54 protein-coding genes and 2 tRNA genes (1 of these 56 cut by a window edge) are annotated in these 57,671 nt (G+C 42.8%); 25 read left to right on the top strand and 31 right to left on the bottom strand.

The features are described 5' to 3' along the window. Positions 1–35: 35 nt before the first annotated feature. Together DFP82_RS02420 and DFP82_RS02415 are read left to right on the top strand one after the other, a co-directional pair. Positions 36–395 carry a hypothetical protein gene (locus DFP82_RS02420; RefSeq protein ID WP_110922118.1) on the top strand — a complete coding sequence of 120 codons (360 nt, stop codon included), beginning with the start codon at positions 36–38 and terminating at the stop codon, positions 393–395. 13 nt (positions 396–408) lie between these two features. Then, complete coding sequence (locus DFP82_RS02415; RefSeq protein ID WP_245905600.1) at positions 409–1,317, top strand: viperin family antiviral radical SAM protein; 909 nt, start codon at positions 409–411, stop codon at positions 1,315–1,317. Between the two features lie 279 nt (positions 1,318–1,596). On the opposite strand, the gene DFP82_RS02410 is transcribed toward DFP82_RS02415, so the two are convergent. The 4 genes from DFP82_RS02410 to DFP82_RS02395 all read right to left on the bottom strand — a co-directional run bounded on the left by DFP82_RS02410 (position 1,597) and on the right by DFP82_RS02395 (position 4,741). After that, positions 1,597–1,974, bottom strand: coding sequence for a DsrE family protein (locus tag DFP82_RS02410; protein ID WP_110922116.1), 378 nt, complete (start codon positions 1,972–1,974; stop codon positions 1,597–1,599). A gap of 192 nt (positions 1,975–2,166) precedes the next feature. Next, positions 2,167–2,709, bottom strand: a complete 543-nt coding sequence (locus DFP82_RS02405) for an acyl-CoA thioesterase (protein ID WP_110922115.1) — start codon at positions 2,707–2,709, stop codon at positions 2,167–2,169. Positions 2,710–2,768: 59 nt separating this feature from the next. Next, positions 2,769–3,923, bottom strand: a complete 1,155-nt coding sequence (locus DFP82_RS02400; RefSeq protein ID WP_110922114.1) for a YheT family hydrolase — start codon at positions 3,921–3,923, stop codon at positions 2,769–2,771. Between the two features lie 221 nt (positions 3,924–4,144). Next, positions 4,145–4,741, bottom strand: a complete 597-nt coding sequence (locus DFP82_RS02395) for a YigZ family protein (protein ID WP_110922113.1) — start codon at positions 4,739–4,741, stop codon at positions 4,145–4,147. Between the two features lie 302 nt (positions 4,742–5,043). Here DFP82_RS02395 and DFP82_RS02390 point away from each other — a divergent pair, with 302 nt between their 5' ends. Together DFP82_RS02390 and DFP82_RS02385 are read left to right on the top strand one after the other, a co-directional pair. Next, a complete protein-coding gene (locus tag DFP82_RS02390) occupies positions 5,044–5,748 on the top strand; it encodes a pseudouridine synthase (protein WP_110922227.1) in 705 nt (234 codons plus the stop codon). A gap of 328 nt (positions 5,749–6,076) precedes the next feature. Beyond that, positions 6,077–7,141: a disulfide isomerase DsbC N-terminal domain-containing protein gene (locus tag DFP82_RS02385; RefSeq protein WP_110922112.1), complete on the top strand. Its 1,065-nt coding sequence runs from the start codon at positions 6,077–6,079 to the stop codon at positions 7,139–7,141. 36 nt (positions 7,142–7,177) lie between these two features. Here the strand turns inward: DFP82_RS02385 and DFP82_RS02380 are convergent, their stop codons facing one another. After that, positions 7,178–8,257 (bottom strand): homocysteine S-methyltransferase family protein, encoded by a 1,080-nt coding sequence (locus tag DFP82_RS02380; RefSeq protein WP_425450583.1) that lies wholly within the window; start codon positions 8,255–8,257, stop codon positions 7,178–7,180. A gap of 283 nt (positions 8,258–8,540) precedes the next feature. Further along, the gene (locus tag DFP82_RS02375; protein ID WP_110922111.1) at positions 8,541–9,191 is read right to left on the bottom strand and encodes a DUF2939 domain-containing protein; all 651 of its coding nucleotides are present in this window, start codon (positions 9,189–9,191) and stop codon (positions 8,541–8,543) included. 412 nt (positions 9,192–9,603) lie between these two features. Here DFP82_RS02375 and dnaJ point away from each other — a divergent pair, with 412 nt between their 5' ends. The 3 genes from dnaJ to DFP82_RS02360 all read left to right on the top strand — a co-directional run bounded on the left by dnaJ (position 9,604) and on the right by DFP82_RS02360 (position 12,714). Then, complete coding sequence (dnaJ, locus tag DFP82_RS02370; protein WP_110922110.1) at positions 9,604–10,731, top strand: molecular chaperone DnaJ; 1,128 nt, start codon at positions 9,604–9,606, stop codon at positions 10,729–10,731. A gap of 172 nt (positions 10,732–10,903) precedes the next feature. Further along, the gene (dapB, locus tag DFP82_RS02365; RefSeq protein WP_110922109.1) at positions 10,904–11,734 is read left to right on the top strand and encodes a 4-hydroxy-tetrahydrodipicolinate reductase; all 831 of its coding nucleotides are present in this window, start codon (positions 10,904–10,906) and stop codon (positions 11,732–11,734) included. Between the two features lie 74 nt (positions 11,735–11,808). Continuing rightward, entirely contained in the window at positions 11,809–12,714 is a 906-nt protein-coding gene (locus DFP82_RS02360) for a hypothetical protein (RefSeq protein ID WP_110922108.1), read from the top strand. Positions 12,715–12,806: 92 nt separating this feature from the next. Here the strand turns inward: DFP82_RS02360 and DFP82_RS02355 are convergent, their stop codons facing one another. From DFP82_RS02355 to erpA, 8 genes are all read right to left on the bottom strand, one after another. Further along, positions 12,807–13,982 (bottom strand): type III PLP-dependent enzyme, encoded by a 1,176-nt coding sequence (locus DFP82_RS02355; protein ID WP_110922225.1) that lies wholly within the window; start codon positions 13,980–13,982, stop codon positions 12,807–12,809. Between the two features lie 140 nt (positions 13,983–14,122). Next, positions 14,123–14,671, bottom strand: a complete 549-nt coding sequence (gene def / locus DFP82_RS02350) for a peptide deformylase (protein ID WP_110922107.1) — start codon at positions 14,669–14,671, stop codon at positions 14,123–14,125. A gap of 218 nt (positions 14,672–14,889) precedes the next feature. Next, positions 14,890–15,144, bottom strand: a complete 255-nt coding sequence (locus DFP82_RS02345) for a GlsB/YeaQ/YmgE family stress response membrane protein (protein WP_110922106.1) — start codon at positions 15,142–15,144, stop codon at positions 14,890–14,892. 286 nt (positions 15,145–15,430) lie between these two features. Beyond that, positions 15,431–16,900, bottom strand: coding sequence for a UDP-N-acetylmuramate:L-alanyl-gamma-D-glutamyl-meso-diaminopimelate ligase (mpl, locus tag DFP82_RS02340; RefSeq protein WP_110922105.1), 1,470 nt, complete (start codon positions 16,898–16,900; stop codon positions 15,431–15,433). A gap of 301 nt (positions 16,901–17,201) precedes the next feature. Then, positions 17,202–17,834, bottom strand: a complete 633-nt coding sequence (locus DFP82_RS02335) for a copper resistance protein NlpE N-terminal domain-containing protein (RefSeq protein ID WP_110922224.1) — start codon at positions 17,832–17,834, stop codon at positions 17,202–17,204. Between the two features lie 483 nt (positions 17,835–18,317). Further along, the gene (locus DFP82_RS02330) at positions 18,318–18,845 is read right to left on the bottom strand and encodes a disulfide bond formation protein B (protein ID WP_110922104.1); all 528 of its coding nucleotides are present in this window, start codon (positions 18,843–18,845) and stop codon (positions 18,318–18,320) included. 55 nt (positions 18,846–18,900) lie between these two features. Next, entirely contained in the window at positions 18,901–20,475 is a 1,575-nt protein-coding gene (gshA, locus tag DFP82_RS02325) for a glutamate--cysteine ligase (RefSeq protein ID WP_110922103.1), read from the bottom strand. A 351-nt stretch (positions 20,476–20,826) separates the two neighbouring features. Then, positions 20,827–21,207 (bottom strand): iron-sulfur cluster insertion protein ErpA, encoded by a 381-nt coding sequence (erpA, locus tag DFP82_RS02320; protein WP_110922102.1) that lies wholly within the window; start codon positions 21,205–21,207, stop codon positions 20,827–20,829. 453 nt (positions 21,208–21,660) lie between these two features. On the opposite strand from erpA, the gene DFP82_RS02315 reads away from it, so the two are divergent. Beyond that, on the top strand, positions 21,661–23,682 hold the full coding sequence (locus DFP82_RS02315) for an ABC-F family ATP-binding cassette domain-containing protein (protein ID WP_110922101.1): 2,022 nt from the start codon (positions 21,661–21,663) through the stop codon (positions 23,680–23,682). Between the two features lie 113 nt (positions 23,683–23,795). Here DFP82_RS02315 and DFP82_RS02310 read toward each other — a convergent pair whose 3' ends face one another. Next, a complete protein-coding gene (locus tag DFP82_RS02310; protein ID WP_110922100.1) occupies positions 23,796–24,158 on the bottom strand; it encodes a septal ring lytic transglycosylase RlpA family protein in 363 nt (120 codons plus the stop codon). Between the two features lie 501 nt (positions 24,159–24,659). Here DFP82_RS02310 and DFP82_RS02305 point away from each other — a divergent pair. From DFP82_RS02305 to DFP82_RS02285, 5 genes are all read left to right on the top strand, one after another. Further along, positions 24,660–25,151, top strand: a complete 492-nt coding sequence (locus DFP82_RS02305; protein WP_110922099.1) for a DUF3015 family protein — start codon at positions 24,660–24,662, stop codon at positions 25,149–25,151. Between the two features lie 128 nt (positions 25,152–25,279). Continuing rightward, positions 25,280–27,340, top strand: a complete 2,061-nt coding sequence (locus DFP82_RS02300) for an Lnb N-terminal periplasmic domain-containing protein (protein ID WP_181416217.1) — start codon at positions 25,280–25,282, stop codon at positions 27,338–27,340. Between the two features lie 151 nt (positions 27,341–27,491). Further along, a complete protein-coding gene (locus tag DFP82_RS02295; protein ID WP_110922097.1) occupies positions 27,492–28,493 on the top strand; it encodes a DnaJ C-terminal domain-containing protein in 1,002 nt (333 codons plus the stop codon). A 110-nt stretch (positions 28,494–28,603) separates the two neighbouring features. Further along, the gene (locus DFP82_RS02290; RefSeq protein ID WP_110922096.1) at positions 28,604–28,924 is read left to right on the top strand and encodes a chaperone modulator CbpM; all 321 of its coding nucleotides are present in this window, start codon (positions 28,604–28,606) and stop codon (positions 28,922–28,924) included. 3 nt (positions 28,925–28,927) lie between these two features. Then, positions 28,928–29,467 (top strand): hypothetical protein, encoded by a 540-nt coding sequence (locus tag DFP82_RS02285; protein WP_110922095.1) that lies wholly within the window; start codon positions 28,928–28,930, stop codon positions 29,465–29,467. Between the two features lie 92 nt (positions 29,468–29,559). On the opposite strand, the gene sstT is transcribed toward DFP82_RS02285, so the two are convergent. The 4 genes from sstT to DFP82_RS02265 form a co-directional block, all read right to left on the bottom strand. Next, complete coding sequence (gene sstT / locus DFP82_RS02280; protein ID WP_110922094.1) at positions 29,560–30,762, bottom strand: serine/threonine transporter SstT; 1,203 nt, start codon at positions 30,760–30,762, stop codon at positions 29,560–29,562. A 326-nt stretch (positions 30,763–31,088) separates the two neighbouring features. Further along, positions 31,089–31,589 carry a DNA polymerase III subunit chi gene (locus DFP82_RS02275; RefSeq protein WP_110922093.1) on the bottom strand — a complete coding sequence of 167 codons (501 nt, stop codon included), beginning with the start codon at positions 31,587–31,589 and terminating at the stop codon, positions 31,089–31,091. Between the two features lie 63 nt (positions 31,590–31,652). Beyond that, positions 31,653–33,299 (bottom strand): leucyl aminopeptidase, encoded by a 1,647-nt coding sequence (locus DFP82_RS02270; protein ID WP_110922092.1) that lies wholly within the window; start codon positions 33,297–33,299, stop codon positions 31,653–31,655. Between the two features lie 285 nt (positions 33,300–33,584). Next, complete coding sequence (locus DFP82_RS02265; RefSeq protein ID WP_110922091.1) at positions 33,585–34,202, bottom strand: cysteine hydrolase family protein; 618 nt, start codon at positions 34,200–34,202, stop codon at positions 33,585–33,587. Positions 34,203–34,745: 543 nt separating this feature from the next. Here DFP82_RS02265 and DFP82_RS02260 point away from each other — a divergent pair. Continuing rightward, positions 34,746–36,017, top strand: coding sequence for an LPS export ABC transporter permease LptF (locus DFP82_RS02260; protein ID WP_110922223.1), 1,272 nt, complete (start codon positions 34,746–34,748; stop codon positions 36,015–36,017). Next, entirely contained in the window at positions 36,017–37,273 is a 1,257-nt protein-coding gene (lptG, locus tag DFP82_RS02255; RefSeq protein WP_110922090.1) for an LPS export ABC transporter permease LptG, read from the top strand. The genes DFP82_RS02260 and lptG overlap by 1 nt, the downstream gene beginning before the upstream one ends. A 185-nt stretch (positions 37,274–37,458) precedes the next feature. Here lptG and DFP82_RS02250 read toward each other — a convergent pair whose 3' ends face one another. Then, complete coding sequence (locus tag DFP82_RS02250; RefSeq protein ID WP_110922089.1) at positions 37,459–38,067, bottom strand: class I SAM-dependent methyltransferase; 609 nt, start codon at positions 38,065–38,067, stop codon at positions 37,459–37,461. A 211-nt stretch (positions 38,068–38,278) separates the two neighbouring features. On the opposite strand from DFP82_RS02250, the gene DFP82_RS02245 reads away from it, so the two are divergent. Next, a complete protein-coding gene (locus DFP82_RS02245; protein ID WP_110922088.1) occupies positions 38,279–39,118 on the top strand; it encodes a hypothetical protein in 840 nt (279 codons plus the stop codon). 70 nt (positions 39,119–39,188) lie between these two features. Here DFP82_RS02245 and xerD read toward each other — a convergent pair whose 3' ends face one another. From xerD to recN, 7 genes are all read right to left on the bottom strand, one after another. Then, positions 39,189–40,127, bottom strand: coding sequence for a site-specific tyrosine recombinase XerD (gene xerD, locus DFP82_RS02240; RefSeq protein WP_110922087.1), 939 nt, complete (start codon positions 40,125–40,127; stop codon positions 39,189–39,191). Positions 40,128–40,151: 24 nt separating this feature from the next. Next, a complete protein-coding gene (locus DFP82_RS02235; protein WP_110922086.1) occupies positions 40,152–41,345 on the bottom strand; it encodes a methyltransferase in 1,194 nt (397 codons plus the stop codon). A gap of 83 nt (positions 41,346–41,428) precedes the next feature. Further along, the gene (gene tusA, locus DFP82_RS02230) at positions 41,429–41,755 is read right to left on the bottom strand and encodes a sulfurtransferase TusA (protein ID WP_110922085.1); all 327 of its coding nucleotides are present in this window, start codon (positions 41,753–41,755) and stop codon (positions 41,429–41,431) included. Between the two features lie 67 nt (positions 41,756–41,822). Continuing rightward, a complete protein-coding gene (locus tag DFP82_RS02225; RefSeq protein ID WP_110922084.1) occupies positions 41,823–42,338 on the bottom strand; it encodes a hypothetical protein in 516 nt (171 codons plus the stop codon). Positions 42,339–42,412: 74 nt separating this feature from the next. Then, the gene (gene ruvX / locus DFP82_RS02220) at positions 42,413–42,949 is read right to left on the bottom strand and encodes a Holliday junction resolvase RuvX (RefSeq protein ID WP_110922083.1); all 537 of its coding nucleotides are present in this window, start codon (positions 42,947–42,949) and stop codon (positions 42,413–42,415) included. 57 nt (positions 42,950–43,006) lie between these two features. After that, positions 43,007–43,570, bottom strand: a complete 564-nt coding sequence (locus tag DFP82_RS02215; RefSeq protein WP_110922082.1) for a YqgE/AlgH family protein — start codon at positions 43,568–43,570, stop codon at positions 43,007–43,009. A 118-nt stretch (positions 43,571–43,688) separates the two neighbouring features. Next, on the bottom strand, positions 43,689–45,368 hold the full coding sequence (gene recN / locus DFP82_RS02210; protein WP_110922081.1) for a DNA repair protein RecN: 1,680 nt from the start codon (positions 45,366–45,368) through the stop codon (positions 43,689–43,691). A 674-nt stretch (positions 45,369–46,042) separates the two neighbouring features. Here recN and ppnP point away from each other — a divergent pair. Together ppnP and rlmB are read left to right on the top strand one after the other, a co-directional pair. Continuing rightward, positions 46,043–46,378: a pyrimidine/purine nucleoside phosphorylase gene (gene ppnP, locus DFP82_RS02205; RefSeq protein ID WP_110922080.1), complete on the top strand. Its 336-nt coding sequence runs from the start codon at positions 46,043–46,045 to the stop codon at positions 46,376–46,378. Between the two features lie 252 nt (positions 46,379–46,630). Further along, on the top strand, positions 46,631–47,401 hold the full coding sequence (rlmB, locus tag DFP82_RS02200) for a 23S rRNA (guanosine(2251)-2'-O)-methyltransferase RlmB (protein ID WP_110922079.1): 771 nt from the start codon (positions 46,631–46,633) through the stop codon (positions 47,399–47,401). On the opposite strand, the gene coaE is transcribed toward rlmB, so the two are convergent. The 4 genes from coaE to pilB all read right to left on the bottom strand — a co-directional run bounded on the left by coaE (position 47,364) and on the right by pilB (position 52,266). Beyond that, positions 47,364–48,056 (bottom strand): dephospho-CoA kinase, encoded by a 693-nt coding sequence (gene coaE / locus DFP82_RS02195; RefSeq protein WP_110922078.1) that lies wholly within the window; start codon positions 48,054–48,056, stop codon positions 47,364–47,366. The genes rlmB and coaE overlap by 38 nt on opposite strands. A gap of 124 nt (positions 48,057–48,180) precedes the next feature. Beyond that, positions 48,181–49,080, bottom strand: coding sequence for a prepilin peptidase (locus tag DFP82_RS02190; protein WP_110922077.1), 900 nt, complete (start codon positions 49,078–49,080; stop codon positions 48,181–48,183). Positions 49,081–49,105: 25 nt separating this feature from the next. Then, on the bottom strand, positions 49,106–50,329 hold the full coding sequence (locus DFP82_RS02185; RefSeq protein ID WP_110922076.1) for a type II secretion system F family protein: 1,224 nt from the start codon (positions 50,327–50,329) through the stop codon (positions 49,106–49,108). A 221-nt stretch (positions 50,330–50,550) separates the two neighbouring features. Then, positions 50,551–52,266 (bottom strand): type IV-A pilus assembly ATPase PilB, encoded by a 1,716-nt coding sequence (gene pilB, locus DFP82_RS02180; RefSeq protein ID WP_110922075.1) that lies wholly within the window; start codon positions 52,264–52,266, stop codon positions 50,551–50,553. Between the two features lie 451 nt (positions 52,267–52,717). Between pilB and tpiA the strand changes: the two genes are divergently transcribed. The 7 genes from tpiA to infB all read left to right on the top strand — a co-directional run. After that, on the top strand, positions 52,718–53,530 hold the full coding sequence (tpiA, locus tag DFP82_RS02175) for a triose-phosphate isomerase (protein WP_110922074.1): 813 nt from the start codon (positions 52,718–52,720) through the stop codon (positions 53,528–53,530). Between the two features lie 204 nt (positions 53,531–53,734). Next, entirely contained in the window at positions 53,735–54,043 is a 309-nt protein-coding gene (gene secG / locus DFP82_RS02170; protein ID WP_110922073.1) for a preprotein translocase subunit SecG, read from the top strand. A gap of 142 nt (positions 54,044–54,185) precedes the next feature. Next, positions 54,186–54,269 (top strand) — tRNA-Leu (locus tag DFP82_RS02165). 124 nt (positions 54,270–54,393) lie between these two features. Beyond that, positions 54,394–54,470, top strand: a tRNA-Met gene (locus tag DFP82_RS02160). Positions 54,471–54,934: 464 nt separating this feature from the next. Continuing rightward, positions 54,935–55,435 carry a ribosome maturation factor RimP gene (gene rimP, locus DFP82_RS02155; RefSeq protein WP_110922072.1) on the top strand — a complete coding sequence of 167 codons (501 nt, stop codon included), beginning with the start codon at positions 54,935–54,937 and terminating at the stop codon, positions 55,433–55,435. Positions 55,436–55,604: 169 nt separating this feature from the next. Continuing rightward, positions 55,605–57,089, top strand: a complete 1,485-nt coding sequence (nusA, locus tag DFP82_RS02150; RefSeq protein WP_110922071.1) for a transcription termination factor NusA — start codon at positions 55,605–55,607, stop codon at positions 57,087–57,089. A 151-nt stretch (positions 57,090–57,240) separates the two neighbouring features. Next, on the top strand, positions 57,241–57,671 hold the beginning of the coding sequence (gene infB, locus DFP82_RS02145) for a translation initiation factor IF-2 (protein ID WP_110922070.1). 2,293 nt of this gene lie beyond the right edge of the window; 431 of the gene's 2,724 nt are visible here — the first part of the coding sequence; the start codon lies at positions 57,241–57,243; the stop codon falls past the right edge of the window.

The raw sequence follows: 57,671 nt of genomic DNA, 5'->3' as shown, positions 1-57,671 counted from the left end.
TAGATATAACGGTGTTTTATAGATAGGAGATATTTATGAGAGTTACAACCCATATGGCACAGCGAATGAATAATCGTGGCATTGTCCAAAGTATGGTTGATTTGACCATAGAGATAGGTGTTATTAAAGGAGACAGATATATAACTGATCGTCGATGTTTGAATGACTATTTAAACGAGTTAGACACTAAATTAGTAGATTGCCGTTCAATGTATAAGAAATATGAGCACTATAGAGTTTCAATTATTATAGCTAAAGCAATCAATAGGCTGGTACAACTCAGGAGTTTGGTATTAAAAATGATGAACAAAGGAGGAGTAACGGTAGTGGTCTGTGGAAACAATCTAGTAACTACCTACAATACGGATAGCCATCATCAATATAAATCATACTAATAGAGACATGAATATGCATAATACATTTGAGCTCGTTATAAATTGGCATTTTACAGAAGCTTGCAACTACGCTTGCGATTTTTGTTTCGCAAAGTGGGATAAACAAGGCAGAAAAGAGCTGTTTCATGATGAATGCTTGACAGATAAACTGTTAGACGAAGTTTTTGAGTTGAAGACTATACTGGAAAACGAACAAAATACTAAATTTGATGGTGTTAGATTAAACTTAGTTGGTGGCGAGATATTCTTATATAAAGCCAAAGCTATTCATATAATAAAGCGTGCTAAAAGTTATGGCTTTCGTGTGTCCGCTATCACAAATGGCAGTCGTCTAGATGCTGAATTGCTCTCACTAATAGCTGAAAATCTAGACTGGATAGGTTTCAGTGTGGATTCTACAAACCATAAAACTAATTTGATTATCGGGAGATCTGAGAAGAACAAGGTAATGGATACTGACAAAGTTTGCAGCGATATCCATGCTTTGCGAAAGCTAAACACTGAGATAGATATCAAAATCAATACGGTAGTTAATAGTAATAATTTTAATGAAGATTTGTCGGGCTTTATTAGAGATGTTAATCCTTCTAAATGGAAAGTATTTAAGGTATTGCCCAGCCAGGGCTATGCTTCAACGATTACAGACACAATGTTTAGTGTATTTTTAGATAAGCATTCAGATTTTAAAAGCATCATAGCATCAGAGGACAACAACGAGATGATGGATTCATACATTATGGTAGACCCATTAGGTCGTTTCTTCCAAAATTCTAATTTAACTGATGGTTATGTTTATAGTCATCCTATTGTCGAGATTGGAGTTAAAAAGGCACTTAGTCAAATAAACTTTAGTTTTAATAAGTTTTTAGGTCGTTATAATATTAATGAAAAACTTATCGACACTGTTCCAAGGTTTACGTAATATTAATGCAAATTAGACTACTATTAATAAGCTCCTTGAACATAGTCATTAGCTATACTATCTCAGATCTAATCTGACATCTTGCTTAATTAAAATAGTATAAAAAATCGGTGCGCTGGGCGCACCTACTCAAAATTTCAATCTATGTGAAAAATTTATCCATTAATTAGATTACAAAATCCAATCCTCAAGACAAAAAAAGAGCCAGCTCCCAAGCCATCAAAACGATGACTAAGAAAACTGACCCATTTTTATAACTTTACGTTTTAACGTTTGCTACTAACTCAACTGCAAAGACCCCTTCGCATTCATCAGCAGCTCAACCACGTCATCACCACTGATGACCGTGAAGCGCTTGTCGATGGCTGACTCTCCGATACCATTGTGTTTCATACATGCACTACAGACCAATACTTGGCCACCTTTTTCGATAAAGGCTTCTAGTAACTCGCCAGCAGGTTCAAACGGTGCGCCAATATCCACTTTTGCCAACGCGTTGGGCAATGCCAAATGTACGGCATCTACCATCAATATCACTGAGGCAGAGTGTCCTTTTTTGAGTACCACACCTGCCATGGTAAAAGCCAAGGTGATTTTGCTTGGGTTCGATTCGCTATTGTCGAATAGAGTACCGACGTAATCCGTATTATTAATCATATTATTTTCCTTATGAGACTATTTTTAATTAGATAGTATTTAGTTGAGTATCAAACTCACTACCATCCTAACATTTAATATATTTATTTATATAATGTATTGTTATGCAATAGTAGCCATAAGGTGGCTTGTTTGTGACGTGCTTTTAATAAGTGCTTAGTAAGAGTTGTTTTAAGTTAAGATTTCTTGCCACTACTCCGTTGGTGGCCATGGGCGATCAGCATCACTCTCTATCCATTCGGCGACGTAGCCAGTTGGCGGTAGATCCCACTCAGACTGCCCCAATGCTGCCAGCACTTGTGCCGTGTCGATCACTCTGCCACCTTTGGTCACACCCGTACGCAGTAGGGCAGATGAGCAGGGCTGGCCCTTGACCCACATTGATTGCTCGATATAGAGCCAACGCGCATCGATACCGACGATTTTGGTCTTTAGCGTGACTTTTTGAAAGGCGCGAATACGCTTACGATATTGGATGGTACTGCCAGCGATGACCAAACCCCAACGCTGTTTTAACAGTTGCTTGCCAAGACCAGTCCGTACCGCAAAATCCATACGCCCCAAATCATACAGCGTGAATACGCGGCCGTTATTCATCTCCAAAAAGTTATCGATATCAGATAAGCGACAGCGAAATTGAATCTCACTGGTGTCCTTGAACGTCAATGTATCACCTCGTTTTGCTTTTAGGGCGGCATGAGCGATGGTGGTGGCGTAGCGGATAAATGGGTACATAGAACACTCTCAAAAGTTTATAAACGTTGGCGTTATTATTTTGTCATCTATGGCAATGATTATTTATTGTCAGAGACCGCATCTTGATAAGGTTCTCTAATAGAAGCCACGCCAATATGATTAAAATAAGCACTGACGGTTTCGGGTATCCAGTTGATATCGAACTTTGAGGTTTTTGCTTTTTTACCATTGGTTCCAGATTGCTTAACGTTAGATTTATCATCAGTAGATTGACCGTTTACTGAAGAAATGTCTGCGCTATTTTCTGAATGATTGTCTGAGCGATAACGCAAATAACCGATATGACCACCGTGCGGGGTGTCCAAAATAGTGACACTATCAGAGACATCATTTGGCGTGGCGGTAAAGCCGATAAAAGGATCGTCCTTTGCACTAATTAATAGTAGAGGCTTGGTTACGTTGATCAAATAAGGTAGCGCAGAAGAAGATTGATAATAGTGATTGTTAGAGCGGTAGCCATGACGCGGGGCGGTGAAGATATCATCAAAGTCGCTGATACGATTGACGGCTTTGATAGCATCAATTTCTTCTTTGGTAATATCGTTCGCCAACGCTTTTTTGATAATTGGATTGAGCAAATAAGGCGTATAGATACGATGACTCAAAAAGCTGTGCATGGTAATGGCCGCTGACGACATATCGACGGGAGCAGAGATGACCGCAGCGCCTTTGCAGATAGCTTCGTCACCATACTCGCCCATGTACTTCGCTAGTGCATTACCACCGAGTGACACGCCAGCCGCATAGATATTGGCATACTGCGCACGTAAGTTCTGTAGCGCGTGATGCACCTCGGCAGTATCACCCGCATTATAAAAAACTCGACCATTAGCTGGAATACCGCCACAACTACGAAAGTGCACCACCACAAAATGCCAGCCTTGCGCATGCATTTGATATGCCAGCGCGCGAGCATAATGACTATCGCTGCTGCCTTCCATACCATGAAATAGCACAATCAATGGCGTTTGCTCAAGCTCACCAGCTTTTGATGCCTCTACAGAATGCGCATCATAAAAGTCGTAAGCAATATCGGTTTCACTTAAGGAATCTTGCATCACCACGCGGCGATAGGTTGGTGCTTTGGGTGCAAAGAACTTGGGCAAGATGCTTTGTAGATGCGGATTGGTTAGCCAAAATGGCGGTTTAAAAGGGGCCGGAGAGAATGGCTTGTTCGATTTGGAAACAGACATAAATGGCTCTTATTTAATTATTGTTAAAAAGCAATGGCTTATCATACCGATGGCAATGGCCAAAACCAATGCTTTTCAGTGAACGCATGGATACTCAATATCAGCTACTCAATAGCAGTCACTCAAAACAGCTACTTAAAGAAATTACTCAAAAGTAGACGCTTAAAAACAGTCCTTCAAAAGTAAATGCTGAGAAGCGGTCAATTAGCATCATGCATTATTCAGGGCTTATTCAACACCCGTCCATCCATCGCCAAGCGTTCTTTTAAACTGTCAATATCAGCTTCAGCGAGCGTCACAGTCAGTGTCACTTGCTTACTATAAGCGACGTCATCGATGCTGCCGTTCAGACTATCGACGACGTAACGGCATTGGGCTTCGGTGGCAAACTCTGCCAATATCTGTACTTGTGCCATTGGGACATAAGGGCTTAATGTCATCTGGTCGACGGCCGCTTGCGCCGAACCGGCATACGCACGGGTCAGACCACCTGCGCCTAACTTGATACCACCGAAATAACGCACCACGATGATAATGATATTGCCGATAGATTTGTGCTGCAAGACATTTAATATCGGGCGTCCTGCCGTGCCATTTGGCTCACCATCATCATCGAAGCCTGCACTGGTGGTGTTATTTGGATCGCCAATGATATAAGCCCAGCAGTGGTGACGAGCATCGGGATACTTTTCTCGTAGTTGTTCCACGTGAAACATTGCGTCCTCGCGTGAGGCCACGGGATAAGCGTAAGCAATAAACTCAGATTTCTTGATTTCTAAGCGAGCAGTGACGGTACGTTTTAGCGTTTGATAGCTCATATTTCATCAGGTCTAGGTTGGATATGGTAAACTTGTCTTACTTTCACTGTCGTCCGTATTTGGCGCAGTGTTTATTTAATTTTTATTATAGTACCACTTCTTACCCGTGAAGATAGCGATGCAAGCTCAATGTGAGTGCCTGCGTTGCTGCTATAGTCAGTTCAAGATGATTTAGAGACAAGAATGGCAAGTGAAAGGACTACAAACAGTAGACGACACCAGCCTGACATCCTCTCTAATTTAGATAGAACTGAATATACCGAGGTAAAGTAGGTATCATAAAATGGATGGTAGTAAATAGTATGCGTCTAGATAAATTTATTAGTAAAGCCACTGAGCTGTCACGTAAAGAATCCAAAAAAATCATGCACGCTGGTGAGATTATGGTGAACGAGCAGGTCGTCAAGGATCCCGGTTTGCATGTCGATATCGTCAATGATGAAGTAATGTGGGGCGGTGAACCACTCTCGGTCGCGGCTGGCAATCGTTATATTTTACTTCATAAACCTGAAGGTTTTGAATGTACGCTAAAGGCCAAAGAGTATCCTATCGTTACTGAGCTGATTTCAGTTCCAGAGCTTGGCAGCTTACGCATTGCTGGTCGCCTCGATGTCGATACCACTGGTGCGCTGCTGATCAGTGATGACGGCGGTTGGCTACATCGTGTGACCAGTCCTAAGCACGAGCATGCAAAAACATATGAGCTGACCTTAGCTGATGCAATGGATAGCGATGCTCAGGGCAATGCAGTCAAAGAAGTAGCGGAAGGTATCTTGCTAGAAGGTGATCATGAAGAAACCAAACCTGCGGTTCTTGAGTTCATCGACGCAACACATGCGCGCCTGACGTTAGAGCAAGGCAAATATCATCAAGTTAAACGTATGATGGGTTATTTTGGCAATCGAGTGACTGAGCTACATCGTGCCAGCATTGGTCATATCAATTTAGAAGGGTTAGAGAAAGGCGACAGTCGTTTCTTAACACCAGAAGAAGTTGCTAAGTTTTAAGTCGTTACTTTCTTTCGATTTAAAATGATTTCGCTTTAGAATAACTCGTAAACATATTGTCTAAAATAAGCAGCCACTAAACAGTGTGCTGCTTTTTGCGGTCTGCTATATGGCGTTTATGTCTATCGCCTACCTGTGTTGCCTATCTCTTAAAGCTCAGTAGCAATTTTGCGACATTAGCAATTTTGCGCTTTGCAAAACTATCCCATATGCTACAGTCCTTTTTATCTATATGTTTATAACTGACAATGCTTAAACCATTTGTAAAGTGCAGACACGCCCTTGTATCGAAAACCGTCATTATCAAAAATCAGATAGGAATCTCTCTGTGACATTACCTGTATTAAAATCGGCCAGTCTGGTCAGCGTCATACTACTAGCAGCCACTGCTTGCGCTCAGCCCAGTTCAGCGGATGCTAAAAGCAATGACTTAACACAAAGCAGTCAACATTCACAAACGGTTGAAGCAGTGAGTGCGACTGTTGATAAGCAGTTGCGCCAAGTACTGACCCAAGCAGGCATCAAAACACAGATTACCTCTATTGTGCCTTCCAATTTACCCAATATGTATCAAGTCAATTTGGCTGGGCAGTTGCCTTTGCACATCACTGAAGATGGTAGATATGTCATCCAAGGTGAGCTACAAAAGAATCCAAGCAAGCGGGTAGTGACCAAAACACCAGCACGTAGCACAAGTGCGCAGGTAGGCAAACCTGTCAGTGCTAGCGTCAAATCTGACATGCTAGCGAATATGGCAGCGCTGAAAAACATGAGTGCTAAAACACCGTTTTTCTATACTGCCGTACCTGGTGTGATTTGGGGGGCGACGTTAGAAGGCGTACCTTTCTTGTTGTCAGATGATGCGCAGTACATCACGGATGGCGAGATATCTGTCATCGAAAATGGCCAGTTCATTGGGCTTGATGAAGCGTTTGAGGCACTAAAAAATCAGTCTGTGTTTGCGACGTTGGATAAGAGCCAACTGATTACCTACCCAGCGACCAGCAAAGAGCGTGCTGTCATCTATGTGGCTGATGATGTGAACTGTCCGTACTGCCGCCGATTGCATCAACAGATACCAATGCTCAATACAAAAGGTGTCACCGTCAATGTAATCGGCTATCCGATATATGAGGCGTCACCTGCGCAAATGCGGGGTATCTGGTGTCAAGCTGATGAAAGTAGTCGTCGCAAAGCTTTTGACAAAGCAATGCTAGCGGGTCAGATGACGCCTGCACCAGCGAGCTGTAACACCGATCATATAACGCCGAACCGTGAAAAAGCAGCTGGTCTGGCCGTGATGGCGACGCCTGCTATTTACCGTGAGGATGGCGTACTCTATCAAGCCAGCTTTGAGAGTCCTGAATTCTTAGAGTTTTTGGGCGTAGAGTAAACCACGTCACTAGCGATGCTACTAAGATATTATTATCTATAGTTGCTGCGCGAGTCGCTCGATATGTTCAACGCCAATCCCGCAGCAACCGCCAATGATATTGGCACCCGAGGCTTGCCAGAGCTTTGCCCATGTCAGGTAATGCTCAGGTGTGGTGTCCTCACGCATGTCGCGCAGTTGTGCGTTGGCTTGTTTATGGACTTGCTTTGAGACAAACGCATTGGCATAGACGCCCAGTTGCATAGGGTGCGCTGCTTTATCAATCAGCTCTTTCGCAGTTTGCAATGCTGCATTCATGACCTCAGGCTGACTACAGTTAAACAGTACGGCATCAACATTCAATGCCATCATAGCCTGTACGGCTTTGGCTACTGATTCACCGGAGCGCAACATCGGAGTGCTCACAGCATGATTGCGATCAGCACTGCTATCAAGGTCATCGGCAGTAATATCTAACTGACTGTCATCTAGTGTAAATGCAATCCAAATAGGTTTAGATGCAGTTTCTGGTTTGGATGTGCTTTCTTTTTGAGTCGCTGTAAATTCAGTAATTAGCTGATGCCACGTTTGTGCTTCAACGATACTGCTTTGCGTCTCTACCAGCCACATATCCACATAATCTATCTGTGCAGACAATAACGGACGCGCAATCGTAGGGGCTTGCTTGGCATCGAACAAGTCAGGACGATAAGAGCCAAATAGTGGCGGCAAACAGCCAGCGATTTGTACGGCTTCAGACCTACTATGCTTGTCGCTTGCTTGTACGGCTTCGAATGCGAGCTGCGCCGCAGTTCTGATGAGCTGTTCACCCTCACTAAAAAAGCTGTCTCCCAAATGATAAGGAGTAACTGCATAGCTGTTGACGGTGATAACAGTCGCACCCGCTTTTATGTAGTCTAAATGGACATCACGAACACTATCTGGCGCTAGGCTCAATGACAGTGCTGACCATTCAGGTTGGCGAAAGGGTGCGCCGCGTCGTTCAAGCTCACGTCCCATACCGCCATCTAGTATCGTGATTGGTGGTAGAGAGTTAGGCGCTGGCGTGGTAAGCGAGTCATTAGGCTGAGTAGCTGTTACTGTATCTGTCATTGGAGAGGTTGTTTGAGTGTGCATCGTACGCTCACTTATAAATGGGTTTAATGTAGGGCGTATCATCAATTAGCACATTAATACATTTAGTGGCCTTAAAATGGCTAAATTTTTCTCATTTTAAGCCCACAATCTAATTGATGACACGCCTTCGTTGATTCAAAAAACAGCCAAGGTAATCTTGCTAAGAATATAGGTGATACTCCTAGCGAGGTTCGCGCTGTGACTGTTTTATAATGGATTTTTATAGGTGCTTTTTTATAGGTAATTAGCGATAGTGCAAAAGTCGCAACCGCAGCGTCTTGTACTATGGCAACACGATATCGACGATTTTCCAGTCAATCAGACCCTCACGTTGCATCTCTATTGTGAGTGGATAGCCTTTAACTTGTCCGCTGATAGTGAAGCAATTAATGCCGCAATAGCTCAGTTTAGGTTTGTCACTATCAGAGCCTTGCGCCACTTGTTTCTCAAGTTCAGCGGCTTGTTTTGTCATGATTTCCTGCATTTGGCTTTTGACCACCGCATCGACATCACCGCGCTGGATAATGAGGTTTTGAATCAAATTTTTCAGATTGACTTGATTGCTCGCAATAGCCCACGCTGCTGCCAACTCTTTGGTCGCTGTATTGGCCTGACCCTGAGTGTTAATAACTTTTTCGATATTCTGCGGAGTAATAGCACCATCAACGGCTTTTGCGATAAAACTATTGGCAGCCTCGGTCAAAGGCTCACCGCCCAGCTGAGAAACTAACGGATATTGGGTCATCGTCGCCGTAAACTGACTGGTCAATTGGTTTTGGATACTAGGCCGTACTTGGTCGTAGTCAATGGCCGCTGCAATAGTGGCACCGTCTTTGTCATCGTAGGCATTTTTGAGCTGATATGCACTGTAATAGGGCGAGCCTGCATAGACGGCGACTACGATGATGATTAGTAAAACAATCAGCTTCTTCATAAAAAACGATACCTTGTCGCAAACTTAATAATTTTAAGATAAATGGCTATAAACTTGGCGATAAATACTAGCACGGCTTAATTGTATTAAGGTATGAAAACCTTTGTTCGTTCCTTAATAAAACCTTTTTGTAGTGACGAAATACTCTTAAACGATACTTTCCATCCCTGAGAGCTTGATAAATCATTATGCCATCTCCATAAATAGCGCAAACTTTTAATAATTGATTTGGCTAAGCAGCATCCCGCCGTATTCGCTTGTAAGATTCTTAACATTATCATCTCTTTTTCTTTACTATTCATTGTGTTTCATGTGAAACCTTTAAGTGAGAAAACGAGTAGCAATAATATAATGATTGATAAGGGTTACTGAATCGACCGGCCGGTGGACTGTAAAGACGATAGGAGAGCCCATGAGTAAGCGTGATTTTTATGAAATATTAGGTGTCAGTAAGACCGCTGATAGCAAGGAAATTAAGCGAGCTTACCGCAAGCTGGCCATGAAATACCATCCAGACCGTAACTCTGATGACCCTGATGCTGAAGACAAGTTCAAAGAAGCATCAATGGCGTATGAAGTACTGAGCAGCGAAGAAAAACGCTCAGCCTACGATCGCATGGGTCATTCAGCGTTTGAAAACGGCATGGGCGGCGGCGGCGGTGGCGGTAATTTCCAAGATATCTTTGGTGATATCTTCGGCAACTTCGGCGATATCTTCGGTCAGCAGCGTGGCGGCGGCGGTGGCGGACGTTCACGTCGTGGTTCTGATTTGCGTTATGTCATTGAGCTGACGTTAGAAGAAGCGGTACGTGGCTGTAAAAAAGAAATCAGCTTTACAGCACCTGCACCTTGCGACACTTGTGATGGCAAAGGCGCAAAAAATGCCTCTGACGTTGTGACTTGTCAGACGTGTCATGGTCAAGGTCAAGTCCGTATGCAGCAGGGTTTCTTTGCTGTTCAGCAAGCTTGCCCACATTGCGGCGGCACTGGTAAGCAAATCAAAAACCCATGCTCTGACTGTCATGGTAATGGTGTCAAAGACAAATCACGTACGCTCGAAGTGTCTATCCCAGCTGGCGTCGATGATGGTGATCGCGTCCGTCTAGCAGGCGAAGGCGAAGCGGGCGGCGCGGGCGTGCAAAACGGCGATTTGTATGTCGAAGTACGCGTCAAACAGCACAATGTCTTTACCCGTCAAGGTGCTGATCTATATATGGATGTGCCAGTTAGCATCACTGATGCCGCATTGGGCAAAGAAGTTGAAATTCCAACCTTAGATGGCAAAGTGAAAATTAAGGTTGCCGAAGGCACGCAAAGTGGTAAGTTGCTACGTGTGCGCGGCAAAGGCGTGACGCCAGTTCGCACGACCATGAAAGGTGATTTGATTTGCCGTGTCGTCATCGAGACGCCAGTGAATCTGACGCGCGAGCAAAAAGACTTGTTACGTCAATTCCAAGATACTTTGGACGGTGATAGTAAGCATCAACAGTCACCACATAAAAAATCATTCTTCAAAAAGATTGGCGAATTGTTTGACTGATAGTTTGTCTTAATCAATTTATTTAACAGTTGTTGCCCAATAGTTTCACGTGAAACTATTGGGCTTTTTAATGGCTGTATAAAAAACCCCGTATGTGATGATATTTGCTAAACTTACGGTAAATAGTATTTAAAAGCACCTTTACTAAAAACAAAGCATTTAGGACAAAGATATGAGTCAACAAGTAAAAGAACAAACCATCAAAGTCGGTGTCATTGGGGCGGGTGGTCGTATGGGCCGTATGCTTATCGAAGCAGTAAAAGACAATACGCAAACGATATTAAGCGCAGCGATTGAACGTCAAGGATCGAGCCTAGTAGGGGCTGATGCCGGTGAGGTTGCCGCTATCGGGCGCTTAGGTGTGCAGATTGTCGATGATCTAAAGGCAGTTGTAGACGACATCGACGTATTGATTGATTTTAGCTTGCCTGATGCGACTGAAAAAAATATGCAAATTTGTGCTGAGCATAATGTTGCGATGGTCATCGGCACGACAGGATTCAATGAGCAACAAGAGCAAGTATTGGCAAAAGCGAGTAAGCAGACTGCGATTGTTTATGCAGGTAACTACTCAACGGGCGTGAATCTGTCATTGAAATTACTAGGGATGGCAGCAAAAGCATTTGGCAATGACGCAGATGTAGAAGTCATCGAAGCACATCATAAGCACAAAATCGACGCGCCATCAGGTACGGCTTATATGATGGCAGAAGCTGTCGCAGAAGCTCGTGGACAGAATCTAAAAGACGTCGCTGTTTATGGCCGAGAAGGACAAACGGGCGAACGCGAAGCAGGTACGATTGGTATCCATGCGATTCGTGGTGGTGAAATCATCGGCGATCACACCGTGATGTTTATCGCTGACGGCGAGGTAGTCGAGATTACGCATCGTGCCCGTGCGCGCATGACTTTTGCCGCTGGTGCTGTACGCGCTGCAACTTGGATTATTCAGCAAGAAGTAGGGCAGTACAATATGCAAGACGTGTTAGGGTTAAATGATTAATAATTGAATGATTAATTTTTCAGTCTCGTTTGATTAAATCTCAATAAATGATAAGTCGCTGCTAGGAGCCAAACATGAATACGTTTAGACGGAGTTTGATAAAGGTGCTTAGCAGTGCTGTTACTGCTAGTAAAAATATTGGCTATGCAGGTCAAACAGTCTTGGCAATCAGTCTGGTGGCTCTGCCTGTCGTTGTCCAAGCTGCCACTTATCAGACTTATGTTATTCATACTTATGGCGGTGACACATTACTACCTGCGGTGCGTCAGCAGTTAAACAGCAGCCGTGACGGCGGTACAGTCACAACTTATCAAGACAAATTAGTACTGAACACCACAGCGGTTAATTATCAGGCAATACAGCAGCTTTTGACTCAAATAGATGGCCAACCACAAGCGTTAACCGTCTCAGTACGCGTTGGCAATGATAGCAGCGCTCAGAGTAGTATCCAGCAAAGTCAGGTCATTATTACCAATCGTGGTATCCAAGGGTCAGGTATCATTAATCAAAGTAACAGTCAGCAGCAGGGCAGTAATTCATACCAAATAAAAACTTTATCTGGCAGCGCAGCGAGCATTAGCACTGGCACGCTCTACTCTCTAACTCAGGCTTATAGTAGCAATCGCTATGCAAATAACTATAATCTAAAGCCGCAGATTATTATTCAGCAGCAAGTATTGCTACCAACGACACAGGGAATTGCGGTAACACCAAGACTGCTGCCTACTGGCCAAGTTGAAGTACAACTGTCTCAAGTAGAAGAAAAACTGGTGCGATCTAATTCGCCCTATAATCGAAGCGGTTCTGTTAATAATGCTATTCAAGGTCAAAGTCTGAATAGTACGATTATCGTGCCTCGCGGACAATGGGTGACTATCGGAGAAATTTCTCAAAACAGTCAAAATCAAAGTACCAGCTATGGTGGTAATCAGACAATCAGTAGTAGTAACAGTGTGCCTATTTCACTCTTGGTACAGTAGCCAGTTATCAATGATACTGCCAAACAAACACAAAAAAGCGCGATACTGTGATTAACAGTACCGCGCTTTTTTATTAACAGTAGAGCAAAAAACTAGTCAATGTAAATCACTTCTAATGGCGGAAAACCATTGAATTCAACTGATGAGTAAGAATTGGTATAGGCACCAGTGGTTAGCCAATAGATTTTATCGCCAATCTCTAACTCTTCTGGTAACTGATAACCCGCTTCTTCGTACATGATATCAGTTGAGTCACACGTTGGACCGGCCAATACCACAGTACCTTCGCTAGTTGATGTTTCCATCTTAGGCGTATAGATAGGGTATTTGATGGCTTCACCTAAGGTTTCAATTAATCCTTGGAATAGACCCACGTCCGTATAGACCCAGCGTGTTAAATCAGTATGAGATTTACGAGAAATCAAAACGATGTCGCTGACTAGAACGCCTGAACCGCCAACCAATGAACGGCCTGGCTCAAGAATAATCTCAGGCATGTCCTCTTCGTTGTAGTCATCTGTCAGATAACGCGTAATCTCTTCAGCATAAACTTTTATAGGGTTTACTTCGCTGATATAGTTGGCTGGGAACCCACCGCCCAAATTAATCATTTGTAGCTTGATGTCTTCTTCATTTTTCATCCAGTCAAACATATATTTGACCTTGGCTAATGCATCATCCCAAGCGGCAACGTCTTTTTGCTGACTGCCTACATGGAAAGAGATACCGTAAGGTACCAAGCCTAGATCTCGGGCTTGAATCAATAGTTCAATTGCCATATTAGGGTGACAGCCGAATTTACGTGATAGTGGCCATTCAGCAGTCTCTGAACCCTGAACCAAAATACGAACGAATATTTTAGAGCCAGGCGCATGTTTCGCGATATTTTTTAAATCGGCTTCTGAGTCAGTCGCATATAGATCGACGCCTTTCTCAAAGGCATATTTGACATGATCCGCTTTTTTAATCGTATTACCATAAGAGATACGTGATGGCTCAACACCGCAATCAAGCACACGGTCAAGCTCGTAAATTGAGGCACAGTCAAAGTTTGAACCCAATTCAGCCAGTAGATTGATGACCTGAACAGCAGGACTGGCCTTCATGGCATAATGGATTTTGGCATTAGGAAAAAACCCAACCATCTCATGATACTTGGTCTTAATACGGCTAAGGTCCACCATCAAAAACGGTGTCTCACGACCTTCAGCAGCTTTGGTGAATTTCTGCCAGTTGGCAGGGTCAAAATATTGGTCAATTTTGATCATGGTCATGGTAGGGAACCTTTAGTATAGACAGCACATGTTATAGGGTAAAACGAGTATCATAATATTGTCATCGAGCCATTAGTAACACTTAGCTGATGTGACAATTAGTTTATATGACAATCAATTTATATGATGAATCATTAAGAGTTGGTAGGCTGTGGCTCAGCAGTTTGTTCGCCTTGTTTTTCACGTATTTTGACGACTTTACGTACTTTATCGCGAGCACGAGTCTGTTTTAGACGCGATAAATAATCGACGAATATGACGCCATTTAGGTGATCCATTTCGTGTTGGATACATACCGCGAGTAAGCCTTCTACTTCTTCGTCGATTTTTTCGCCATTCTCATCCAAGGCTTCAATACGTACTTTGTTTGGACGTTCAACGCTATCATAAACCTCAGGAACTGACAAACAACCTTCTTCATACGGCTGCTTCTCTTCTACCAGTGGCGTCACCTTTGGGTTAATAAAAACTCTAGGGCTATCTTTATCTTCTGATAAATCCATGACGATCAGTTGAATATGGCGATCCACTTGGCTGGCAGCCAAACCAATACCTTGAGCGTCATACATCGTCTCAATCATGTCGGTGATTAAGGTTTTTATTTCAGCAGTCACTTCTTTGACAGGCTTGGCAAGTGTGCGCAGGCGTGGATCTGGATAATTTAAGATAGGGAGTAAAGCCATAACGCTTACCTCAATGATAAGGATAAAATAGGGTTGATATTATAAGATAAATGGGGGCAAAAGTAATGTTTATCAATACTTTCCCGCAACTATCACCTCTTCCTGATACCAGATAACGAAGGTGAGGGCTTATCGTATGACAAACGAAAAGGCCTCGCAATCAGCAAGGCCTTCTCTTTATATCGTTATTACTGCATTACAATCAATACTGCGATTGACTATACACCGCGTTTGTTGGTAATCATCTCATATGCAAACAGCAGTATGATTGCACCGATAACTGAGAATATTAGACCAGTGAAACCGCCGTCAGCATTGATACCGACTAGGTTAGCCAGTAAACCACCAACTAAAGCACCGACGATACCCAATACGATAGTCATTATCCAACCCATAGGGTCACTGCCTGGCTTAATAGCTCGTGCCAATAAACCTGCGACCAGTCCTACAATAATCATCCAAATAAAACCCATAGTATTCTCCTAACTTATTATCATTTATAGTAATTTTCTCGTTTTGATAGGTACATTGTAAGCACTGAATCGAAGTAAAGGTAAGCGCGAAATGTTACCAGTGTATGAGCTATGTGAGGAAATCCATTGATTTGCTAATATGAAGATAGGATAAGTAAATGAAAGGTTACAAAGGTAGTAAAGTCGCAAACGTTGGTCGTGATTGATGCTTATTAAAACCAAAAAAAACGTGGCTCGTCGATAACAATGCCACGCTTTCACTTTAATAAAACTATATTCAGCTCAGTTATTTACTATGTAGAGCCGTTAATAGACGCTGATGAATCCCTTCAAAGCCGCCATTAGACATGATGACAATCGCATCACCTGATTGTGCATGTGTGCCGATATATTCAATGATAGCGTCAGTACTAGACAGTACTTGTTGGTCGCCCATATTCGGATTTGCAGCATTAGCGCGTTCGATGACTTCTCTTAAACCCCATTCAAGACCTGTAGGCTCATACCACAGTGTATGGTCAGCGAGTGCAGCAGATTCGGCTAGACTATCTTGATGAATGCCCATTTTCATTGTATTGCTACGTGGTTCGATAATGGCCCAAATACGTCTGTCAGACAGCTTCTTTTTGGCACCATCTAACGTCGTGGTAATAGCGGTTGGATGGTGGGCAAAATCATCGAAGACCAAGATATCATTTACATCACCGATCAGTTCCATACGGCGTTTGATACCAGCAAAAGCAGACAAAGCGGCACAAGCAGTAGAGACGCTGACACCCACATTGTAAGCTGCGGATACCGCAACTAATGCATTATTAACATTATGGATGCCGCTCATTGCCCAATTGACGGTGGCGGCAGAATCAAGGTCTTCGCTGAATCTTACTTTAAATTGGCTACCATCTTCGCTAATAAGCTCAGCTTGCCAGTCGCTATCATTTACAAGGTTGTCAGCGGCGCTCTTATCAACCACTGATGTACGCCAAACAGGTGTCCAAACGCCTTTCGCCAACGTGTCTTCTAAACTGGCGGTCGCTGCTGGCATGATGATTTTGCCAGTGCTTGGAATCATACGCACCATATGATGAAATTGAGTCTGAATTGCGTTGAGATCTGCAAAGATATCAGCATGATCAAATTCAAGATTATTTAGAATGGCGGTACGCGGGCGATAATGCACAAACTTTGAACGCTTATCAAAAAATGCAGAGTCATACTCATCGGCTTCAATGACAAAATAGCCAGTATCTGAGCTATCCTCACTCGCCCTTTCTGCGCCCAAATAACTGCTGTGCGCAAAGACTTTTTGTAGACGCTCATCAGTCGTATCGACTAATGGTACACCGCCAATCAAAAACCCAGTATCGATACCAGCATAGTGCAATATCCAAGCGAGCATGGTAGTCGTTGTGGTCTTGCCATGAGTGCCTGCTACGGCTATCACGTGGCGCGATTGCAACACTTCCTCAGATAAAAACTGTGGCCCTGACGTATAGCGTAGTCCTGTGTCCAACATATATTCGATCACGTCCATGCCGCGCTTCATCGCATTACCGACAACGACCAAGTCTGGTGCTGGCTGCAAATGTTCTATCAGGTAGCCTGCTTCAATAGTGACGCCTGCATTTTCTAATTGGGTGGACATAGGCGGATACACATTGGCATCAGAGCCAGTTACGGTGTGCCCAAGTTCTCGCGCTAGTAAGGCCAACGAGCCCATAAAAGTACCACAAATACCAAGAATATGAATGTGCATAGACGTTCCGTATGAGCATAAATTGAAAGAATGAAAACGTAAAGTCGTTTGTAATATCAGCAGAATAAACAGCTGATTATTATAGGTCGAACCCCGCCTACATATTACCCGTACCAAGGACCTTTATTGCAGAATGAGCAAGCAGTCATCAAAGTATCAACAGGGTAAACAGCCACTCATTGTAAAGTAAACACTATTAGATGACCAATAAAAAACGCCTTAAAAGTAGGCGTTGTTTGGTGTATTGGCTTAGGTGTTTATTTATTCGAACTTGTTGATATCTGACGGTCTGCCTACAGTCTTATTTACGTGACAAGGTATAGTCATTATTAGGACTCTTATTTTCGTCCATCAATATAAGATGATTGTCTTGAATACTATAGGTCTCAATCTGTTTTTGTTGGTAGACAATCGTAATCTTATTATTATCTTGACGATAGATGCCAGACTCAAAAAGCGGTGAACGTGGCGTCTCAGGACTATTGTAAATACTGGTCTTGAGTACTGAGCCATCAGCGAATAAGTTCAGTGTGACATCGATATTATCACAAGACGAACAAGGCACCATACCACCATAATCGCCCATTAACGTCGCTTGTAATGCGCTGCTATGTGACTTTGAATCTGTCTGTGTTTGGTAGGTGTTCGACTCATTACTTGGTTGCGCAGCAGCAATAAGTGATTGGCCTTCTGCGTTATCTTGCTCACTATCAGAGCCTTGTAACCCGTCACTATTATCTGACAAGCTATTTGTAAGGTCAGCTGACGCTGAGCCATCAACAGGGATAACTTCATTTACCATACCCTGATCAGTATTAGGCGAAGCATTGTCACAGCTGATAAGGACTACGCAAAAAGGTAGTGCCAGCAAAAAACGGCCATAGCGTCTGATGACAGTCAATGTAATAGAGCAAACAGGCGCAAAATATATCATGGTCACACCAAAAACAGTTTTTAAATAATATTTCTGTAGATTACCCATACTATGAGCAATGTGATTCTATCGTCAAAAATACAAGATAGTGGGAAATATAAGCGTTGAAAGAGCATTATTTGAGGTTTTGTTGCCAAAAGATATGATACGAAGCAGACGGAACATTAGCCAAAAACAAACATCAGAGTAAAAGCTATCTCAGTCATATCAACCAATGAGAAAAAAAATAAGCAGGGTCAAGATACCAAAGATTGAAGATATCTCTGTAGAATTTTTGTTATGGGGGGCTTAAAGGGGAGTGTTGTTTAAGGAATGAAAGCTTTGGATAAGAAAGCGTAGTAGAGGTGGTTATCAGGTCAGCAGAGCTTAGTGGTAAAGCAGTTTTCATCTAAATAGATATCGAGTCATATTGCCTGCATATCTATCTAGATGAACGATGGTAGCGTAAAAAAGTATGGAATTTACGTACTTGTTAAGCAGTTATTAAGCGGTGTGGCTAGGGGTGACAGGTCGTAAGATACGCCATAATATCAGCACATGTACCAATAACAGCACGCTAAATAGAATCAAAGACTGCTCAGGGATACTTAATCCTATAAAGGTCCAAGCAATTTCAGCACATTCACCAGAGCCTGCAAAAACTTCTTTGAATACTTGCAACACAGGTAGGGTGTCTATCCAATAATTTAGACCTGGGCCACAAGATGGAACTAAATCGGCAGGTAAGTGCTGTAACCAGACATGGCGTACTGCGACTGCTGTAGACCAGCCAATGCCTATCAAGCTACCCAGCCACAATAGCAGTCTCATGCCTTTAGACTTGGGATTAAATACTGCCGATATCAGAGCAAAACTGCCCATGACAATTAGGCCAACACGTTGAAAAATACAAAGTGGGCACGGTAAAAGCCCCAAATGACGCTGTAGAAAAAACAGCGCAAAACTCATACCGATGACGGTCATAATGACCAAAAACACTTGCAAAGAGCGGTAGGTGGCTAGCTTTAGCATTGGGCAGTTACTCTTATAAAATAGTCAGCTATAAATGTTAAATGGTAATCAGAACTTAGCGGTACTGTTGCAAAAATTCCATAAAATCTTCTGTTTCTGCTTTTTCGATATCTGCTTGCTGCAGTATCGATTTTTCTGCCAGCACTTCATACTTAGCTTGAGTGTTTGGACTAAGCGTTTGCTGCAATAACGAATTGCGATGCTGCTGCGCCAAAGTAAAGCCAAGCTGCCATAGGCTGCCCAAACGCTGACTATCAGAATTGACTTGTGCTGAGATGGTTGACTCAGAGTGTCCTGCTTTGCCTTGCATTAACGCAACTGCTGCACGGTAATCATTGCCGCCATAATGAGCATCAAGTAATGCGGCAAGTGGCTGCATACGCTCTAGGTGTGTCAGCATCCAGCTCTCAAGCAATTGCTCCTCGCCGTTATTGATGATGTGTAGATCATCACGGCGACCCTCGTTTACCACACGTTCAAGGTTGATAGCCAGTGCTTCTTCTTCCTCAGGTAGCAAGTCAGGAGAGTCATTGAACAGGCAATACAGTGCCATGACTTCTAAGAAGCAGGCACTAGACAGACGAATACCGACATCACTATAAGGGTCAAGATCAATGGCGCGGAACTCAACATAAGCGATACCACGACGTTCAAGCGCTTCAGTTGGCGTCTCGCCACTCATCGCAATTTGTTTGGGACGGATAGGGCTATAGTATTCATTTTCTATTTGCAAAATATGATTATTGATCTGAATAGGGTTGCCCTCAGCATCCTCTAATCCAAGCTTGGCGAAGCTCTCATGCGGCGTTTGAATCGCACGGCGCAATCCTTCTACATATTCTGGCAAGTAGTTATAACGAATATCGAGCTGCTCTTGCACACTATTGGTATAGCCAAGCTTGCCCATACGTAGGCTAGTAGCAGTCGGCTTATAATAGGTTGAGTTGTTTAGCAGTTCTAAATCATGCTCGCGACCCGCTAAGAAACAAGGACAAACGCTTGGACTGGCACCCAATAGATAGAGAACCAGACTGGTTAGTCGCTTGAAGTTACGGATAAGCCCAAGGTATTTTTCATTTTTGAATTCTGTGGGCGTTTGGTCTTGCGCGGTAGGTGTTTGCGCTTGCCAGACGTCAAAGAGTCCGTCACCGAAAGACAAGTTATAATGCAAACCAGCAATCGTCTGCATACGGCGACCATAACGAATGCCCAAACCACTACGATATAACGTCTTGAGCTTACCAGTATTAGAGCTACCATAATCAGCTAATGGGATGTCTTCATCTTTTGATGACAGCATGCAAGGCATCGACAGTGGCCACATCAGCTCACCTTCAGGCATGGCTTGATAGACCAGTACGTGCAACTGACGCAGCATGTTTAGCGTTTCTTTTGGTGAAGTCTTGGGGTCAGTAATGAGCTCAAGTAGGCTTTCTGAATAGTCAGTAGTGATAAATGGATGGGTGAGTTTTGATCCAAGTTTGGCTGGGTGTGGTGTTTGAGCCAGATATCCGTCAGGTCTAACGCGCAGACCTTCTTTTTCGATACCGCGTAACATGCCCGTTAAATGCTTGCTGTCAAACCAGTTAGGGATTTCAAAGTTCACAAAGCTACTCGCAAAATTACTCATAATAGTCATCTATTGTTATTTATTATGGAGGATCAAAACACGACTAGCGTTCGACCATAAAAGAGGTAAATATTGGATTAAGAATTCCGTCAGTTTAGCTCAAAGCTGCCTTGAAAACCACGGACGATTACAAATACGATAAGCTTTACAATGGCTTATCTGTCTGAATGTCAGCGGATATTTAAGCCACACTGGTTTTTGAATAACGTGTCATTTATGCACTATAAAACCAAGTGAATAAAAAGCACCTACCTAGCAGATAGATGCTTTTAATAGATGACGTCAAGCTACTTATCATCGCTATAGCCAATAACTAGGGCATCTGAATGAACACTCACGGATACCGCTAATTTAGATTGAGAATGAAGAGCCACAGCCACAAGTAGTCGTTGCGTTCGGGTTGGTCACGATAAAGCGTGCGCCTTCTAACCCTTCAGTGTAGTCAACAGTAGAACCTTGCAAATACTGGTAGCTTAGTGAGTCTACCACTAAGGTCACATCTTCATTGTCAAAGTTGGCATCATCTTCATTCAACTCATTGGCAAAATTAAAGCCATAAGAGAAACCTGAGCAGCCACCGCCAGTCACATAGACGCGTAGCATAAGGTCGCTATCACCTTCTTCTTCACGTAGGCGACGTACTTTTTGTGCGGCACTATCGGTTAGGCTTAGTACCGTTGGATCTACTGGCTGGCTCGAGCTTGGACTAAATTGGTTGGCTGATTCGTTCATATCTACCTCAGTTGCTAGGATCAAATGCGGTCGTCGTCCTGTTTGGGTTTGCAATGAAATGGTTGCAAATAAAGATACGCACGGCGTTTGATTTAATTGGGTGCTGTTATTAGGATAAAGCTATTGGAGCAATATAAGCTGTTTGTGCCATCCAAACGCTTGGGCATACAGTCGGCACTTATCTTTTAGCATTATATCATAATGGGGGTCGCGAATCGTTTGTCAAGAGTGACGCTGCTAATCGAATTTATCGCATTCAACATAAGCCTTTGTGACCCTGATAATTGCTTATAAGGCGAAAGGCTTTTTACCTCAATAAATACTTAGTTTTGAAATAGTTATTTAATCGTTTGCCTATCGGGCAAGCGTTTGAAATAATAGCCGCCAGTTAGCATGCCAGATGTGTGTTTTTATTGCCTTATTTTTATATTACTGTTGAGATGAAGAAATTATATGATCGAATTTAAAGACGTTGGTGTTCGCCGTGATGGTCGTGAATTGTTTGCAGGTGCAAGCTTCCAGCTACATCCGGGTCACAAGGTTGGCTTAACAGGCAATAACGGCACAGGCAAATCTACTTTGTTCGCTTTATTACTCACGCGAATGGGTAAGGGCGATACTGAAGTTACCCTTGATAAGGGCGAAGTGAGTATTCCTGATAGCTGGCATGTGGCGCATATGGCGCAGGAAGTTGGTGCGACTAAGCAGACGGCCATTGATTATGTATTAAGTGGTGATGAGCAGTGGTATGAGATTAATGCTTCATTGAATGATTTGAGCAGCGTCAGTGATGAGCAGATTGGCATATTGCATCAGCAGTTTGATGAAATTGATGGCTATCGTACGCCAACTAAAGCCGCGCAAATTATGGCGGGCTTGGGTTTCAATACCAATCAGCATGAGCTACCAGTAGAAGGTTTTTCGGGTGGTTGGCGTATGCGCTTAAACCTTGCCAAAACTTTGATGAGCCGTGCGGATCTTATGTTACTCGATGAGCCAACCAACCATTTGGATTTGGATGCGATCCTTTGGCTAGAGACTTGGATCAATGCTTTTATGGGTCTCGTGATTGTCATCTCGCATGACCAAGCATTTTTGGATGCGACGGTCGGTCATATTTTGCATGTCGAACAACAAAAAATCACCCTTTATACCGGTAACTATCAGCAGTTCATTCGCACGCGTCATGAGCGTATGGCACAACAGCAGCAAGCGTTTGAGAAGCAAGAAGCGACCAAGGCACATTTGGATGACTTTATTCGTCGTTTCCGTGCCAAAGCCAGTAAAGCCAAACAGGCCCAGAGCCGTATCAAGCAGCTTGAGCGTATGGCGGAGCTGTCGCCAATGATGGCGGACAACCCGTTCTCGTTCCGTTTTTATGAGCCAGCCAATATGAGCTCACCGCTGATTGAGCTGACGAAAGCGGATATTGGTTATAGCGACGTACCACTGCTGCATAATGCCAATGTACAGGTGACGCCAGATACGCGTCTTGGCTTGCTGGGTATGAATGGTGCAGGTAAATCTACACTGATTAAGGCGTTGGTTGGCGAGCTTGGTGTATTAACAGGCACGTATCGTATGTCTGATACACTGAAACTGGGCTATTTTAACCAGCATCAAATGGACATCTTAGATGCCAAGGCAACACCGATAGAGATGCTGCGTCGTCTAGCAGGCAAAACGTCTGATGCGATGCTACGTTCATTCTTAGGCAGCTTTGACTTCCGTGGTGATCGTATTGACACCCCAAGCGAGCTGTTCTCAGGTGGTGAACGTGCACGTTTGACGCTAGCATTAATTGTCTGGCAGCGCCCGAACGTTCTAGTGCTTGATGAGCCAACCAACCATTTAGACTTACAGATGCGTCAAGCATTGACCATCGCGCTACAAGGCTTCGAAGGGGCAGTGGTCTTGGTCTCGCATGATCGTGAATTGATTGCTAACGTTTGTGATGAGCTGTATTTGGTACATGACGGTATTATCGAAGAGTTCGATGGCGACATCAGCGACTATGGTAAATGGTTGGCAGAAAAGCGCAAGCAAGAGAATTCATCAGATAAAAACACTGGTAAGAAAAAAAGTAAAAAAGAGAGCAAGAAGTTTGTTTCACGTGAAACAAATATCAGTCAAGTGAACAGTCAAGCATCTGATACTTCATCAAAAAGCAAAGCTACTGAGCCTGCACTAAGTAAAGAAGAGCAGCGTAAGTTAGCGGCTGAACAACGCAAACTTACTGCTCCTATTCGCCGTGAGATAGAAGACACAGAAAAGCTATTGGCTAAAATTGATGGACAGCTTGCGACGCTTGAAGAGAAGCTTGCGGATACCACATTGTATGAAGAGAGTCGTAAGTCTGATTTGCTTGTTTTGCTCAATGAGCAAACAGCACTACAACAGCAGCATAGTAATAACGAAGAGAAACTATTGCTATCAATGACGACGTTAGAGGAAATAGAATCTGCTGCCAAGTAGAGAGGGTTATATAGAGAACTGCAATCAGAAGGTTTAAGTGTTTGTTCAGCAGTTTTTAGATTATATAAGCAGGCATAAAAAAGGGAGAGCTAACGCTCTCCCTTTTTATTACATTATTCCTTACGGTATTTACCATCACCATAAGAGAGTATTTCCATTGTCGTCGTGCACAATTGACAGTTTATTTGACCAGCAGCGGCTTTTGATAAATCAAGAATACGGCCTCGAATAAAAGGTCCTCTATCAGTGATTTTTACGATTACGCTCTGCTTTGTCTTTTGGTTGGTTACTTGTACCTTCGTGCCGAACGGTAACGTGCGATGCGCAGCGGTCAATGAGTTCATGTTGAAGATACTACCACTAGCCGTACGTTTCCCATGAAACTTGCTGCCATAATAGCTGGTGTTGCCAGCGAAAACAGTGGTACTAAGCAGTAGTGATAAAGTGATAACTAAAGACTTGATTAAATAAGACATTTAATACCTTTAAGCAATTTATAAGATAGACAGATACTCTTGCCTACGTTATCTATACTCCCTATGAGTATGAATAATAGGGGGATTTTACAAGAAGGAGCTTGTCATATTATTACTGTCATGTAAAAAAACTCATAGGGTCAAATGCCTGTTTTTTAAGGGAAAAAGACATTTTTTGGAATAAGTAATAAGATAATGAGTTCTAAAAATGGTCTTATAGAGATTGATTCTTATAAAGAGCTCAACAAAATACTGGAGAGCTAGCAACACGACATAGATAGGTAATATATAAAGGCTGAAACTGTTCATATAGTACAATTAACGTCCAATAAGCCTAATCAAAAATATCGAAACTAATGTAAAAAAACCTTGCTATATTCTTACTATTTTGTACAATGCGAAAGGTTAAACAATATTCTGGAATATCTATCAAAAATACTCAAAATAAATTTGATTGTATTACTGGATAACCTATCTTTTATCATCCTTTAAGGAAGTTTTATGTTGAAAAAAATTGTATTTGCTTCAGTTGTCGCCGCAATGATTCCGTTTAGCACAGCGAATGCTGACCTTGGTTCTAACTTTAAGACAGCAGATACCGGCCGTACTATCGAACAGATTTATAAGCAATGTGGTATCGGTGGCGCTTTGTTCGGTAACTCAAGCCCTATCCTTGCTATTATCTCTAACGTGACTTGGGATTTAGGTACAACAGCGGCTACTTCTGATTCTATGTCTCCTGCCACTTGCCAAGGTGGTAATGTTAGAGCTGCTGTCTTGATCAAAGAAGCATTCCCAAGTGTAGAAAAAGACTTAGCTTCAGGCCAAGGCGCTCATTTATCAGCACTACAGAGTGTTGCCAACTGTGATTCAGCTGCTAGCGTACGTGCACAATATGGTCAATATGCTCAAACTTCTGCCTATCGTACTGCTACGCAAGATCAAAATGCAGAAGCGCTATTTGGTATCGTTAAGCAAAACTGTGCTATCTAAAGATTAAAAGTATTAGGTATTCAGCTGTTATTTGAATGCGGAAGCTTTTGATTATTTTATGATGAAAACACGTAAGCCTAGCGCTTACGTGTTTTTTATTGCTCATGTATTTAGGGTGTCTGGATAGAATGCAAAAATTATTTTTATGGGTAGCTTGTTTTGCGGCAACGACTGCTGGTGCGGCAGAGGTTGATGAGTTAAATGCTTATACGCCAAAGCCAATAATGATGGACAAAGAAGATAAGATTGCTTCTAACACTGATACGGCTATTGAAGCGCATTTAGCTATCAGCGAACTGGATAGTTTGCCAAGTGTTGAGCAGAGCATACAACCACTGGCAGAAGAGCAAGTACAAGAGCAAAAACCAAGTGCCAATAAAAATATTGTTATCGACCCCTTAATTCTAAAGTCATTGGCGAAGCATCCTCAGTGGCAGCATTTATTATTTTATAAAAATGGTAAGGCGGAAGTTATCTCGCCAGATTTTTATTTAACCAACCCCAAGCCACGTTCGAAACGCAATTTTGATCCTTATGCAGAGCTCTTGGCAACGATAGAGCAAAGTAACGATGAAAGCGTCGTCTGTAAATATCCGGCCAGATATTTATGGCTCACTCATCACTTACCTGAATTGAATGTCGATCTTAAAAATTGCTCACAATTACCAGATCCCAATCAGGAAATAAGCCTGATTTTGGTGAGCAATTACCTAAAAAATCCAGCCTCTTCATTTGGTCATGTACTGGTCAAGACCAATATGCCTATCGATGATTCAGACTCTACGGAACAGGATGTTAGAGAGCTTTCTAGCGAGGATTTGCTTAATAGCTCATACAATTTTGGTGCTCGCATTCCAGCAAATGAAAATGGTGCTATGTACGCTATTAAAGGGCTTTTTGGGCTTTATGATGCGGGGTTTTCGGAGACGGAATTCTTTAAACAAGATGCGGTATACTCTAAGAATGAGCAACGAGATATGTGGGAGTATGTGCTCAATCTTGATACATTCGATACGCAATTATTGAACTACCATTTATACGAAGCAAAATCCGCTCGTTTTGACTATTACTTCATCAAGCAAAACTGTGGTTATCGTTCAGGCGAGATACTTGAGCTGATAAGCGATGTAAAAACGACTGAGCGAATAGGCCCTTGGTATGCGCCAGATTATGTGTTCGATCAGTTATTAGAGCATGAAGGCGAAACTGAGTCTGAGTCACTCGTATCTTCGGTACGTTATTTGCCGTCTGAGCAAACGCAGCTGCGTGAGAAGTTTGTACAGCTCTCAAAGCCAATACAAGACATCATAAATGCTGTCATTCGTACAGAAGACACTGCGCCGCTTGCTACGTTGGATGAAGAGAGCAAAGCACTGGCGCTTGATTTCTTGATTTTGCATCGTACTTATAAAATATCACAAGACAACACACCGAAGCAGCAAGCCTTTAAAAGCGTGCTGCTCAGTCAGCGTTTTACACTACCAGCCAGCAATGGTTTGGCTCAACTGCCTGTCCCGAATAAAGCGTCTCCAGCATTGAGCAACAAAACCACGCAGACCAAAATCGTTTTATCTGATGAGATGGCAGAAGTTAGTTTATCACTATTTGTAAAAGACCCACTCAACGCCTATACGGATATTGATAAACGTTTTGAAGCGGTCAAGGCTTCATTGGGCTATAATTTTGATGAGCGTCAATGGACGTTAACGGATTTTGTATTTTTAGACATGCAACAGATTGAAGATCTTAGACAACCGTTATCAGGTGAGCCTAAACTGTCTTGGCAACTAAAAACAGGCGCTCGTACCGATTGGTTTACGGGTAACCACCATAGCCCTTATGCGCAATCGGGCATTGGTGCAGGTGCCAAATTTGGCAAGCACTTACTTGGCTATGGTATGGTCAATGCGACTGTCCATGACCAAGACAAACACGCAGATGTTGGTATTGAGCTTGGTTTACGTGCAAAACGTGATGGTCGAAGTGCTGAGTTATCTTACATTGCTTCCAAACGAGAAGGGCGTAATGCCATTGATTTGACCAAACTCACAGTACGCCAACAGTTATCGAAGAATAACGATGCCAGACTGATAGTGACGTACTCTGACACAGTAACGGCTGATAATGATGTGATATTAGACGACTCAGATACGTTGAATGCTGCAATAGCTTGGCATCATTATTGGTAATATTTATATGACCGTCTTTATTTATTATTGCTATTATAATTAGGTCATAGCCACAACTTGATATGTCGCAGTCAAATAAGCTGTCACACTATACCGTTTAAAATTGGCATACCAGTATCATCAACATGCTTTTATTTTGAGGACTAATAACATGGCAGAGAAAAACTACTATGACATTTTAGGGGTCAAAAAAGACGCCTCAGACGCCGATATCAAAAAAAAATACCGTAAGCTCGTTCGTCAATATCACCCTGATGTCAGCGATCATCCAGATGCTGATAACAAGATTGCGGAGATTAATAATGCCTACGAGACCATCAGAGACAAAGACAAACGTGCTGAATATGATGCCATGTTAGACAATCCTTTTGCAGGTCAAGCTGGTGCCGGCGGCTTCGGTGGTCAATCTACAAGTGGTGGTCAGGGCGGATTCCGTTGGGAAGATGTCAAAGACCAGTTCGGTGATGGTGAAGCCTATGGTGATGGTGGTTTTCGCTTCGATGATATTTTTTCAGCATTTGGTCATGGCGCGCGTGGCTCGACTAATGGTCAAGCTGGTGGCCAATCACAACGTGGCGGCTTTGGGTCGCAAGATAGCAAAGGTCAAGACCAACATGCAGAGATTACGGTTGATTTGGCCTCGGTCTATAATGGTGACGACTACAGTATCAAATTAAACGTACCTGTTCGTCAGACCAATGGCAGCGTAGATTATGATAATAAGACGCTCAAAATTAAAATTCCTAAAGGCATCACTGATGGCAAGCAGATTCGTCTAGCAGGACAGGGTGCTGCGGGTGCTGGTCGTGGTAAAAATGGTGATTTATTTCTAAAAGTCAAAATCTTGCATGCAGACAATATCCGGATAGAAGGTGCTGATGTCTATCAGACTGTCAATATAGCGCCATGGGAAGCGGCTTTGGGTGAGAAAATAACTGTCAGTACGCCTGCAGGCAAACTTGGTGTGACCATTCCTAAAAACAGTAAGTCTGGCAGCAATCTACGACTGAAAGGTAAGGGCATTCCAGCCAAGCAAGTGGGGGATTTATATTTAACCCTGAATATTATTAATCCTGATATCAATACTGAGGCTGCGAGCCAAGCTTATGAGCAATTAAAACAAGCCTTTGCCGAGACGAGTATAGAACGTTAATGGCAATGGAAATGCTTAGTAACAGTGCTTAATAACAGTCAGAAACCACTGCAACAGAGATGAAGACCATACGATAACGATGAAATAAAGCGCAAACGAGGATAATAGCTATGAAACACTCGCCTGAATTGACCGATATTATCATGAGCTTAGATGAGCTAGTATCTGCCTGTGGCCAAGAGCGCCAATGGGTCATCGAATTGATTGAAGAAAATATTATTGAATATGATGTGCCAGAGCGTGAGCAGTTTACTGGTTATCAGCTGACGACCGTGCGCCGTGCCTCACGACTTAGCCGCGACTTTGAAGCCAGTGTCCCTGCAATTGGTCTGATACTCGAGCTGTTAGATGAGGTGGAGCAGTTACGCCAATTAAAACGCCAACTAGACCTGCAAGCACCAGTGATTGAAGTGGATATTGAGGTGAAATAATTAGTGGTAAAAATTACTCCTATTAGAAAACTCGATTTCTTTCTTGCTGTAAATTTATTTGTTGTGAGTGGTGTGCTAATGACGGCATATCCTGATATGAGCTTTCCCAAGGAAAACGAGCTAAATTATTATTCTGGCAAGCTAGATGTTTTGAGAGTAAGGCCTGATCCTGACTCAAAGTCGATGCACCAATATTTGGCTTTTTATGATAAAAAGACTAAAACAATACTGGAGTTTTCCTGCGCATATTCACAAGCATTTTTTGGTACATCTGACCGCAGTTGTGGTTCAAATGAAGATTTTGAGCCCTATATTGGTCAGATGGCCACTGTTGGATGGTATGAACAAGACGGTTTTCCAAGTTGGTCCAATAACAGGCTGCAGGTGGTCACTTTAGAGTCAGAAGATAAAGTTATACGTAGTTATGACGACACTGTGGCAATACTTGAGAGTGATAAAAAACGATTAAGATATTTCATGCTGTTTATTTCATTAGCGTCTATATTTGTGTACTGGTCTTTTGGTAAGCTGCCACGACACTAATAAATAATAGCCAATAAAAAAGGGCCTCAATGATAAATTGGGCCCTTTTTTATTTTTAGTTTCTCTATTTATAGCGTTTTATTTTCTATAAATTAACGAGAATACGTCGGATCAGCTGCTGCTGTGAATAGTACATCCGTTGACGAGTTCAGCGCTGTTTCTGCCGAGTCTTGTATCACCCCGATGATAAAGCCAATCGCAACTACTTGCATAGCGATGTCGTTTGGAATGTTGAATAAGCTAGCAGCTAGTGGAATCAGTAGCAATGAACCACCGGCGACACCAGAGGCTCCGCAAGCACTGATGGTTGCGACCAGACTCAGTAGAAGTGCTGAAGCAAAGCTCACTTCGATACCTAAAGTATGTGCTGCTGCAAGCGTTAAGACGTTAATCGTAATCGCTGCACCTGCCATATTAATAGTAGCACCGAGTGGAATAGTCACAGAATAAGTATCTTCGTGCAGGCCCAGTTTGCGCGCAAGGTTCATGTTAACGGGAATGTTGGCCGCTGAACTGCGAGTGAAGAAAGCCGTAATCCCTGATTCACGTAGGCATCTGAATACGAGCGGATAAGGGTTTTTGCCCGTTTTGACCAGCACGATAACTGGATTTGCAACTAGAGCGATAAATAACATACAACCGATAAGTACCATCAAGATACGTGCATAACCTGCCAAAGAAGCAAAGCCTGTTTCAGCGACAGTGTTTGCAACCAAGCCTAAGATACCGAAAGGTGCTAGAGCAATGATCCATTTGACCACTTGCGAGATTGCATCAGAAAAGTCACTGACCACTGTTCGTGCAGTATCACTGGCTTGACGTAGTGCAAAACCAATGATGATGGCCCATGCCAGAATACCAATATAATTGGCTTCAGCAATAGCATTGATAGGATTGGCCACCAAGTTCATCAGTAAGTTGGTTAATACGGCTTCTAAGTTGGCTGGTGGTACTTGCTCAATCGTCGCATTTATCAAAACTAAGTTCGTCGGGAATAAAAAGCTGGCACCTACCGCGGTCAGTGCAGCCAAAAAAGTGCCGAACATATACATGATAAGTACGGGTTTGACATAAACTTTGTTGCCGCTACGGTGTTTGCTGATAGCAGCCATGACCAAAACAAATACCAGTATCGGAGCAACGGCTTTTAGCGCGCCTACAAACAGCGTGCCCAATAATCCCAATGCAATACCGATTCCTGGTGCTAGCCAACCAATCAACACCCCTAAAATTAAACCAATAATAATGAGCGGCACTAGCCCTATACGCTGGTACATCGCAATTAGTGAACGCATCTATACATCCTCGATTTAGTCAATATTCCAAATTATTTATAAATGGTTATCGCGTTAATCTTGCTTAAAATAAGCAGTTTCCGCTCGGTTGCTTTGTCGCCATTTTGAAATAATTCGACTGTAAATAAGACGTTTATAGTGAAAACAGAAAAATAATCGAAGGATGGTAGCATTTTTTAAGATAAGCGCCTACCTTTACCACGAACCGGCATAGGCGGGTAAGCTGAAGGTAGAGACTTAATATGAGAAAATTGGCAAATATTCTCTGATGAGAAATCGTGATTTTTCGTGAGAAATTGAAGAAAAGTTATGAAGCAGGATGCAACTTAAACTTTGAAATGAGTTAGCTCATAGCCTAATTGTTGATAGGTTTTATACTTATTACGACCTTCTTCAACACTGGTCGCATCAGGTTTTATCAGCTCAAGCACTCGAGTTGGTTGGGCATTACTGGTCGCTGCCATAAAGGTATTCACGGGACGTATCGTAGTATTGAGCACGATTCCCTTGAAGTCGGCTGGCATATGGTTGCCAAGTAGGACAGGTGCTAGCGATTCGTTATTAGTATGTGCAGTAGCAGTATCCACATCAGTGCCTTCAGTATCAGTACCTTGCGCACCCGTATCCAAAAGGCATTGATGTGGTATAAAGCTCGTGGCCTCTTGTGCCCATAGCGCTTCATCAAGCGACGACAGTAACGCATCATCTTCGATAAGAATCAGCAGTGACTGCGTGCTTTTATTGAGCGCCGTTTGGGTCAATTGACAAATAAAGCCCAAGAAATCTTGGGCTTTACTCTCGCTTAAAACATAAAAACTGATCTTCATAGAATTGTTTTCATAAAGTGATTTTCATCAAATAGTTTTCATAAGTTGACTGTCATTGATTGACTAGACCATATCTGCGCTATTTTTTAGATATTGCATAAATAGTGGTACTGGACGACCAGTTGCAGCTTTGTCTTTACCTGAGTTCCATGCCGTGCCAGCGATGTCTAAATGCGCCCATGCTTGACCTTCTTCTACAAAGCGAGACAAGAAGCAAGCAGCAGTGACAGCACCTGCACCTTTACCACCGATGTTTTGCAAATCAGCGATAGGTGATTCAAGCTGCGCTTGATATTCGTCATCTAACGGCATATGCCAAATGAGATCGCCTGATAAGTTACTAGCATTTTCTAAGTCAAACAATACGTCTTCGTCATTACTAAAGACGGCCGAGCGAACACTACCAAGTGCAACCACACAAGCGCCGGTCAAGGTTGCAACATCAATAATTGCTTTTGGCTGATAACGCTGTACGTAGCATAAAGTATCTGCCAATACTAAGCGACCTTCGGCATCAGTATTCAAGATTTCAACCGATAGACCATTCATTGCCTTGACGATATCGCCTGGACGCGTCGCATCACCTGATGGCATGTTTTCAGCACAGGCTAGTGCGCCGACTACATTGATTGGTAGACGCGCTTCACACAATGCTTTGATGGTACCTAATACTGAAGCCGAACCACCCATGTCAAATTTCATCTCATCCATCGCCGCACCTGGCTTGATAGAGATACCACCTGAATCAAAGGTCACGCCTTTGCCGACCAATACGATAGGAGCATCATCATTTATTGCTTGCACATTTGCATCGTTGGTTTTAGCCGCTTTCTTGGTTGGCAGTTTATCAGCCAATGCTTTTAGACCGCCGCTGACTTTAGCACTGCTAGTCGTTGCTTTGGTAGAGCCAGCATCACTACTGAAGTTAGACTTACCGCGGTACTCCATGAGTACGAGCTTGCCTTCTTTGGTAGAGCCTTGCGCGACTGCTAAGAAGCAATGCATACCTAGCTCTGACATTTCATCTTCGCCCAGTACCTTAACGGTTAGTAGGTCAGGATAGGTCGCTGCAAGTTCTTGGGCTTTTTCTGCCATGTAAGCCGGGAAGCAAATGTTACCTGGTTCATTGGCTACATCGCGAGTCAGGCTTTGACCTGCAAATACTGACTGTGCAAATGCTAACGCAGGCTGTAAAGCAGCATCAGCAACTAGGTAGATATCAGTTAATATAGGCGTCGCTTGCTCAGATTTATATTTATCAAAGCGGTAGCTCGCAGCCAACAGATTAAGCGCAAATTGACCGAAGTGATTTTCTTCTAGTGCATCACCCAACGCGACAGTGATAGAAGACACACGCTTTTGCGTGCTGCTATAAATAGTGTTGGCAATTTTTTGCAGGACAGTGTTGTTAAACTTATCCGTATTACCCACACCGACCAATAACAGTTGTACAGGGTTTTGCTTGGTGGTTTTTTTGTCGCCTGCCAATGCGTAGTCAACAACCGTTTCACCAGCCTTACCTTTAAAGTGTGACACGTCAATCAATTGTTCAATACGTGCAGTGTAATCAGTCAGAGCAGATTCAGCCAAGATGTTTTTCTTGTCATCGATTAAAACAACCAGACAAGCTTCATCTTTGCTCTTTGCTTCTTTTTTTAGAATTTTTTGTGTATGAGTCTTTGGTAAGTGCTGAGACAATTTAATATTCATATAGTTATCCTTATTAGAGTTATGAAAATTGCAGGATTTATGTGATTGCTTATACCTGTCAGATTATTAGATTATTAGATTATTAGATTATTAGATTATTAGATTATTAGATTATTAGATTATTTGGTCTATCGAGCAACCACAATAGTGTAGCATATTGCGATGACAGTGCGCAGTTAGCAAGTCTTGGGTAATGAGTTTGAACCATTCTGCTGTACCAATTTACACAATCACTTAATACCATATGAATGGTTTATGGTGAGTGATATTAAGTGAAACATTAAACTAGCCGTTAACCAATTCATCCGTTGTTACCATCGCGGCAAATCTATCTTGTAGTGCTGCCATGGCGGTGTCATGCATGACGTCGGCACTTATCGTTTCTTTTGTGGCGCTAGGTAGGTCACGAGTGGCACAGGCATCATGGCATACAAAGTTTTGAAAACCCAAATCAAATGCGGCGCGGGCGGTTGAGCTGACACACATATGGCTCATAAAGCCAGCAAAGATAATCTGCTTTTTTTGTGCCGCTATAATAAGTGCTTGAAGCTGTGTGTCGTGAAAAGAATTGGGATGCTTTTTGGCAATTACTGTTTCGCCATCATGCGGCTTTAATAGCTCGACAATCTCGATGTTGGATGACAAAGGATCGAAGACATTACCGTTCTCTGGACCGTGATGCATGATATGAAAGACAGGGATATCTTGCTGACGGGCTTTATCCAGCAGTAAGCGCGCATTGGCGATGGCTTTGGTGCCAGCTTGCCCTAATGGCATGGCGCCATCGACATATTCGTTTTGATAATCGATAAGGACGATAGCGCAATTGGACCAATCAAGCGTATCGAATGAGCCACCAGCGAGCTCAAGTAGGGTAGAGGGTATAGATGTGGTTTTATTCATTAGTTGTGTTTCTCCGTATGGCATAAACATATTTTTTGAATATTCAACAGATGTCATTCAGTCTAGCAATTAATCTTAGTCATCCGCGTGACATGATACGAATGACAAACAAACCTTTCTAAAATAAATAAAGCAAAAACGCCAAAACAGAAGCATGGTCAACTTAAACGTTGCTACAAGCCTAACTGTTAATATGACTAATAACGAATATATATTTCATTTACTGCTTTATGGTCTATCATTTATTGAATGGGGATGGGCTGTTAGCAATAGGAATGTAATGTTTCCAAACACATTTCACCGCCATTTTTAGGCAAAACATGCTAGCATTAGCGGTTATCTTTATCGCCAGTATTTATAGGGTGTCACTAACAAGTGACGCTGTTATCTTTATACCTGCTTAAGTCTTTCACTGAGCGGTGCTGTCCCTATAATACTCAATTATCGCGCTTGAATTTGTCAGTACTCTGTCAATAATTGTGTAATTAATGAGTGCGAATACCAACCCTTTTAAGAGTGCCTATTGTGATATTACGCCGCTACATGACCCAACAAGTTGCCTCAACCACTGCTCTGGTATTGGGGTTTTTAGTGGTGATGATGCTCGGTGGTCGTTTGATACGTTACTTTGGCATTGCAGCAGAAGGTAACCTAGATATCAGCTTATTATTTACCATCATTGGTTATAATTTGCCGTATTTCTTAGAGTTGATTCTACCTTTAGCGTTTTTTATCGCGCTAATGCTAGTGTTTGGACGCTTGTACGTCGATCAAGAAATGGCCGTCATCAATGCCAGTGGTGTCTCGCGCGGTAAGCTTGCCCGCTTGATAACACCCCTGATATTGGCGCTGTTCGTCGGTGAAGCCGCGCTCTCAATTGTCGGAAAACCGTGGGGCGTACGCTCTTCCGAGAGTGTTTGGCAGCAGCAAGCGTTGACCAGTGCTTTTGATTTGATACGTCCAAATGAATTTATCAGTAGTGGCAATTATCACTTGTATGTCGGCAGCTTGAGTGATGATAAAAAACAATTACAGAACGTGATATTGATTCAGTCTGAACCTGAAGCAAAGGGTAGTGCGGCTAAAAATGCAGCGGTTGATACCAGTAACAGTATCGATCCAGAAACGGCAGAATCACTAGATATACCAGACCTACCAGCCGCTGTTATTAATTCTAATATTAGCAAAGACACCATCACACTCGCCAATCGTGCTGAGCAAGTAGACACGGGAGATAGCGGCGTGACCCAGTTGGATTTATTCCAAGGTCGCCGTTATGAAGTTGGTGCAGGCAGTCTAAAATACAATCAAGTGGGCTTTGATCGTTATCGCATCACATTGACTGAATCATCCAAAGAAGCGGTAACCGAAGACAATATCGAAACGCAAGAGATAGGCCCATTATGGCAGGCGGCGACTGGTAGCGGGCAAGTGGGCAATACCAATGCACTACGAGCAGCACAAGGTGAGCTTGGGTATCGTTTTGCCTTACCGTGGTTGATGATTATCGCGCCTATGCTGGCCGTACCACTCGCGCAAGTACGTCCGCGTCAAGGTCGCTGGCTACGTCTGTTCCCCTCAATTCTATTATTTGTCAGCTGTGCACTGGGTATTATTTCACTCAAAAATGCAGTGAGTAAAGGCAGTGTGAGTGTATGGGCTAATGCGTGGTTGGTGCTTGGGTTTATGGCACTAGCACTTTATATGAACTGGGGCAGCCGCGTGCAGCATCGATTACGCTTTCGCAAACAAGAGAGTGAGCCATTAACGGTTATTGACAGTCAGAGCAATGGCTCACAAGGAGGGCAACCTTAATGAGCGCTTTATTCTCTAAATCTCAGGATGCTAAGTCTCAAAATACTAAGTCTCCAAACACTGGCTCTCAAAACCCTAAAGCTAAGTTTGCGAAAAGACCTGCCAATCTAAAAGTCCTTAGCCGCTACGTCAAACTCAATGCGTTGCTCGCGATTATCGGCGCAGTTTTAGGTCTGTGGGCTTTGCAGCTGGTATTCTCTTATTTGTCAGAGCTTGATTCACTAGATGACAGTTACACGATGGGTCAGGCGATTAAATATATTTTTTATCGCTCGCCTTACTTCTTAGAGCAGTTTATTCCAACGGGTGCGTTACTTGGGGCCGTAGTAGGCTTGGGCTTACTCGCCAACAAAAGCGAGCTAGTGGTGATGCGCGCGGCTGGGGTGAGTGTGTATCGCATCGTCGGTTGGGTGCTCCAGCCTGCAATGATTTTTGTGTTAATCGCATTGGCGATCAATCAGTTTGTCTTACCTGCTTCTAATCAATTGGCAAAAGAGATTAACGATGCAGATAGCCGTTCGTTGGTCACTTCGGTACGTGGCTATTGGACAGTGCAGCCACGTTTTGCGCGCGCAGAGGATGGCGGCACGACCCCTGATGGTAGCGACGTTCTGTATATTGATTATGCCGATGTGCAAGGTAATATCGGTGAGGTAAAACGCTGGCATTTGGATAATAATGGTAGCTTGCAAACGGCTGTTCATGCTGAAGATGGAAAATATATCGGTCGCGAACCACTGGATACCACTACTGATGAGCCAAGCGAGCAGTATCGTTACGAGTGGCAGCTGAATAATATGACCAAACTGAATATCAGTCAGGGTTTTGATAGCAGTCAAGCCATCTCACCGTCAGATACTTTAAGTCTACCGTTTGCCCCTGAGTCTGTGTATTTGCTCACTCGTAAAGCAGAGGATTTATCTCTGACTCAATTGTATGAACATCGTCAGTTTATGGGCCAACAAGGCACACGCTCCTTAAGTCATGAGCTGGCATTTTGGCAAAAGCTGCTATCGCCGTTGTCTATTCTGTCATTGGTGATCGTTGCCTGCTCATTCGTCTTTGGCTCATTGCGTACACATAGCTTAGGCTTGCGTATCGTAGTGGCGTTATTGTTTGGTTTGCTGTTTAGTTACGTGCAAGATTTGGTTGGTTTTGTCTCGCTCGCGACTGGGTTTTCGCCATTATTGATGGTGCTACTACCGATCATCGCTAGTGCGATATTGGGCGGCTATTTGCTCAAACGGCAGATGTAGCCAGATATCATTTGCCATAAAGAAGCCCGCTAAAACATAGTGTTTTAGCGGGCTTCTTATTTTTATAACTTTCAAAAATTTATACCATTCACAAAAATTAGAGTAGCAAGGAAAAATAGCGCAAGCACTACGCATTGTAGGCTAAGCGATTTTGACACAGCTAATCGTATTTTTGGCGGTTGGTATTAGTCTTTGGTTGCCATGGTAATGGTATATGTTTTACCTTGTTTGACCTTATCGCTATTGCCAAACACTTCGGTAAACGAGCGCTTCACAAACTGGCGCAAACCATTGATAGTCACTACATAAAAACGGCCGCCTTTACGCATGCGTGCATAAGCATCGAGGAAATACAGATAATGCTGCTCTTTACCTACTTTGGCTGGCAAGTTCGACATCACAAGGCTAAAGTCTTTGTCTTTTGCCACATGGTTAAAGCCATTTGATAAATGCACATCGACATTTTTCAGACCGTTTTTCTCACAGTTACGGCGCGCATATTCTACTGCCATAAAGTCTTTATCAATTAACGTATGCAGCCCGTTCGGACATTCACGTGCTGCTGTCATACCAAGTACGCCATAGCCACAACCCAAATCGATCGAATCATCGTCAGCTTCAAAATCAATATAATCAAGCAGCATCAAGCTACCATCATCAAGCTTTTGTGGTGAAAAAATGCCCCACGTGGTCGAAAAATCAAACGGCTTTCCCAGTACATCTTGGCGAAAGTTAATGTCTTCGCGCCAGTGTTGGGCACTTTTTAGTAGGTCAGCAGGTGGTCTATGGCTCATGAGATTCTCAGATAATGGATAAGTAAAAGGCGGTGCGTTGCTCAGTTATACAGCGTGCACATCATACGCGTATTGTAGCGAGAAAAGAGGTAGTTTGCAGCTATGGTTCTTTAGATTTTATACTTTTATAATTTGTATGTTACATTATGGCTGCATATACTCTACTCATTGATAGACTCTTTTAGAACATTATAATCAAATGGAATGTCGCATGAAAAATCTTTTACTTAGTTTGGCGCTCAGTTTAAGTGTTCTATCAGCGACCCCTGTCATTGCTGCCGTACCAGCTTTCTCTGCCAGTAAAATAGCTCAGGTTAAAATCAAAGACTTAAGCTTCAAAGAAGTTATGCGTAAGTTTTATAATGGTCAGATGTTCGATATTCATGTGGATTATATGGAAGATACACCATATATCGGCTTAGGGAAGTATGATGATACTGGCAGAGCAACTATCGCCTTAATGCGCCCTATTATTCAATATAAAAATACAGCAGGTGAAGATCGTTATCTAATTATCATTGAAAAGACTCAGGTTACTGATGGAGAAATTGACTCTTGTCATATCTGTAAGGCAACAGCGGATTTATACGGCTTTAAAAAACTAAATAACGGATTGTTTCAGTTAGTGAGTCAAACACCAAAGAACGTAGAGGAATCGGGTAGCAATGGAAGTACAGGACTTTATGCTGAAGATATTAAAAATGGTTTACAGCCGTTAGGGAAAAACCTAGTAGGAAGTTTATTTACGAATTTTTATATGGGTCAAGGTGCAAGGGATGAATGGTGGAAAGCCTTACACCTATCTGAGAATGATTTTATTAATGTTTATTATGTCGGTGATGCTGGCTCAAGTAATGAGCGTTACGATGAAGACTCGCCTTTGTATTATGGTTATGAAGGGACTTTAAAAGTATTGCCTAACAATACCACTTACTATCCCATTATGTTGACTTACAAAGGTGAAATGCCTACCAATGATGATGAGCGTATTGAGCATGTCAATTACAGTAAGGTTGTAAAGTTCAATCCGATAAAAAAAGCTTATGAATAGATTTAGTAAATGAGCTGAATATTTCCTTAAGAAAAAAATAGTACACAGCCTATATTAGATTTAATTTCACTTAACCTCTAGGATGATGCTCAGCATGCAATTTCTGCAATCTTGCCGTTGCCACGTGGGTATAAATTTGCGTGGTTGATAAATCACTGTGTCCAAGCAATAACTGCACGCTACGTAAGTCTGCGCCATGATTCAGCAAATGTGTGGCAAAAGCGTGGCGAAGGGTATGTGGTGATAACTCTTTATCGATACTGGCGACTTTGGCGTACTTTTTGAGCAAATACCAAAAGTTCTGCCGCGTCATATAGCCACCTTGCGCCGTTAAAAACACCGCTTGGCAATTTCCTGATTTCAAATGCGCAATCAAATCACCACGAGCATGCGTTAGATAATTTTCTAGCGCATCGTTTGCATATTCGCCGAGTGGCACCAATCGTGTTTTATTGCCTTTCCCCGTAATTTGTAGCCAGCCAGAATTTAAATTCACTTGCTCTAGTGAGAGATTAATCAACTCGCTCACTCGTAGACCGCAGGCATATAGCACCTCTAACATGGCTTTATCACGGAGTCCTAGCGCAGTGCTAGTATCAGGCGAGGCAAGTAGATTATCGACATCAGCCTCGGCCAAATCTTTCGGTAGTGGACGACCTAGCTTTGGGCTTTTGATACGCTCGCAAGGATTGTCTTCACGCAGATTACTGGCAATCATCCACAGATAAAACTGACGCAAGCTTGAGAGCATGCGTGCTTGGGTACGTGGGGTTTTGCCTTCTTGAGTGAGAGTTGATAAGCAGTGCAGCACATCATCAGGCTGCCAGCGTGTCAGGGCGATAGGATTGGTCAGCTCGCAGGAGCGCAGGTCGCGGACATACGCATTACGAGTACGCGTCGCTAGACCACGTGCCAGCATGGCTTGACGAAACTCAGTCATATAACTGGGTTCGTCATCTACTGCCAGCGCCTTAGGTTGGCGCTGTTGCACGGCACGATCACGACTCATAACTCAATACTCGATGGTTGACTGTTAGATAAGCGTTAAACACCATAACGAGGTAACTTCAGCACTGCGCGCGACATGTAGCGGGTCGGTATCATCTTGACTGCGACCATGCTTCGGTTTTGTATCGAGACGATATTTTACTGCCAATCCAGCATCGGCAAACAAGTTTAATAATTCATCACGGGTGCGCAGTTGCAGGTGCTCAGCTAAGTCCGACATTATCAACCAAAGCTCTCCATGCTCAGCTAAGTGCTGTTTGGCTCCCTGCAACACCCCACGCAACATCGCGCTATTGGCATCATAGACTGCATATTCGAGCGGTGAGCTTGGCTTAGTAGGTAACCAAGGAGGATTGCAGACAATGAGGTTAGCAAGTGGCGCATCAGTTGGATATAAATCTGCTTGCTGTAACTGTACGTTAGATAACGTCAAACGCGCAAAGTTCTCGCTAGCACAGGCCAAAGAACGCGGATTCAAATCCGTTGCTATCACTTGTGGGATGCCGCGCTGCGCTAAGATAATGGCCAATAAACCCGTGCCAGTACCGATGTCATAGGCGACATCATGAGTCGCTGGTAGCGGTGCATCGAGCAACAGCTGCACATACTCATGACGGGTTGGCGCAAATACACCATAATGCGGGAAAATCGATAACCCTAAGCTGTCTATTGGGACGCCTTTTTCGCGCCATCCTGCCGCGCCAAGTGCGCCTTGCAAGTCACGGAATGACAGCACGCAAGACTCATCCACCGCTTTATCTAACGGGCCAAAAGCTGCTGTGCAGGCCGCACTCACATCAGGGGCGCGGCGTAGTTGGCTTACATAATTGACATCAAGCTCTAACAGTAAACGGCTCAATATGCGTGAGCGCTGAGCTTGCAATTGACGCTGCTGATGAAATAAGTTGGGAATGCCTTTAACCTTTGCTGTGTTAGGTTTATTCGCAGCTTTTTTGATCTTACGTTGTTCAGATCGTTCATTCGTGCGATCTATGCGACGACCAAGTGCTTGTAGCAATTGCCGTGCATTATGGAAGTCACCGCGCCATAGCAGTGATGTGCCTTCGCAAGCCAAACGGTAAGCGTCATCTGCGGTCGTTGTATCATCAACCAATACAACGCGCGCAGGTGGCATATGATTGCTTTCAGACAACCAAAGAGCATTACGTAGAGTTTCGTTTTCTTGCCATTGTACATACTGCTTTTCTGTTTGTAACACGTAGTAGCCTACCTTTTGTGAAAGATATATCTCAAATCAAAGATATCTTTATATTATTAATGTTCTAAAGTTGTTGAACGTTTTTAAGCGCTTTTTTTCTTAACCAAATAGCGATAAAGCGTCACGCTCATAGGTGCAGTATCATCACTATCGACCTTGATTTCATCAGGGTCAGTATCTAAGCTCACGTTCTCAGCCAGCGTCTCTTGAGCCAACAGTTCGTGACCCAAATGACGACAGAAATTAGGAATATCACGAGTGGTAGCAGGATCAGTGGCCAGTATTTCAATCACCTCACCACTGTCTGCTTTGCGAATGACTCGATGTAACATCATCATAGGCTCAGGGCAAATAAGCCCTTGCGTGTCTAGATGATGGCTGATAGAGGTATCTGTTATTGAAGTTGTCATAATTATGCTTAATTAATCTAAGAAATAAGTTTGATAATGGATAGTTTGTTTACGCGTCTGTCAGGAGTCAGGAAGTGCTTTCTGAGTTTTCTACAATATCTGTTTCTAGCGCTTCGTCAGTATCAGGCAAATCAGCCACTTCTAAAAAGTTAAAAAAGCGCTTAAAGCTCACTTTGAATAAAAAGGCCACACCCAGCCAACAGGACAATCCCAGCCATGCCGTGTCAGCGAATAATAATCCACCAATCAATATGATGGTCGATACGCCAATACTCATTGCAATCATTGAGGGTTGGTTCAAACGATAACGATAAACGACTAAGGCGTCATAAAGCGTAATGGGAATCGTGAGCGCAACCAAGGCATAGGGCAGGTTGTAGAACAGTTGGTAAAGTAGCTGATTGCCATGAAAGGCTTTAATACTAGCAATGGTACCAAAGACCATAAACGCAAAGATAGCAGCATAAATGAGATAAATGGCTACTTGGTTTATCCGTTGTGCGCCTTTGATACGAGCAATGGCAAGCGGAGAAAAACCATGTTGCGATTTATTTTGCATGGATTGGTCTGAAACAGTAGTCATAATAATCAGTCATTTATCCGTTTGGATGGTATAGCAGAAATTATTGGCATAGGAGTGGCACGCTAGTTGCTAAGCTAATCTGCTTTGATTGCATCGATGGCAATACTACTATTCGGATCAGCAAAGTACGTCGACATCAGGATACATGCAGAAATATCATCAATAGGGTCACGCTCGTTTTTAATCCAACCGTTGTCCCAAGCGATTTCTCGTGCTGCGACTGAAGTCAGGCGTTCATCACAGAGTGAAACTACTACGGGCAGATGCTGCTCCATAACTCTATGCGCTAGGCGACGAGCAAATTTATGCGCACGCTTAGACAGCATCGAGCTACTACCATCCATATTTAGCGGTAGGCCGACGACCACCTTTGACACGCCCCACACCTTGATAATACCGAGTAAATTATCCCAATCTGGTTGGCCATTATTCATCGCTAAAATATCAAAAGCACGCGCTGTCTCGGTAATAGTATTACCAAGTGCCATGCCCATTTTTTTGACGCCATAGTCTAAGGCTAAGACAAGATGCGGCTTAACGGTCGCTTCAGCAACGCCAGTATCAGTCTCTATTGTATTGGTGCTATCTGTTATAAGAGTGCTATCTACCATAGTAAAGGATGTATCCTGTTTTGATTTTTTATTTTTGTATTCATGGAACATCTGAGGTTAAGCGTGACCGATATCACTGCTTAGGTAATCAAAGTTGATTCCGATTTTATCAGCGGCTATTTGCCAGCGCTCTTCAAATGGCGTATCAAACAATAAGTTTAGATCTGCAGGGCAGACCAACCAATCACCATTATTCAATTCTTGATCCAGTTGTTTTTTGCCCCAGCTGGCATGGCCCAAGCACAGTTGATAGTGACCAACACCTTGACCTGCGGCGATACGCTTGAGGATATCTTGACTGGTCGTGATGCAGACATTTTCTGATATCGCAAAAGACGATGCCCAATCTGGTTGGCCAGTATGCAGTACAAAGCCAACCTCAGGATACATAGGGCCGCCTTCTAATGCCAAATCTTCCATCACCTGCGGATCAGTCACCTCAATATCTAAATCTTCTAGCAGCTTACCCACATGTGATTGCTCTAATGGACGATTGATGACCAAGCCGAGTGCACCATGCTTATCATGACGGCAGATATAGATTAGCGCCTGCTCAAACCTTGGGTCTGACAGCTCTGGCGCCGCGATTAAGAAATGATGAGTCAAATTGGTTTTAGACATAGAGACAAGCAAAACCTAATAATAAAGGTGAAAGACCACTATATGGCGATAGTGAGTAAAAAATCAACTAAAGCAAATATTTAGCCGTGATGTGGGGCTGATGATAAATGCAGGATGTCTATTTAACATCCGTCAATAAACTACGAGCATGATCACGGGTAACGTCAGTAATGATTACACCACCGGACATACGTGCCAGCTCATCGATCTGTGCACTATCGGTCAATATCAATAGCTCACTCTCAGTCTGCTCCTGATGATGCTTCTGTACCAAGATATGCTGATGTGCTTGCGCTGCTACTTGTGCTTGGTGCGTAATGGCCAATAGTTGCTGCGTACGGCCAAGCTCACGCAACAGCTCCCCGACAACTTGTGCTGTGCCACCACTGATACCGACATCGACTTCATCAAATACGAGCATTGGCTTGGCAGCATTGTTGTCTGCATTGGTGGCTTGCAGTACTTGCATGACCAATGCCATTCTTGACAGCTCACCACCTGAGGCAATCTTGTGCAGTGGCTGCATCGGCATACCAACATTGGCGCTAAATAACAGATCAATATCAAAACAACCTTGCGCACTATATTGGCTAGGATCTACTTTTTTGGTAAAGACAAACTCACAGCGGGCATTGGGTAGGGCAAGTGGTTGTAATTGCTTAATCAGCTGTTTACTGACAATTGGTGCAGCTTTAGTGCGTTCTTTATTTAATTGGGTGGCTAGTGTCAGGTATTCTTGCCAAGCTTGTTCAATTTGAGCCGCCATCGCATCGCTACTGGGCTCATTTTCTAATTGCTCTAATTGTGTCTCCCAACCTTTTGCTTCCTCGATTAAGTCACTGGCTGGCAAGCTGTGCTTTCGTGATAAACGATGCCCCAAGCTGATAAGACTGTCTAGTGTTTGCAAGCGCTCAGGATCAGGCAGTTGTTGCTCGGCATAATCTGATAATAGGCCAGTTACTTCAGTGATTTGCTGCTGCGCTAAATGTAGCTGCTCAGACGCTTGCTCAAAGGTTTGGCTGACACTCATTTGATTGTCACAGAGCTTGATGGCCTGTCCTAATAAGGTCATAACATCTGGCTCATCCGTATCATTATCGAGCAAATGTAAGCCGTGGCTGGCCTCTTGCATCAGTGCTTCTATATTAGACAACTCTTCATGCTCTGCTTCGACCTCTGCATAATCAACGGCTAATAATGGCGCAATGTCTGCTAGTTGGCTTTGCAACAATTGAATACGGTCTTGACGCTGGGCTTCACGACTGGCGATATCATCGGCGCGGCGTTTGAGCTGCTGATAGGTTTGATAGCTACTAGCCGTTTGTAAGGCTAGGGGTGTGATTTGCTCCATCTCGTCCAACCATTTCACCACAAATTGTGGTTTAAGCAATGCTTGTTGAGCATGTTGGCTATGGATATTGACCAATAATGTACCGAGGCTTTTCAGCTCAGCCAAACTCACTGGCACACCATTTAACCATGCCTTTGAGCGGCCGTTATTACTAAGTTGGCGGCGAATTAATACTTCCGGCTCTTCTAGAGCTCTATCATTTCTAGCGAACCAGTCAGCAATGACATGGTTGTCTTCTACATCAAACTGCGCATAAATATCTGCATGTGCAGCACCATGTCTGACCATGGCACTGTCTGCACGCTCACCCGCACACAGTGATAACGCATCAAGTAATAGCGATTTGCCAGCTCCCGTTTCGCCAGTGATGACATTGAAGCCTTCAGCCACACTCAGCTCATGCTGAGCGATCAACGCAAACTGATGTAAAGTTAATGATACTAGCATCAACGCCTCTCATGATAGACAATGAGCTTCACTTATAAAACAGTAAAGCCATATCTAAAATAGAATAAATAAGTGAAATCGTTCAGGTACTAATACTAGCTATATAACGATAATTAGCAAATATTATGGTGTTAAATGTGGTCAAATACAAATTTTAATAGCAGTGAATACAATAAATTGAGGAAAAAATATTATCACAAAATTTGCAATAGCTAATGGTTCATTGCTGTCATTTGCTGCTTAATATTAGTCATGAATTGAATAAGTTAATCAAATTTCAGTGAGATATTAGAATCAAATATTCAGCCGCAAAGACATTCTAGAATGGGCATTAGATAAAATTTTCCTAACCGCTTTAACAAACTTTATAGATATAATGTGGTAGCATAATCTAACATAATGATAAACTCTTACTGGCTAGCTTTTATGCCTCATGTTACATGACAACGAGTCACAATACTTTCAAATTAAGCAGGTATAGTGCTAAAGGTAAGAATCTCAACTATGAGTCTATATCGTCTTTGTAAAGCCTGCGCCCACAGCTAGAGCACAGGTTCTAGAACAATAGAAAACACAAATTAGAATCTATATTTTCTAAAATATACACTTTCACGGTACTCTACCCAGTTACTTATTTTTTAGTTTTGCAATAATTATTTGATAAGGAAGCCACTATGACAGCGGCGCAATTTACTAATGTAACAGTCAATGCTCAAGCAACGATATCTTATGATGGTCGTTGTTCTAGTCACACTATTATGTTCGAAGATGGTCGACATAAGACATTGGGCGTTATTCTGCCTTGTGATAACTTGGTTGAGCACTATCACTTTAGCACCAATACCTCTGAGCGTATCGAAATCATCGGCGGTGAGTGTGAAGTCAAAACGAATGGTGAAGAAGAGTTCAGTTACTACCGTGCAGGTCAGTCATTCGTGGTTGAAGGCAATAGTGGTTTTAACTTACGTACCGAAGAAATTGTACAATATGTTTGTCACCTAGAGGGCTAATTTGATTGGCAGGTCTTTATCAAAACCAGCCGGTTGAAATCATAGTTTAGTGGCTTACCATTTATCATGCCAAGCACTTCTCATTCAAAAGAAATAAACAATACTGAATTGGCATTGTTTATTTCTTTTTCAATTGTCACACCCTTTTATTCACAATGACTTGCTACAATCACCTCTCTATTCTTTTTCTGTTTTATCGCATTAGGCGTTCACCACCTTACAAACAATCACTTCATAACTAGTAGGCCTACTATGGCAAAACCTATTTACTTCTATGGTATTCATGCAATTGATGCCTTACTCGAACATCGTCCTCTTGATGGGCTTAGCTTATTTGTACAGCAAGGCCGAGAGACTGATAGCCACGTACAAGCGATTATGGCACAGGCAAGCGCAAATGGTATCAGTATCCAGCCAACACAAAAAGACAATCTCACACAATTATGTGGTAGCCCGCAACATCAAGGTGTCGTGCTAAATGCTCGTCCACTAGGCTTCGCTAACGAAGGGTTGCTCGATACTATCGTTGGACGTGATCAGTGTTTGCTATTAGTCTTAGACCAAATTACCGATGCGCATAATTTTGGCGCTTGCTTGCGTACTGCTGTAGCAATGGGCGTGGATGCTGTGGTTTGTCCAAAGCATCATGCGGCAAGCCTAACACCAACGGTTGCCAAAGTATCTGTTGGCGCAGCTGAGATGATGCCGATTATCAGTGTTACCAATCTGGCTCGTACACTGTCACAGATAAAGAGTGCAGGCGTATTTGTTTTTGGGACCGCGCTCAATTCTGATGCCAAGCCGATACATGCTGCTGACTTAACAGGTAAGACAGCTATTATCATGGGTTCAGAAGGGGAAGGGATGCGTCGTCTGACTATGGAGAGCTGCGATGAGCTGGTTTATATTCCAATGTCAGGAAATGAGTATGGCAACCTACAGAGTTTAAATGTGAGTGTTGCCACGGGTATGGCATTATACGAAGTTAATCGGCAGCGAACTTTAGCTGCTGGGCCAGTATAAGATATTCTTGATGTAGTGGTTCTAATTGTGAGTATAGATCTGTAAGATTACTTTCATTTAGCACCACATCATCAGCATGGCGATTGCGCTCTTCGCGGCTTAGTTGATTGAGCATGATGGCTTTAATCTTTTGCACGCTTTGCTCGTCACGCTGACTGGCACGTGCAAGCTGCGTGTCTTCAGTGGCATCCATTACTAGAATACGTTGGCATAGATTCGCCAGTCCTGCTTCTGCAGCTTCGATGAGTAGTGGTGCTGACAACACTATATAAGGTGTGGTACTAGCCGCTAACTGAGCTTTTGCTGTCTCGCGTATCGCAGGATGAGTGATTGCTTCTAACTCAATTAATGCATCAGGGTGTGTGAATACGTGCGTTCTTACGGCCGCTCGATCCATGGAACCATCACCATTCAATACCCAATCACCAAATTTCTTCTGAATTTTTCGCAAGGTCGAACTGCCTTTAGCGACGATTTCATGGGCAATGACATCGGCATCAATAATATCAATACCTTGCTCAGCGAACCAAGCACTAGCAGCAGATTTTCCACTGCCGATACCACCTGTCAAACCGACTACTAGGGTCTTACTTTTAGTTTGCAGACTTTGCGATTGATGCGAGTAGTGTGAAGAATTGATTGTGTATTTTGACATAATGATGACTTATCTGATTGGTATGATAATAGTAGCAGTTGCCAATTGAAAAATATAGCTTTCAAGTAGGACCGTTAAAGATTGATAGTTTGCTGTCCTAACCTGTTTTTATTGTCACAAACTATTAAGGATACATACCGAGATACCAGCTGACAATCTCTGAGCCATATAGTAAAGCAACGATACCTGCAATAGCGATGTAAGGACCAAAGGCGAACGGTTTACTCTCACCTTGCTTTCTCATTAGGATAATTCCGACAATTGACCCTAGCAATGAAGATAATAAAATAATCAATGGCAACATCATAGGCCCGAGCCAAGCCCCTAATACTGCTAAAAGCTTAAAGTCTCCTTGTCCCATACCATGTTTTTTAGTGATAAGAAAAAACACCTTAACCACTACCCACAATGATAAAAAGCCAAGTAATAATCCCCAAATCGATTGAGTTGGTGAGACAAACCAGCCTTGTGAGTTCACGGCCAATCCTAAACCAGCTAGAGGAAAGGTTAGGCGATCTGGTAGTAGCTGAGTATCAAAATCGATTCCTGTTAAAGCAATGAGTGTCCACACTAAAAGTAACGCTGACAATCCAGCCGCACTGACCCCAAACTGATAAATCACTAATACTGACAGTAATGCAGTAACCAGCTCAACGATAGGATAACGCAAACCGATAGAGGCTTTGCAATCTGAGCATCGTCCGCGTAGTACCAACCAACTAACTAAAGGTATATTTTCATACCACTTAATTTTATGGCTACAATGAGGGCAGCGTGAGGCAGGACGACTCAACGTAATAGGTTGGTCAGCGGCTACGATATTTGTTAGAGGTATAGTATGCTCATGCGGCAAGTCTACTTGCTCGGACATAAACTGGCTGCATTCTTGTCGCCAACCATAAAGCATCATTAGCGGAATACGGTGAATCACCACATTCAAAAAGCTGCCAACACAAAGACCTAATAGACCAAATAGGACTAAAGCCATAGCCATATTATCTTGCAGTAGCTGTATAAATTGCATGAAATAGCAGTCCTTTAATTCGCTTTTAACCTACCACTGCACCTAATTGGAAGATAGGCAAATACATTGCAATTACCAAGCCACCAATCAATATCCCTAATACAGACATGATTAGGGGCTCCATTAAACTGGTTAATCCATCAACTGCATTATCAACTTCGTTTTCGTAATAGACGGCCACTTTGTCGAGCATTTCCTCTAAGCTTCCAGATTCTTCACCGATACCGACCATTTGAATAGCTAAACTTGGAAAAAGATTAGTTGAGCGTATCGAAAATTGTAATTGTTGACCAGTGGATACGTCATTTTTAATTTGTTGAGTCGCATTGTAGAATACAACGTTATTGGTGGCACCAGCAGTAGAGTCTAGAGCATCAATAAGCGGGACACCGGCGGCAAAGGTAGTAGACAAGGTACGTGAAAAACGCGCAATAATTGCCTGATAAGCGATATTGCCAAATATTGGTGCCTTAAGTACTGCGCGGTCTAAAAAATCTCGAAATTTCTTAGAGCGTTTTTTGGCTTCTGAGAAACTAATGATTGTGCCACCAATCATGATGATTAAAGCGAACCACCATGCTTGCATCCACTCAGACATGGCAACCACCATTTGTGTAAATGCAGGCAACTCTGCACCAAAAGATTCAAACAATCCAGAAAATACGGGTACTACTTTAACTAGCAAGATAACAGTAACAATAATAGCAACCACAATAACTGCAATCGGATATTTCATGGCTTTTTTGATTTTAGCCTTGAGTAATTCACTTTTCTCCTTGTAGGTCGCAACCCGTTCAAGCATGGTTTCAAGGGAACCTGACTGTTCACCAGAGTCGATAAGAGAGCAAAAAAGATCATCAAAATAGCGCGGATGGTTACGCAGTGCAGAGGCAAAAGTACTACCCGCCTCGATATCAGATTTTATTTGTAATACCAAGTCTTTCATACTGGGATTATCGAGTGAGTCAGCGACAATCTCAAAAGATTGTGTCAGCGGTACACCTGCTTTCATCATTGTTGCTAACTGTCTAGCAAAAATGGCAATATCGATAGGTTTAATAGACTTTTTGAATGTATATAGAGGTTTAGGCTTTTTCTTGATGCCTTTAACAGAGATACCTTGTTTACGCAGAGTTGCTTTCGCAAGCTCCAAACTACGGCTAGTCGTTTCCCCTTTTACTTTCTGTCCGCGTCGGTTAACCCCGTCATAGACAAAGTCTAACAGCATGTCGGTCTTCGCTTTTGCCATGATACTACCCTCAAATATTGTCTAATATAGATATTGCAAAGATGTATAACGATGCCTGACTCATTACTTAAAAGTGGCATACTTTATTTTAACGCAAAAAACCAGTATATATCTGTTTTACATTTAAGTATATCTGGTAGGTGGTATTGCTAGTTTCTAAAAGTTTGGCTGATGAAGCAAAGCTTATGCAAACAACGACACTATTTATGAGCTAGGAATAGCTACTCTGAGGTAACACGCATCATTTCTTGAATACTGGTTACGCCTTGTAGTACTTTCAAAATACCAGAGCGGCGCAGATCTCGAAAACCATTTTTAAGAGCTGCATCTTTTATGTCTATGGCATTACCATCTTCCATGATAATTCGTGAAATATCTGGACTAACTTTCATTACCTCATAAATACCCACCCGGCCTTTATAACCTTCACGGCATTCATTACAGCCAACGGGCTCATAAATGATGCTATCCGGATTGTCTAAATCTGTATCAGTAAAACCGAGCTCGAGCAGGCTCTGCCGCGGAATATTGATAGGTTTTTTACAGTTTTTACATAAGCGGCGTGCCAATCGCTGGGCAATAACTAAATTGACTGACGTCGCGATATTAAATGAAGCCACACCCATGTTACGCAAACGAGTCAATGTCTCCGGCGCTGAATTAGTATGCAAAGTCGAGAGTACCATGTGCCCCGTTTGAGCTGCTTTTATCGCAATCTCAGCCGTTTCAAGGTCACGAATCTCACCAACCATCACAATATCCGGATCTTGGCGTAAAAAAGATTTAAGCGCATTGGCAAAGGTTAAGCCTACTTTAGGATTAACGTTGACCTGATTGATACCTTCTAGGTTAATCTCGACTGGGTCTTCGGCGGTGGAGATATTGGTCGCCCCAGTATTTAAAATATTAATGCCTGTATAGAGTGAGACCGTTTTACCAGAGCCAGTCGGCCCCGTGATAAGTAGCATGCCTTGTGGTTTGTTAAGCGCTTCCAAGAACATCTCTTTTTGGTCGGGCTCATAACCTAAAGCTTCAATACCGAGCATGGCAGATGAAGGATCTAAGATACGTAAGACAATTTTTTCGCCAAATAAGGTCGGTAAAGAGTTCACTCGGAAATCAATGGCCTTGTTTTTAGATAGTTTCAGTTTAATACGTCCGTCTTGCGGTACACGTCGCTCTGAGATGTCCATTTGCGACATCACCTTTAAGCGCGCTGCAATCTTACCTGCCAGCTGCACGGGAGGGTTAGCCATGCTTTGCATCACACCATCGACACGAAATCGCACACGATATGTCTTTTCATATGGCTCAAAATGTAAGTCGGAGGCACCCATACGAATCGCGTCAACTAGCATTTTATTGACAAACTTTACAACAGGCGCTTCATCCACACTATCAGTAAGCTTGGTTTCTCCTTCACTGTCGTCATCTTCACCATCGTCAAATCCAACGTTCAAATCACTGTCATTGAAGCTATCAAAACTTTGCATGGTATCAGCGAAAAGGCTTTCAATACGCTTTTTTAGCTTATCTTCTTCAACGACGATAGTTTCAATAGACAGCCGTGAGTTAAAGGCAATGGCATCGATAGCATCAACTCGAGTGGGATCACTCAACGCGACAAATAATCGTTGACCTCGTTTAAATAATGGCAGCGCATTAAATTTACGAACGATTTTTTCGTCTACTAAATCTTTTGGAACGACATCATTGCTTAAGGCATCAAGGTCGAAGAGAGGGTCGCCAAATGCCTGTGACAGCATCTTAGCAAGATGATAAGCATCGGCGAGTTTGTGGTCTACTAAATAAGATACGAGTCCTATTTGTTGCTGTTGCGACTCAGACTGTGCCGTTTTCATGTTTGCTTCGCTAACAATACCTTCGCTGATTAGCTGATGTGCTAAACCACCATACTTATTAGATGTGATAGACATTACGACCTCTCCTTGATACCAAGTATTCTGTATATTTGCCTGAAATTTAGATACTATTTATAGTCTTTGACAGACACATTTTATCAGTCATCATTGCCCCTTGGACTGTTGCTAATGAAAATTGATGAAAAGGTGTTTTTGTAAGAGGTTCAATAGATAGTTGTTATTAATAGTATATGCCATCATCGGCTTAATACATCAGATGACTAATCATAGTCTTTTATATGTAGATGCAATAGTATAGAACTTTACTTTAGTTTAAAAACTTTATATAGACTATTAAGCGACTAGCCCGTAAAAAACATCATTTATAATAGTGTCATTTTAGTATTTGTCTTAACAGGCTGTTTCTTTGCGGATAGCAGCATACTATAGCACTTGGGAATTATTTGTTATACTGGCGCGCATATTAGCCGAATTGGCAGGAATACATGAGACAGGGTAGATGAGTATGAAAGCTTGGGTAATAGGTAATTGGAAACAGAATCCAGCCGCGAGTCAAGACGTCGATACGTTGTTAGAAAGCTTATTGACAGCAATAGATGATGGAGCAAAGGCTAGTACTGAGCTTTCAAATAGTCATTGCAACTTAATGGTGGCACCAAGCTGTATTCACTTAGCAGCTGTCAGTACTCGTTTAAAAGGTACGCCTATATTGTGTGCTGCACAAAACATTAGTGCTCATAGTGCGAGTACAGGTGCATATACAGGCGATTGCTCTGCGCAGCAAGTGGCTGACACGGGTGCAATGTGGACGTTATTGGGTCATTCTGAGCGTCGCCAGTATCATCAAGAGTCTAATGAGTGCTTATTGCAAAAAATGACTCATGCATTAGCGCAAGAATTAGGTGTGGTACTTTGTATCGGTGAAACCCAAACGCAATATGATGCAAATCAAACACTAGAAGTAATCGATGGCCAGTTATCCGTCATCAAGGACTTATTGGTTCAACAACCAGATATAGCTGCTTCATTATCTGATCGTCTGATCATTGCTTACGAGCCTGTCTGGGCAATTGGTACGGGTAAAGTACCGACCGTGACGGAGGTCAGTAAAACCCATCAGCATATAAAGCAGACAGTGGCAGGTTTTGCGGATAGTTTGAATGAAATGACTGTTTTATATGGCGGTAGTGTCAATGCCGATAATGCGGATAGCTTTGCTGCCGACTCTATGATTAATGGTGCATTGGTTGGCGGTGCTTCATTAAAGGCAGAGAGTTTTTTGGCGATTGCTAATGCATTTAGTCGTGCTAGCACTTAGACCTTAATGTAGCACTTAGAGATAAAGTTCACTATCTGTATGTAAAGTGTCTTTATCAGTTGGCAAAAGTAGGTTTAACAGTGCCCTTGCAATCGTGTACAATGCGCCTTATTTATATAATCGATTTGGCGTGATTATACGTCCTACTAAACTTAAGATTTATTTTCCGTTATCAGTCGTCATTATGCGGCAAAAGAGGCCACCATGTTTACGTTTATATTAGCCCTGCACATTATTGTGGCGATCGCCATGATCGGCTTGATTTTGATACAGCATGGTAAAGGGGCAGACGCTGGAGCTTCTTTTGGTGCTGGCTCGTCAGGTACCGTATTTGGTGCAGCGGGCACTGCTAACTTTTTGACGCGCGCTACCGCAGTGTTGACGGTGATATTTTTTATTACTAGTATGACGCTTGCTGTTCATGCACGTAAGCAAGCCGAAGATCAGTTTCGTCTAGATGCGCCCGTTTCAGTACCACAAACACCGCGTCCTTTGACTCAAGATCCTCAGTAAGTATCTTTTAAACATGCAGCCCTTGCTATTTTGATGCGTTAGATTTACAATGCGTTTCTGTTTTCAGAAGTACCACTCTATGGATGCCTACCTTAAGCATCTTTTATAGTAGACTGGATATGATGGAACAGAGTAGTAAAATGCGATTGTGGTGGAATGGTAGACACGCCATCTTGAGGGGGTGGTGGCGCAAGCTGTGGGGGTTCAAGTCCCCCCAATCGCACCAAGTTTTATTACGCAGCACAGCGTAAGGTTATGTTTTATAGTTATCAATTATTTTATTTGAAATTAGTTTAAAATAAACGTTGACACTTCTATCAAACCTACCTATAATGTGCGTTCTAGATTGATGCGGGGTGGAGCAGTCTGGTAGCTCGTCGGGCTCATAACCCGAAGGTCGTTGGTTCAAATCCAGCCCCCGCTACCACTTTTTATACTGATGTTTTGTACACTAAATTTGTCAGTAGCGATTAGCCCACCATTATGCTTGTGGGTTTTTTTGTATCTGGCTGTCAGCATTATCGCGGTCTTTATCCTACTTATGTTAAGCTCTAGCTCTATAGAGTACGATAACATCTACTGTAGCTTGTCGTGACTCACCGTTATTAGAGTGATGCTCCTTAAGCACACTATCTTTATACTCCTCACTCTTTTATCGATAGTATTGCTTTATGAATAATAAAAGCATTGTCTGGCTGAGCTTGATGTTTTTTATGCTCATCCCTATATAAAGGCATAGCGCATAAACAATATGCTTGTGATTTAAAACAATATTATGACCGTGTTTCCTACTATATAAGTGCATACTACTAATAAGTAAGAGATGAATGAAAAATTCAATACGGTTTACTAAGTATGATAGATACGCGAATAGGAAAAGATAAATAGATTATGAAGCTTTCGACCAAAGTTACAGAACTGACCAACATTATTGCCCCTGCCGTCGCTGCTTGCGATGTGGCACTATGGGGTATCGAGTTTGCACCACAAGGCAACCGTTCATTGTTACGTATTTATATTGAGGCATTGCCAGAAGAGCAAGCCCAAGATAAGCAAGTAACGATTGAAAACTGTGCTGCAGTGAATCATCAGGTAAGCGGTATTCTTGAGGTTCATGACCCGATTGCCGGTGAGTTTATCTTAGAAGTCTCTTCACCAGGTTTTGATCGCGCATTCTTCTCAGATGAGCAGATGCATGGTTATGTTGGTCAAACCGTCAGCTTGCGTTTGATACAAGCGATTGGTGAAGGTGATCAAAAGCGTCGTAAAGCGACAGGTACTTTAGACAGTATCGACGCAACTTCGCTAAAATTGACATCAAGTGATGGTCAGCAGTTTGAGATTGCACTGAGTAATATAGATAAAGCCAATTTGATTTACGAAGACGCTTAATCAGCTAGAGTGTTCATCTTATGAATGTATCTAGTTTGATCTAATGAGCAGCTTATTATAAATCAAGATTTGAATCTCCAAATAGCCTTATAGCTAATGGTGAAAATATAATATCAGTACATAAATTATAAAATTTAAGTCAATTAAAAAATGATAGGACAGGTATAGCATGAGTCGTGAAATCTTAACGGTAGTAGAAACTGTCAGTAATGAAAAGGGCTTAAATCCTGAAGATATCTTTGAAGCGATTGAAGACGCTTTAGTGGTATCTACCAAGAAAAAAGTATACACCGAACAGCCAGAAGTGGAGGTACGGGTTGCCATCGATCGTGCAACGGGCGATTATGATACTTATCGTTATTGGACAGTGGTTGCAGATGAAGACCATGAAATGCCTGCATGTCAGCTAGCCATTACCGATCTTGATCAAGAAGAATGGTCAATCGGCGATATAAAAGAAGAGCAGATTGAATCGATTGAATTCGGTCGTATCGCCGCCACGCAAGCCAAACAGGTTATTATCCAAAAAATCCGTGAAGCTGAGCGCGCGCTAGTCGCTGATGCTTTTGAGCCACGTATTGGTGAAATGATGTATGGCGAAGTCAAAAAACAGACTCGCGATGGTTATATCATCGATTTGGGCGACAATGCCGAAGGTTACTTGTCACGCGATCAAATGTTGCCACGTGAGCAGCTACGTGCCAAATCACGTATCAATGCAATTTTATATCATGTAAACCGTGAAAACCGCGGTGCACAGTTATTACTCTCTCGTACTCATCCTGAAATGCTTTCAGCATTGATGCAAAAAGAAGTACCTGAGATTGCTGAACAAATTATTGAAATTCGCAACGTCGCGCGTTTGCCAGGTACTCGTGCTAAAATAGCAGTGAAGACCAATGATCATCGTATCGACCCTGTAGGTGCTTGTATCGGTATGCGTGGTACGCGTATCCAAGCAGTACAGCAAGAGCTTGATGGTGAGCGTATTGATGTGGTGGTTTGGTCAGATGATCCTGCCCAATTTATCATTAGCTCTTTAGAGCCAGCTGACGTTAGTAGCATTATTTTAGATGAAGATACTCAGACTGCTGATATTATCTTTAGCACCAACGATCAGTTAGCACGTGCTATTGGATCGCAAGGCCAAAACGTACGTTTGGCATCTGAATTGACGGGCTATAAGCTTAATATGATGCTAGAAGAAGAGTATCAGCAGCGTCAACAAAACGAATCTAAAGCGTTTATCGAATTATTCTATGAACGCCTAGAAGTGGATAAAGATTTAGCCCAAGCGCTTGTCGATATCGGCTTTACCAGTATTGAAGAAGTGGCTTACGTACCAGTTGAAACCTTTTATGATATCGAAGGTCTAGACGATGACGCGATTGAGATGATTCAAGAGCGTGCTAAAGAAGTGGTCATTGCTGATGAACTGGTCAAACAACAGAACATGAAAGAGCCAAGTCAAGAGCTACAAGAGCTTGAAGGTATGACAGTTAGTTGGGCTTATAAAATGGCACAACAAGACATCATCACCGTTGATGATTTGGCAGAACAAGCAGTCTTCGATCTCGAAGATATCGAAGGTTTAGACTCTGAAACCGCAGGAAAACTCATCATGAAAGCTCGGGAATCTTGGTTCAATGAATAAGCGGTAACTGCATATCGCTGTCTTTTGGTGATATGCTATCGATAATAAAGTGCTGGTATGAATGCAACACAAATACCAGCCTTACCCCAATCATTTGTAGCCAACAACTGAATTGAACATATAGCAAATAATAGACAGTAGGTGATAATAAATGGCAGATAAGACCGTCAAAGAACTGGCAGATATGGTAGGCAAAACTGCAAGTGCTGTAAAACAGCAATTAGTAGATGCTGGACTACCTGCTCGTGCAGAGGATGACCTAGTCTCAGAAGTTGAGCAAGAGAAGTTGGTGACGTATTTAAAGCAAAGTCACGGTCAGCAAGAGAAGCGTCGTATTAGTCTCAAGTCTAAAACGACTAGCACCGCGCGTGTGACTGGCTCTTCAGGTAAATCTAAGAGCGTCAATGTTGAAGTGCGTAAAAAGAAAGTATTCGAAAAGCCTGATCCAGAAAAAATGGCTGAAGAATTGGCTGCGCGTGAGCAAGCGATGATTGAGTCGCAAGAACGTGCTGCTAAGGACGCTGAAGAGCGTGCTGCTACTAAGAAAAAATCTGAAGAACGTCAAGCAGCAACCTTAGCTGC

Origin of the sequence: Psychrobacter fozii, from assembly GCF_003217155.1 — a bacterium.
GTDB lineage: Bacteria > Pseudomonadota > Gammaproteobacteria > Pseudomonadales > Moraxellaceae > Psychrobacter > Psychrobacter fozii.
The sequence above is the reverse complement of the archived record's forward strand: the minus strand, read 5'-3'. Positions and strand labels throughout refer to the sequence as shown.

What these genes read in the sequence shown, in the direction of transcription:
- DFP82_RS02290 (WP_110922096.1), top strand. Translation starts at nt 28,604, where the DNA reads ATGAAACACTCGCCTGAATTGACCGATATTATCATGAGCTTAGATGAG.
- coaE (WP_110922078.1), bottom strand. Translation starts at nt 48,056, where the DNA reads ATGTCAAAATACACAATCAATTCTTCACACTACTCGCATCAATCGCAA.
- nusA (WP_110922071.1), top strand. Translation starts at nt 55,605, where the DNA reads ATGAGTCGTGAAATCTTAACGGTAGTAGAAACTGTCAGTAATGAAAAG.
- ppnP (WP_110922080.1), top strand. Translation starts at nt 46,043, where the DNA reads ATGACAGCGGCGCAATTTACTAATGTAACAGTCAATGCTCAAGCAACG.
- DFP82_RS02300 (WP_181416217.1), top strand. Translation starts at nt 25,280, where the DNA reads ATGCAAAAATTATTTTTATGGGTAGCTTGTTTTGCGGCAACGACTGCT.
- sstT (WP_110922094.1), bottom strand. Translation starts at nt 30,762, where the DNA reads ATGCGTTCACTAATTGCGATGTACCAGCGTATAGGGCTAGTGCCGCTC.
- DFP82_RS02375 (WP_110922111.1), bottom strand. Translation starts at nt 9,191, where the DNA reads ATGAAGAAGCTGATTGTTTTACTAATCATCATCGTAGTCGCCGTCTAT.
- DFP82_RS02295 (WP_110922097.1), top strand. Translation starts at nt 27,492, where the DNA reads ATGGCAGAGAAAAACTACTATGACATTTTAGGGGTCAAAAAAGACGCC.
- recN (WP_110922081.1), bottom strand. Translation starts at nt 45,368, where the DNA reads ATGCTAGTATCATTAACTTTACATCAGTTTGCGTTGATCGCTCAGCAT.
- DFP82_RS02225 (WP_110922084.1), bottom strand. Translation starts at nt 42,338, where the DNA reads ATGACTACTGTTTCAGACCAATCCATGCAAAATAAATCGCAACATGGT.
- DFP82_RS02265 (WP_110922091.1), bottom strand. Translation starts at nt 34,202, where the DNA reads ATGAATAAAACCACATCTATACCCTCTACCCTACTTGAGCTCGCTGGT.
- DFP82_RS02400 (WP_110922114.1), bottom strand. Translation starts at nt 3,923, where the DNA reads ATGTCTGTTTCCAAATCGAACAAGCCATTCTCTCCGGCCCCTTTTAAA.
- DFP82_RS02330 (WP_110922104.1), bottom strand. Translation starts at nt 18,845, where the DNA reads ATGCTAAAGCTAGCCACCTACCGCTCTTTGCAAGTGTTTTTGGTCATT.
- erpA (WP_110922102.1), bottom strand. Translation starts at nt 21,207, where the DNA reads ATGAACGAATCAGCCAACCAATTTAGTCCAAGCTCGAGCCAGCCAGTA.
- DFP82_RS02345 (WP_110922106.1), bottom strand. Translation starts at nt 15,144, where the DNA reads ATGGGTTTTATTTGGATGATTATTGTAGGACTGGTCGCAGGTTTATTG.
- gshA (WP_110922103.1), bottom strand. Translation starts at nt 20,475, where the DNA reads ATGAGTAATTTTGCGAGTAGCTTTGTGAACTTTGAAATCCCTAACTGG.
- rlmB (WP_110922079.1), top strand. Translation starts at nt 46,631, where the DNA reads ATGGCAAAACCTATTTACTTCTATGGTATTCATGCAATTGATGCCTTA.
- xerD (WP_110922087.1), bottom strand. Translation starts at nt 40,127, where the DNA reads ATGAGTCGTGATCGTGCCGTGCAACAGCGCCAACCTAAGGCGCTGGCA.
- DFP82_RS02405 (WP_110922115.1), bottom strand. Translation starts at nt 2,709, where the DNA reads ATGTACCCATTTATCCGCTACGCCACCACCATCGCTCATGCCGCCCTA.
- def (WP_110922107.1), bottom strand. Translation starts at nt 14,671, where the DNA reads ATGGCTTTACTCCCTATCTTAAATTATCCAGATCCACGCCTGCGCACA.
- ruvX (WP_110922083.1), bottom strand. Translation starts at nt 42,949, where the DNA reads ATGGTAGATAGCACTCTTATAACAGATAGCACCAATACAATAGAGACT.
- lptG (WP_110922090.1), top strand. Translation starts at nt 36,017, where the DNA reads ATGAGCGCTTTATTCTCTAAATCTCAGGATGCTAAGTCTCAAAATACT.
- DFP82_RS02410 (WP_110922116.1), bottom strand. Translation starts at nt 1,974, where the DNA reads ATGATTAATAATACGGATTACGTCGGTACTCTATTCGACAATAGCGAA.
- tpiA (WP_110922074.1), top strand. Translation starts at nt 52,718, where the DNA reads ATGAAAGCTTGGGTAATAGGTAATTGGAAACAGAATCCAGCCGCGAGT.
- DFP82_RS02355 (WP_110922225.1), bottom strand. Translation starts at nt 13,982, where the DNA reads ATGATCAAAATTGACCAATATTTTGACCCTGCCAACTGGCAGAAATTC.
- DFP82_RS02185 (WP_110922076.1), bottom strand. Translation starts at nt 50,329, where the DNA reads ATGGCAAAAGCGAAGACCGACATGCTGTTAGACTTTGTCTATGACGGG.
- DFP82_RS02380 (WP_425450583.1), bottom strand. Translation starts at nt 8,257, where the DNA reads ATGCACACTCAAACAACCTCTCCAATGACAGATACAGTAACAGCTACT.
- DFP82_RS02315 (WP_110922101.1), top strand. Translation starts at nt 21,661, where the DNA reads ATGATCGAATTTAAAGACGTTGGTGTTCGCCGTGATGGTCGTGAATTG.
- DFP82_RS02360 (WP_110922108.1), top strand. Translation starts at nt 11,809, where the DNA reads ATGAATACGTTTAGACGGAGTTTGATAAAGGTGCTTAGCAGTGCTGTT.
- rimP (WP_110922072.1), top strand. Translation starts at nt 54,935, where the DNA reads ATGAAGCTTTCGACCAAAGTTACAGAACTGACCAACATTATTGCCCCT.
- DFP82_RS02415 (WP_245905600.1), top strand. Translation starts at nt 409, where the DNA reads ATGCATAATACATTTGAGCTCGTTATAAATTGGCATTTTACAGAAGCT.
- DFP82_RS02310 (WP_110922100.1), bottom strand. Translation starts at nt 24,158, where the DNA reads ATGTCTTATTTAATCAAGTCTTTAGTTATCACTTTATCACTACTGCTT.
- DFP82_RS02270 (WP_110922092.1), bottom strand. Translation starts at nt 33,299, where the DNA reads ATGAATATTAAATTGTCTCAGCACTTACCAAAGACTCATACACAAAAA.
- DFP82_RS02420 (WP_110922118.1), top strand. Translation starts at nt 36, where the DNA reads ATGAGAGTTACAACCCATATGGCACAGCGAATGAATAATCGTGGCATT.
- DFP82_RS02305 (WP_110922099.1), top strand. Translation starts at nt 24,660, where the DNA reads ATGTTGAAAAAAATTGTATTTGCTTCAGTTGTCGCCGCAATGATTCCG.
- mpl (WP_110922105.1), bottom strand. Translation starts at nt 16,900, where the DNA reads ATGCACATTCATATTCTTGGTATTTGTGGTACTTTTATGGGCTCGTTG.
- pilB (WP_110922075.1), bottom strand. Translation starts at nt 52,266, where the DNA reads ATGTCTATCACATCTAATAAGTATGGTGGTTTAGCACATCAGCTAATC.
- DFP82_RS02215 (WP_110922082.1), bottom strand. Translation starts at nt 43,570, where the DNA reads ATGTCTAAAACCAATTTGACTCATCATTTCTTAATCGCGGCGCCAGAG.
- DFP82_RS02390 (WP_110922227.1), top strand. Translation starts at nt 5,044, where the DNA reads ATGCGTCTAGATAAATTTATTAGTAAAGCCACTGAGCTGTCACGTAAA.
- DFP82_RS02275 (WP_110922093.1), bottom strand. Translation starts at nt 31,589, where the DNA reads ATGAAGATCAGTTTTTATGTTTTAAGCGAGAGTAAAGCCCAAGATTTC.
- dapB (WP_110922109.1), top strand. Translation starts at nt 10,904, where the DNA reads ATGAGTCAACAAGTAAAAGAACAAACCATCAAAGTCGGTGTCATTGGG.
- secG (WP_110922073.1), top strand. Translation starts at nt 53,735, where the DNA reads ATGTTTACGTTTATATTAGCCCTGCACATTATTGTGGCGATCGCCATG.
- DFP82_RS02250 (WP_110922089.1), bottom strand. Translation starts at nt 38,067, where the DNA reads ATGAGCCATAGACCACCTGCTGACCTACTAAAAAGTGCCCAACACTGG.
- DFP82_RS02245 (WP_110922088.1), top strand. Translation starts at nt 38,279, where the DNA reads ATGAAAAATCTTTTACTTAGTTTGGCGCTCAGTTTAAGTGTTCTATCA.
- dnaJ (WP_110922110.1), top strand. Translation starts at nt 9,604, where the DNA reads ATGAGTAAGCGTGATTTTTATGAAATATTAGGTGTCAGTAAGACCGCT.
- tusA (WP_110922085.1), bottom strand. Translation starts at nt 41,755, where the DNA reads ATGACAACTTCAATAACAGATACCTCTATCAGCCATCATCTAGACACG.
- DFP82_RS02260 (WP_110922223.1), top strand. Translation starts at nt 34,746, where the DNA reads ATGACCCAACAAGTTGCCTCAACCACTGCTCTGGTATTGGGGTTTTTA.
- DFP82_RS02395 (WP_110922113.1), bottom strand. Translation starts at nt 4,741, where the DNA reads ATGAGCTATCAAACGCTAAAACGTACCGTCACTGCTCGCTTAGAAATC.
- DFP82_RS02190 (WP_110922077.1), bottom strand. Translation starts at nt 49,080, where the DNA reads ATGCAATTTATACAGCTACTGCAAGATAATATGGCTATGGCTTTAGTC.
- DFP82_RS02335 (WP_110922224.1), bottom strand. Translation starts at nt 17,834, where the DNA reads ATGATATATTTTGCGCCTGTTTGCTCTATTACATTGACTGTCATCAGA.